Source organism: Brucella pituitosa (assembly GCF_003049685.1).
GTDB lineage: Bacteria > Pseudomonadota > Alphaproteobacteria > Rhizobiales > Rhizobiaceae > Brucella > Brucella pituitosa.
Genome location: NZ_PYSY02000001.1, coordinates 57,672 through 115,342, shown reverse-complemented (window position 1 = coordinate 115,342; position 57,671 = coordinate 57,672). Strand labels below are relative to the sequence as shown.

Below are 57,671 nucleotides of genomic sequence, written 5' to 3'. Positions count from 1 at the left end.
GCTCTACGCTGGCTCTCATCATTGCAGCAGCAAATGCACTTGGTGCAACACAGGCGCAAACAGCGAGCTGGGTCACGGCTGTCTGTCTGGCGATTGCCGCCTCGTCCGCATGGCTGAGTGTGCGTTATAAGATGCCGATTATCGCGGCATGGTCGACGCCGGGCCTGGCACTGATAGGCGCGAGCGTAGGTTTCACCATGCAAGAAGCCGTTGGCGCTTTTATCGTTACGGCCATTGCCCTCATCCTGACCGGACTGATCCGCCAGCTTTCGACACTGGTATCGCGCATTCCCGCTTCCGTTGCATCGGGCATGCTGGCAGGTGTGTTGCTGAGTTTCGTCATCGCGGCAGCAAAGACCGTCTCGCTCGACCCGGCTTTCGTGCTTCCCCTTGTGGCTCTGTTTTTCGTGATCCGCCTGTTTAATCCGTCGCTCGCGGTTATCGCCGTGCTGGTAATCGGCATGTCTTACGCGCTCTTGTCAGGTCGTGCGCCACAATTGCCTGCGCCCGAAATTTCGACGCTGACGCTGATCTGGCCTGAATTTCACATGGGTGCGATCATTGCTTTGGCGCTGCCTCTCTATATTGTCACCATGGCCTCACAGAACCTGCCGGGCTTTGCCGTGTTGCGTGCTTCAGGCTATGAGCCTCCGACCAGCGCTTCCTTGCAGGTGACAGGTCTTTTCTCCCTGCTTTCAGCCCCTTTTGGCGCAGCAACGAGCAATCTTGCTGCCATTTCTGCTGCACTCTGCACCGGTCCCGATGCTCACCCCGATCATGCAAAGCGCTGGCTGACTGGTCCAGTCTATGCAGCAATCTATGTCATCTTCGCCTTGTTCGGTGCATCGCTCGTCGCGATCTTCGCAGTGTTACCCACCACACTCATTGCGCTGGTGGCGGGCCTTGCCCTGACGGGTCCGTTTATCAACGCCATGTCGCTCGCCCTCAAACATGAAGAAGAGCGGCTTGCAGCGGTCATAACTTTTGCTGTGACGGCCTCCGGCATCGCCTTCTTCGGTGTCGGTTCGGCCTTCTGGGCGCTTTTGGCGGGACTTGGCGTGGCAATACTCGAACATTTACGCAAAAAAATTTCGAGATAATCACATTGGTTAGCTCCCGCTATGCGGGAATCCGGAAACCATATTCTTGAAATGCCGCAATTGGTTCACCACCTCAAAATCAAGCCGAGAGATCAACAATCGGCCCAGATTTCACGGAGTATACCATGACCAATTCCGCATTGATCCGCCCTGCATGGACGCCAGCGACAATCGCGCTGATGGTGCTCGGCTTCATCTTTTTCTGGCCGCTTGGTCTCGCCATGCTCGCCTATATCATCTGGGGCGACCGTCTCGGTGATTTCAAACGCAGCGTGAATGAAAAGACCGACTCGATGTTTGGCTCGTTCCGCAACTGCGGCAAGAGCGAAAGCTTCAGCTTTGGTGGCACAACCGGCAATGCAGCTTTTGACGACTGGCGTCGCGAAGAACTCGACCGCCTGGCGGAAGAACGCCGCAAGCTGGAAGAAGCACGCGCTGATTTTGAAGCCTATGCGGCAGAACTGCGCCGTGCTCGCGACAAGGAAGAGTTCGACCGCTTCATGGCTGAACGCAAAGCCTCCGGCAAACGGACGCCAGCGACACGCAAAAAGAACGACAGCAACGATGTCACGGACATTTGACCACTGAAGTACGATGACGACGCGGGCTTTGTCCGCGTCGTTTTGCTTAAAGCGCATTTCGATCTGATTGAATCAGATCGGCGCTCTAACCTATTCTGTTTTAATCATAATCTTATCGATCCTCGTTTCACTCCAGTCGGATTATGCTCTAAACCAGAAAAATTTCTGGCTTTTTTCGCGAATCGCTTATTCTTAAGTGATGGGTTTCTCCTTATTTCGTTCATCGAAGGCTAAACAGTCGGCGACAGTCAGAAGCGAACGCATTCATGCGGTCGCGGGACGTGAATTGCCTTTGCGCGTGCTTGAAAACCCGCGCGCCAAACGTCTGACCCTGCGCATTGAAACTGGCGGCAAAGGTCTGCGTGTCACCATTCCCCCCGGTTTGCCGGACCGTGAAGTTCAGAGCTTTCTGATCCGCCATGAGGGCTGGATCGAAAGCCGCATTGCAAAACTGCCCGATCAGGCAGGCATCCGCGCAGGCGTAAAAATTCCCATCCGTGGCGTTCCGCATCTCATCACACACCAGCCGGGACGCGGCACAGTGGATTTGCTGGAAGGCAATATTCTGCTCGTTCATGGCGACCCCACGCATCTGGCGCGGCGCGTCGCCGATTACCTCAAGCGCGAAGTCAAGTGCGACATCGAACAGCTGGTTGCTCGTCACACAGCAACCGTGGGCCGCAAAGCCAAGGCGGTCCGGTTCAAGGATACCAAAAGCCGCTGGGGGTCATGCACCTCCGATGGCGTGCTTTCGTTTTCCTGGCGCATCGGCATGGCGCCTTCGCCCGTCATCAACTATCTCGTCGCTCATGAAGTGGCGCATCTGATCGAGATGAACCATGGGCCAAAATTCTGGAAACTCTGCCATGAGCTTTGCCCCGATACAGAGCGCTGCAAAGCATGGCTAAAGCGCAATGGCAGCGCATTACAGGCTATCGACTTTACATGACATCAGACATTCAAACTGCTGCACGGATGCTATGGAATTACCATTGCATCTATGATGAACTTCAGACCGCCGATATCATCATCGGACTGGGTAGCTACGATACGCGCGTCGCAACACACGCAGCGAAGCTTTATATGCAAGGCCTTGCCACATGGCTCATGTTTACAGGCCACAGCGGCAACTGGACCAAAGGACTTTACAAGAGCTCTGAAGCGGAAGCCTTTGCGGAAATCGCGATTGCCGAGGGCGTACCGGAAGACGCGATCATCATTGAGCCCAAGGCAACTAATATTGGCGAAAACATCCTTTTTTCGCGCGAAAAGATGGTGCCCGGTGCCATCAGTCCGATTTTCGTGACCAAACCGCAAACCCAGCGCCGGGTTCGCGCCACCGTTGACCGGCAATGGCCGGAAGCCAAAGCATTCGTTACAGCACCGCCAACGGCTTTCGAAGATCAGCCCACACCGGGCCATGGTTTCGAGATGCTTGTACGCGAAATGACCGGCGATATCCGGCGTATCCTAGAATATCCGGCACAAGGCTTCCAGATCGCGCAAGCAGTTCCCCTTGAGGTCATGGAAGCGTATGATTATCTGATCGCTGAGGGCTATGAAGGCGATTAAGCTAAAAATCCCCGGATTAGCTTGAGTAGCACAGCAATATGTGCGACGGAAACGCCATGGCTTTTGATATAAAAATATGCGGTCTTAAAACGCCTGAAGCAGTCGACGCTGCTCTTGATGGCGGGGCGACCCATATTGGCTTTATCTTCTTTCCAAAAAGCCCGCGCCATCTCACCCCTGCCGCTGCTGGCCAATTGCGCGATGCAGCCCGAAACCGCGCTAAAGTCGTCGCGGTTACGGTCGATGCAAACGATGCCGCGCTCGATGAAATCGTGCGTGAGCTCAAGCCCGACATGCTGCAGCTGCACGGCCATGAAACGCCAGAACGCGTTGCCGAAGTGAAGAAGCGTTACGGCCTGCCGGTTATCAAGGCATTTGCAGTGCGGGAAGCTCACGATCTTGATGCGATCGTGCCCTACAAGGGCATTGCTGATCGTTTTCTTTTTGATGCCAAACCACCGAAAGGCGCAGACCTTCCGGGTGGCAATGGTGTATCGTTTGACTGGGCATTGCTCGACGTGCTTGACGAAAGTGTCGATTACATGCTTTCCGGTGGACTGAACGCGGGCAACATTGCCGAGGCGCTGCAAAAGACACGCGCGCCGGGTATCGATGTATCGTCCGGAGTAGAGCGCGCACCCGGCGAAAAGGATGTGCGTCTCATTGAGGAATTTTTCCAGGCCATTGCGACTGCGGATGAAAGACCATCTGCAAAGCGCGCCTGAACATGACGGAGTGGCAAGCGTTGAATAAGCCGGTTGAACCCAATTCCTATAAGACAGGCCCGGATGAAGAAGGCATGTTCGGCATTTTTGGCGGACGCTTCGTCGCCGAAACACTGATGCCGCTGATCCTTGAATTGCAGGAAGCCTATGAAACGGCAAAGAACGATCCTGAATTTCAGGCCGAGCTTTCCAACCTGTCGACCTATTATGCCGGTCGCCCTTCCAAGCTTTATTATGCCGAAGGCCTGACCAAGCATCTGGGTGGCGCAAAGATTTACTTCAAGCGCGAAGACCTGAACCACACCGGCAGCCATAAGATCAACAATTGCCTCGGCCAGATCCTGCTTGCCAAGCGCATGGGCAAAACCCGCATCATCGCAGAAACCGGCGCTGGTCAGCACGGCGTTGCTTCGGCAACCGTTGCAGCCCGTTTCGGCCTGCCTTGCGTGGTCTATATGGGTGCCACTGACGTTGAACGTCAGAAGCCAAACGTCTTCCGCATGAAGCTGCTGGGTGCCGAAGTAAAGCCGGTAACGGCTGGCAACGGCACGCTCAAAGACGCCATGAACGAAGCGCTTCGTGATTGGGTCACCAATGTTGACGACACCTATTACCTGATCGGCACCGCGGCTGGTCCTGCTCCTTATCCGGAACTCGTGCGCGATTTCCAGTCGGTGATCGGCACCGAAGCACGCAAGCAGATTCTTGAACAGGAAGGCCGTCTGCCGGACGTGATCATTGCTGCCGTTGGTGGTGGATCGAACGCAATCGGCCTGTTCCACCCTTTCCTTGACGATTCGTCCGTCAAGATTGTCGGCGTTGAAGCAGGCGGTCGTGGCCTTGACGGTGTCGAGCATTGCGCATCGATGAGTGCAGGCAGCCCCGGCGTCCTGCATGGCAACCGCACCTATCTGCTGCAGAACGAAGACGGTCAGATTCTCGAAGGCCATTCGGTTTCCGCAGGTCTCGACTATCCGGGCGTCGGTCCTGAGCATTCATGGCTCAAAGACAGCGGCCGTGTTGACTATGTGCCGATCCTCGATGACGAAGCGCTTGAAGCTTTCCAGCTCTGCACCCGCGTTGAAGGTATTATTCCAGCACTTGAATCCGCGCACGCCATAGCACAAGCTGTGAAAATGGCGCCGTCCATGGGCAAGGATCAGGTGATGATCGTCAACCTGTCGGGTCGTGGCGACAAGGACGTCCACACGGTCGGGCAGTTGCTCGGCATGGACATGTGAGGACCGGATGAGCAACATCGTCGCCGACACCAACTCTTACAGACCGCGTGCCGCATGGTTCGACGGGCTGACAGAGTGCGGCACGGCGACGATCAAGCTCAACATCATTGAAGCCGATCCGTCCAATCCACTTGCAGAAGCAGCATGTGGCATCGCTCGCAGGCAGATTGCAGCCGTTGCAGACAAGCTTGAGCATACGCCACATCTTGGCGCTGGCTTTGCCATTCTGCATCAGGGTGAGGAAAGCCTGTGGCTGCTTCTGCACTGGTGGCTGGAAGGCGGTATCGCAACCCAGATTCTCTGGCAATCCGAACTCAACGAGGAAGTTGAGTTCGAGCCTGCACAGCCTTTGCTTATGGCCTGTGTCTGGGAACTGGGAATTATCGACTTTGAACGGCGTGCATGGATGGAAACGGTTATGTCCGGCCAACCAACCGCCGATTATCTTACGCGCATTTTGCCACGGGGCACGGTATGACCACACGCATCGACACCAAATTTGCATCGCTCAAGTCCGAAGGACGTCCGGCGCTGGTTACCTATTTCATGGGCGGCGATCCGGATTACGCAACATCACTCAATGTGATGAAGGCGCTGCCCAAGGCTGGCTCCGACGTGATCGAACTTGGTATGCCCTTCTCTGATCCGATGGCTGATGGCCCGGCCATTCAGGCTGCTGGCCTGCGGTCGCTCGAAGCTGGTCAGACGCTCAAAAAGACGTTGCAGCTGGCTGCTGACTTCCGCAAGGATGACAACACGACGCCAATCGTCCTGATGGGCTATTACAATCCGATCTATATTTATGGCGTTGAACGCTTCCTTGCTGATGCAAAGACGTCCGGCATTGATGGCTTCATCATTGTTGACCTGCCGTCTGAAATGGACAAGGAACTCTGCATTCCGGCAACGCAAGCAGGCCTCAACTTCATTCGTCTGACGACGCCAACCACCGACGACAAGCGTCTGCCAAAGGTGCTGCATAATTCGTCGGGCTTCGTCTACTACGTCTCGATGAATGGCATTACCGGCTCAGCAATTGCCGATACCAACCGCGTTGCGGATGCTGTACGTCACATCAAGAAAAGCACCGATCTGCCGATCTGTGTGGGCTTTGGTGTGAAGACACCGGAACAGGCAGCAGCCATTGCAGAAGCTGCAGACGGCGTGGTTGTTGGTACGGCTATCGTCAACGCAGTCGCAGCTGAACTCGATGAAAATGGCAAGGTTAGCGGCGATCCTGTCGCTGCTGTTACTAAACTTGTCAGTGCATTGGCAGCAAGTGTTCGTGCAACACGCCTTGAAGCTGCCCAATAAATCGTCCATTTAAGCAGCAAGAGAGCATGTCGCGGAAAAGTGGAAACCGGTTTTTCGATAACGACATGCATAAAATAACGAGTTTTTTGAAGAACAAGAAACGGAATCAAACGTCATGAACTGGATCACCAACTACGTTCGTCCAAAGATCAATTCGATGCTCGGACGTCGCGAGATGCCGGAAAATCTTTGGATCAAGGATCCATCGACCGGTGAAATGGTGTTCCATAAGGACCTTGAGAGCAATCAGTTTGTGATCCCCGGTTCAGGCCATCACATGCGCATCAAGGGCAAGGACCGTCTGCGTTTCTTCTTCGACAATGGCGAATACACGACGCTGGAAAGCCCAAAGGTTCCGGTCGACCCGCTGAAATTCCGTGATGAGAAGAAATATATCGACCGTCTGAAAGACTATCGTTCACGCACCGGCATGGAAGACGCGATCATCAATGGTCTTGGCACGATTGAAGGTCTGCCGATTGTCGCAACCGTGCAGGATTTCGGTTTCATGGGCGGTTCGCTCGGCATGGGTGCCGGTGAAGCGATCATTCAGGCCTTCATGAAGGCTATTGAACTGAAGCGTCCGCTGGTTTTGTTCGCAGCATCGGGTGGTGCGCGCATGCAGGAAGGCATTCTGTCGCTCATGCAGCTTCCGCGCACCACTGTTGCTGTGGAAATGCTCAAAGAAGCAGGCCTGCCTTATATCGTTGTTCTCACCAACCCGACCACGGGCGGCGTGACAGCTTCCTATGCTATGCTTGGCGATATTCACATTGCAGAACCGGGCGCATTGATCGGCTTTGCTGGTCCACGCGTGATCGAACAGACCATTCGCGAAAAGCTGCCAGAAGGCTTCCAGAGCGCTGAATATCTGATGGAACATGGCATGGTCGACATGGTTTGCTCGCGCCTTGAGCTGAAGTCGACCATAGCAAGCCTGTTGAAAATCATGACCAGGCAGCCAGCCAATACCGATGTGCCTGCAACAGTGCCTGCACCAAAGAAGCCAGAAGCTGACAACAAGGCGGCATAATCGTGACAGGTAAAGCGGATGCCGTCATCGAACGGCTGATGCAATTGCATCCCAAAGGGTTTGATCTTTCATTAGACCGCATTCGCGGTCTGCTGGAAAAGCTCGGCAATCCGCACCTCAACCTGCCGCCTGTCATCCATATTGCCGGAACAAACGGCAAGGGATCGGCAACAGCCTTTTGCCGCGCGCTTCTGGAAGCGAGCGGCTTTGGTGTGCACGTCCATACCTCGCCGCATCTGGTCAACTGGCATGAGCGCTATCGTCTGGCCTCTAAGACAGGCGGCAAATTCGTTTCAGACGACGTTCTTGCAGAAGCCATCGAGCGCGTGGAAGCCGCCAATGGCGGTCAATACATCACGGTTTTCGAGATCCTCACCGCCGTTGCTTTTGTCCTGTTTTCAGAACATCCGGCCGATGTCGTGATCATGGAAGTAGGCCTCGGCGGTCGTTTTGATGCGACCAATGTCATACCCGAGCCAGCCGTATCGCTGATCATGCCGATTTCCATCGACCATCAGGCGTTTCTCGGCGACCGGGTTGAGCTGATTGCCGCCGAAAAGGCTGGCATTATCAAGAAAGACTGCCCGGTGGTCATCGGGTTCCAGCTTTTTGATGCAGCACGCGAAGTTCTGATTTCAACGGCTGACCGTCTGGATTGTCCTTTGTCGATCTACGGGCAGGATTTCCTCGCTTTTGAGGAACATGGTCGCATGGTCTTCCAGAACGAGGACGGGCTGATCGATCTGCCATTGCCGCGCCTGCCGGGTCGCCACCAGATCGCCAATGCGGCTGCAGCAATCGAAGCCGTGCAGATGGCCGGTTTCACCATTACCGACAAGGCTGCCGAAAAGGCGCTGATGGTGGTGGATTGGCCCGCACGCATGCAACGCCTCACCCATGGTGAATTGATTGATCTCGCACCGGCAGCATCGGAAATCTGGCTCGATGGGGGGCATAATCCGGGTGCAGGTGCAGTGATCGCAGAAGCCCTTGGCGACCTTGAGGAACGCTCCACACGGCCTCTGTTCCTGATTACCGGCATGATCAACACGAAGGATCCTGTCGGCTATTTTGAAGCCTTTGCAGGCATGGCACGCCACGTCTTTACCGTGCCGATCCCTTCAAGTGATGCGGGAATCCCCAACAATGAACTGGCGATCAGCGCACAGAAGGCTGGACTTTCGGCGGAGCCTGTTCATTCGGTTGCCAATGCGTTGAAAATCCTGCGCGACAGCTGGGCACATGATGAAGCGCCGCCACGTATTCTTATTGGCGGCTCGCTGTATCTCGCCGGTGAAGTCTTGCGCGACAATGGAACACCGCCTCAGTAAAGCGGTGTCTTTTGATCCACTCCAGAATTAGCGATTATTCTCGCTTTTCCAGCCCTCAAACTTCTTTGCCCACTCATCCTTCGTACAGGGGTAAAGCCCGATAATTCCGGCGCCATTTTTGACTTCTTCGAGAACAAAATCCTCAAAAACTTCCATTCCAACGCACTCATCGGCGATCTCTTCGCAAAGATGTGCCGGGATCACCATCACACCATCGGAATCGCCCACCAGTACATCGCCGGGGAACACGGCTGCATCACCACAGGAAATTGGTACGTTGATATCAACTGCTTCATGCAAGGTGAGGTTGGTCGGCGCCGATGCCTTGGCGCAATAAGCGGGCATGTCGAGTTCACCAATGCCCGTGACATCACGGAAGCCGCCGTCTGAAACAATACCCGCCGCACCGCGTAAAGCCAGTCGCGTCACCAGAATGGAACCCGCTGTCGCTGCGCGCGCATCCTTGCGTGCATCCATAACCAGCACCCAACCGGGCGGACAGGTTTCAATCGCGACACGTTGTTTGTGATCGGGATTGCGGAAAACTGTAATGGGGTTGCGGTCTTCGCGCGCTGGGATATAGCGGAGCGTAAAGGCCTGCCCCACCATGTTTTCCGGCTTGCGTGCCACCTGAAACGAGCCTTGAATGAACTGATTGCGCAAGCCACGCTTGTATAGGGCTGTGGCAACCGATGCTGTTGAAACCTTTTTAAGTTTCGCGCGCGTTTCGTCGGGGAGGATATAGTCTGACATCTCGGTGCCTCTTAATAAATGACCGGCTCGTCGACCGGACGACCAAAATCAGTTTTCAGGAAATCGAAATCGCAGCCTTTGTCGGCTTGCTCGACATGTTTGGAAAAGACGAAGCCGTAGCCGCGCTCATATTTTGGCTCAGGCGTCTGCCATGCAGCGCGACGAGCTGCCAGTTCATCTTCGGAAACCAGCATATTGAGGCTGCGCGCTGGAATATCGAGTTCAACCATATCGCCGGTTTTGAGCAAAGCCAGCGGCCCGCCGATAAAGGATTCCGGTGCAACATGGAGAACACAGGCACCAAAACTCGTCCCCGACATGCGCGCGTCTGAAATCCGCACCATATCCCTGAGACCAAGTTTCAGCAGTGCCTTCGGCATCGGGATCATACCCCATTCCGGCATACCCGGACCACCCTGCGGGCCAGCATTGCGCAACACAAGCACGGTCTCGGGCGTCAAAGGATAATTGGGGTCGTCGATGATCTTTTTAAGTTCAGGATAACTATCCGCCACCAAAGCCGGACCCGTATGGCGATGAAATTTCGGATCGCAGGCTGCAGGTTTGATGACAGCGCCATCCGGGCAAAGATTGCCCTTGAGAACGGCAAGCGAGCCTTCATGATACACCGGATTGGACAGGGGCCGGATAACGTCGTCATTGAAGACCTGCGCTTTTTCCAGCCCTTCCGTCAGCGGTTTTCCGGTGATGGTGATTGCTGATGGATCAAGCTTGTCACCGAGCTGTTTCATCAGCGCACGGATACCGCCTGCATAGTAGAAATCCTCCATCAGATAGGTCGAGCCCGATGGCCGGATATTGGCAATGACCGGCGTTGTGCGCCCGATCCGATCCAGATCATCAAGCTCCAGCGGTACACCGGCGCGCCGAGCCATGGCAATCAGGTGAATGATCGCATTGGTCGAGCAGCCTGTTGCCATCGCCACAACAACGGAATTCTTCACCGCTGCGGGCGTGATGATCTGATCGGGCGTCAGACCTTCCCAGACCATCTCGACGATGCGGCGGCCACATTGGGTCGACATACGCTGGTGATTGGCATCAGGAGCGGGAATGGACGATGCCCCCGGCAATGTCAGCCCCATCGCCTCGGCGATAACCGTCATGGTGGAGGCCGTGCCCATGGTCATGCAATGGCCATAGCTGCGCGCAATGCCGCCCTCTATCCCCTGCCATTCTTCTTTACCGATGGTGCCTGCACGACGCTCATCCCAGAACTTGAACATGTCCGTGCCTGATCCGAGCGTTTTGCCCGCGTAATTGCCGCGCAGCATCGGACCGGCAGGCAAAAAGACAAACGGATAGCCAGCACTTGTGGCGCCCATGATGAGCGCGGGTGTGGTCTTGTCACAGCCGCCCATCAGCACGGCACCATCGACAGGATGCGAGCGTAAAAGCTCTTCCGTCTCCATGGCAAGCATGTTGCGGTAAAGCATGGTCGTGGGTTTGACATAGCTTTCAGACAGCGAAAGCGCCGGAAGCTCAAGCGGAAAGCCGCCAGCCTGCAGGATGCCGCGTTTCACCCATTCGACACGATCCTTGAAATGTGCATGGCAAGGCTGGGCATCGGACCATGTATTGATGATGGCAATGATCGGCTTGCCTTCCCAGTCTGCCGGATCGTAGCCCATCTGCATGGTTCGGGAACGATGCCCTGATGAGCGCTGATCATCGGGCAACATCCAGCGTGCCGAACGCAGATCTTCATATGCTTTTCTGGTCATTTCAATGCCTTCCCGAAAACTGGCCTGCACCCGTTGGTTCAAGAGCGTATGCTGAGAAAAAAGCGCCACCGGAGAGCGTTTCTCCGGGGCTTAAAATTGTCATGGCTGCATCCGCGCCGAGTTCTGGCCGATTGATGGCATCCGGCAGATGGCTGACGGGCTCTGCGCAAAAGACGGCGCGGTCTTGCGGATTGAACACATGGAGATGGCGCAACGCGCCCTCACCTTTGAGCTTCAAACCCGTGTCTGTCTCAGGCCAACGAATGAATGCGTTCCGGCTTTCCCAGCCCGTGAAACAGCAATTCACCAAGGGTAATTGAGACAGCGGCGTCGTCTCGCCCGGCGTGAAACCTTCGACAGGCACAGTAAGACCTACCGGCAAGCCACGCGCGTCAAGCTGTGGCGCGCCCTTTGCAGCAAACTCCAATGTGGCTTGCGCCGTTTTGGCAAACCACGGATGCAGGCCGATACCGAACGGCAATCGCGCGGGACCACTGTTGCGGATGCTTAGCGATATCCGAAAGCCGTCAGGCAAAATGCATAGTTCCTGCTCCAGCCGATAAGTGTAGGGGTGATCCTCACTTTCAACTTCATCGACCAGAACCGCCCGGTCCCCGCTTGACGACATGGCCTTCCAGCCACGTATCCGAGAAAAGCCGTGAATGGCCATTCCTTCATCCGGCGCATTGATGGGCAACTCAACAATCGCACCGTCAAAGGTGAAACACCCGCCATCGATGCGGTTGGCAAAAGGTGCCATCACGAAGCATCCCGCCTTCAAACCCGCTTCCGGTGTGGTCAGAGGCTCAAGCAAAGCAACCCATCCACCGTCAGGGTGATACCACTCAGCGGACAGCAGTGTTGCGCCATGCTGAGGGTCGATCCGCAACCGATAATCATGAGCGTCAAGTTCAAGCACCACTGGCTCAATCCTCACGCGAATAATCATGGGCTGTGAATGTGCCGCCCTGAAACCGCCGAGACACCGGATCGCCGGTTTCCGCCAGATCGCCAAAGCGCGAAGCATCGTCCTGCGGCACATATCCGATGCGGGCGGCATCGTCCTTTTCCCACCAGCGTGAAGCATTAGCGGAAACACCCCAAACGACAGCAACTTCGGTTTTTGGTGCTTCAATTGCTGCAATCAAAAGCCGAACCAGATCATCATGCGAGAGCCACGTCGAGAGATGCCGCGCCTCTGTCGGTTCCGGCACACAAGAGCCGATACGCAGATGCACACTTTCGATGCCGTGCTTGTCGAACATCATGCGCCCAAGCAGCTCGCCATAGGCTTTGGAAAGCCCATAATAGCCATCGGGTCGAAACGGCTCATCCGTGCTCAGCATCTCGTCACGGGTGTAGAAACCAATCGTATGGTTGGAACTTGCAAAAATGACCCGCTGCTTTTCCGCTCTTGCTGCCTCGAAAACATGCGTCACACCGATCAGATTGGCTTTTGCAACCAGATCATAAGGTTGCTCAACACTGATACCGCCAAAGTGCAGGATCGTGTCCGTTCCACGCACCAGATCAGCGATTGCTGGCGCATCAGTGAGGTCAGCCTGAATGAACTCGGCACCCTCAGGCAATTCATCAGGAAACGGCGCGATGTCGGAAAGCCGAAGCCGATAGCCCGCTTGCGCCAGTCTTGGTGCCAGCATACGGCCCAGATTGCCAGACGCGCCGGTCAGGAGAAGTTTTTTCATCGGATCAAACTCCCTTCATTCTGGCGACTTTCGCGCCTGCAACGGGAGCCTTTGCCAGATGCACGCCGCCCGATTGCGGTACATCCGGGTTTCCCAAGCGATGTGAGGTAATCACAATAAGCGTGAGATCAGGCCCACAGAAGCAAGGCATTGTCGGCGCGGGGACAGGGGTTGGAACACGGTCCAGCAATGTGCCGTCACGATCAAAGCGGTTTAACACGCCAGCCGAAACACCAGCGCTCCAATAAGCGCCTTCTGCATCACAGGCCCCGCCATCGGGCCGACCGCTTTCTTCATCAAGCTCGCGAATGCGATTGCGATTGCTTATCAGTCCGGTTGCGACATCAAAATCATAACGGTCGATCCATGGCCCGCGAGAATCTGTGTGGAACATGGTCGCCCCGTCCGCGGTCCAGGCCAGACCGTTGGAAATCTCAAAACCTTCTGCCCTGATTTCGGCTTTGCCGTCAGCTGTCACACGATAGAGTTTTGAGATGGGTTCGCGTTGCGGACGTGCATCCATGCTACCGACCCAGAACGCGCCATCCGGCCCAACTTTGCCGTCATTAAGACGCGATGTTTCAGGTTCATCATAACCGTCCCAGATCGTCTGGCGCTCGTCAGTTTCCGGGTCAAACAGGATGATCTGACGGCTTAGCGAAATGACCAGCTTGCCGCTTTCTGCAAGCCCGAGGCACGGAACTTCTGATTCAAAAGTCCATTCGCGCAATGGCCCCTTATTCAGATCAATCTCATGGACCTTGCGTCCGTTGATATCGCAGGCAAAAAGCGTCCCACGGCGATCATCCCAAACAGGGCTTTCCATCAGTTGTCCGCGTAAATCGGCTATGCAGCGAAACGGTCCCATCATGCGGCTTTCGTGCTGCGACGGATGACATCGGGATGGTCGAGAACGAAGTCCGACAATTCAAGCCCCAGTCCCGCACCTTCGAACGGATAGATCACGCCCTTCTCAATCCTCGGCATCACCGTCACCAGATCACGATACCATGAGGTGTAATAGGCCCGCACAGATTCTTGAAAAATCGCATTGGGCGCATTCAGGGAAAGATGAATGGAGGCCGCGAAGACCACCGGCCCGGTGCAGTCATGCGGTGCGATGGGGCGCTGGAAGGCTTCGGCCATGGTGGCGATTTTCTTGGCTTCCGAAAGTCCGCCGCACCATGAAATGTCGAGCATCACATAATCGGTCGCGTCGGTGCGCAGTACTTCGAGAAACTGCGCGCGCGTTGCCATGGTTTCGCTCGCACAGACTGGAATGCCAGACTGTTGCGCATAGACCGCAAGCGATTGCGGATTCATCATCTTGATCGGGTCTTCCGACCAGAATGGCCGAAAGGCTTTCAGTTCGCGGGCGATAGCAAGCGCCGATGTCAAATCCCACATGGAATGAAATTCGACCATGATTTCCATTTTATCGCCAACCGCATCACGGATCTGGCGGAACGGAACCAAGGCCTTATCGAGATCGGTGGCATGAATGAAGTTGCCGCCACTGGCCACAGCATAGGGATCGAAGGGCCAGATTTTCATCGCAGTAATACCTTCCGACAGCAGGCTTTCAGCCAAGGCCCCGGCGTCGCGATGAAATGCCAACTGATCCTCATACGGACCTTCCTTCGCATCATCCTGATCACCTATATAACGACGCGCACCGCTCTTGTTATAGGTATAGCCCGCGCAGGTATTATAGGTGCGGATCGACGGACGCGAGAGACCGCCCAGCAACTGATGAATCGGCTGATTGGTCAGTTTTCCGAAAATATCCCACAGCGCGATGTCGATTGCGGAGGCCGCACGGATCTCCACGCCCGATGAACGGAAACCCACATAGGGTTCGAGCAAGAGCTTGGAGATACGATCAATCTCCAACGGGTTCTGCCCTACCAGTTGCGGTGCTATATCGCTGTGAATATAGGCTGCGACCGCATTTGCTCCGCGGAAAGTCTCGCCCAACCCAACGATCCCTTCATCTGTGTGGACGCGGACCCACAGGATGTTGTTGAGGTGCGGAAGCTGCACCGTTTCGATGGCCGTAATTTTCATCATGCACTCCGAGAAATGTTGGCCGCATCAATGGGCAGAAGGTTGACGATTGCGCGCCACGATCTGCGTCGGATTGACGAAGCGCAGCGCCAGCAACAGCCAGACCAGTGATGTAACCATGTAGATCACCGCCATGGCGTCGATGGATTGAACCGAACGCACACCGGCAGCAAAGACCGAATAATAAAGCGCCACGACCAATGTCTGTGATGTTGGCCCAGCCGTCAGGAAGGTCAGTTCGAACATGGCAACCGTGCGCACCAGGACAAGCAGCATGGCCGCCAGAATGCCCGGTGTCAGCATCGGCAAAAGCACATGCAGAAACAGTTTGAACGTGCCTGCGCCAAAGACTCGTGCTGCGGCTTCCACCTTGGGATCGATCTGCTCGATGAACGGCACCATCACCAGAATGACGAAGGGGACTGTCGGCACCAGATTGGCGAGAACCACACCCCAGAAAGTGCCACCGACACCAAACTTGTAGAGCACCGTTGCCAATGGGATACCGAAGGTAATCGGCGGCACAAGCAGTGGCAGCAGAAAGATCAGCAGCACAAACTTCTTGCCGGGAAAATCACGGCGCGCCATTGCATAAGCAGCCGTCACGCCCAGAAATCCGGACAGAATAACCACTGCAAAGACGACCTGAAATGTCACCAGCAACACCTGATCGAGCTGGAACTCTGCCCAGGCGGCTGCATACCAGCGCGTTGTGAAACCGTCCGGAAACCAGGTGCCAAGCCAGCGCGTACCGAAGCTTGAAACCACGACCGCAGTGATAACCGCCAGCACATTGAGGACGAAGAAGCCCGTCACAAGCCAGACAACGGTGATCCAGAGTTTTGAAAGGACAGATGTATCGCGGATCATGGTCTATCCTTTCCCGCCAGCGGTCGAACCGCGATAAAAGAGTGAACGCACCCCAAGCAGCGCACCGACGACAAGCAGCTGCACCGCCGCCATAATCATGGCGATGGAAGACGCCATGGAGTCGTCATACTGCTCGAAAGCCGCCTGCGCTGCAGCAATGGAAATCACGCGCGTCGGTCCTGACGGTGCACCCAACAGCACAGCAGATGGAAACACAGCAAAAGCCTGCACGAAGGTGAGACACGACGCGACAACAAGGCCCGGCACCAGAAGCGGCAGCATGACATGACGGAAGCGCTGCCAGCTGTTTGCTCCATGCGTTGCAGCGGCCCGCTCAAGTGCGGGGTCAATGCCGGTTATGTAGGACAGCGTCAGCAGGAACGTGAACGGGAAAACCGTGATCACCAGCGAGGCGAATACGCCCCAATAGTTGTTGGTGAGCTTGAGCGGATTATCGATAAAGCCGGTAGCGATCAGGCTGCGGCTGAACCAGCCCTGCGGCCCCAGATAATTCAGAAGCCCTTCGGCAATAAGCACTGTGCCCAATGTTACAGGCAGCACAAGGATTGTCGTCAGAAGGCGCTGCTTGCGCATCAGCCGCACACGCATGGCGATTGGAACGGCAAGCAATATGCTGATCAGCGTGACTGGAACTGCCAGCCACAGCGTCGCACCAATGGTCTTGTAAAGATAAGGATCGGAGAAGAACTTGCGGTAATTGGCCAGTGCTCCACCGCCATCCAGCGGATTGAACGACAGCACAAGACCGTACAAAAACGGATAGATGAAAACACCGATTACAAAGAGCAGTGCGGGCAGGATCAGCAGCGTGACACCATCGAAACCACGATTGGCAAGCCGCTGACGCAAACCGGGTTTGAGCGTTGCATCGGAAAAGCGTTTCTCCGCCATGGCTTAAGCCTCGCCTGCAAAGACCAGCGCGTGGCTCGCATCGATGCCAAGTGTGATTTTCGCCCCGGGTCCAACCTCCTGTGGGCCGTGAAAGACCATTTCCATGCCGGTTTCTGTGCGGGCAATACCGACATATTCGCGCCCGCGATATTCGATCGTCTCGACGGTCGCCTCGATCGTATTGCGACCCTTTTCGCCTGAAACCACATCGTCGCCGCGTGCCATCAGAACGGCATTGTCGCCGGGTACAAGCTGATCCATCGCGCGGCCGGTCAATTCACTGCCGGCAACGGCGATTGTGGCCTGACCATCTTCAACGCGCAGCACCTTGCCATGGAGCGCATTGCGGAACCCCATGAAGGCTGCAACATCGAGATAACGCGGTTGCTCGTAAAGCTCGTGCGGTGTGCCAACCTGCCGGATTTCACCGTCGCGCAACACCACGATGCGGTCTGCCAGCGACAAAGCCTCATCCTGATCATGCGTGACATAGATGGTGGTGGAACCCAACTGGTTATGAATGCGCCGGATTTCAGCGCGCATTTCCAGTCGCAACTTTGCATCGAGATTTGAAAGCGGTTCGTCCATCAGCACCAGCGGCGGCTCGATGACGATAGCACGCGCAATGGCAACACGCTGTTGCTGCCCGCCTGACAATTGGCCGGGAAGCTTTTCTTCCTGTCCCTGCAAACGCACCAGTGCAAGCGCTGCACGCGACCGTTTCTCGATCTCGCTTTTGGCAAGTCCGCGCATTTTCAGGCCAAAGCCGACATTTTGCAGGACATTCATATGGGGAAAGAGGGCGTAGTTCTGGAACACCATGCCAAAGCCGCGATCCTCGGGCTTCAACTGATCCACGCGCTTGTCATCGATATAGATGCCCCCGCCAGTCGTGCCCAAAAGACCTGCAATGCAATTGAGAGCCGTGGACTTTCCGCAGCCAGACGGACCGAGAAGAGCGATGAACTCGCCTTTACCGATCGTGAGGTTAATCTCCCGCAGCGCGTTAAAAGTTCCAAATGAGCGGCTCATTCGGTCGAGCCGAAGTTCTTGAAAGGACATTGACGCAAGCACCGTAAATTGAGTGGTGTAATCTTAGGCGGCTAATGGCGGACCGATAGGATCCGCCATCGACGCTTTCGAGAAGCCTCAGCTGGCTGCGACGTCCTCGTCCCAGCGCCGGAAGGCGGCAACCAGAGCTTCAGGCTCAAGCGGCAACTCAATCGGATTGTTTGCAATCCAGTCGGCATATTCAGGACGACCGAATTCGGCGATCACTTGCTGACTTTCCTTGGGCGCCATCTCGATGGTGACGTCCTTCACCGCTGGTCCCGGATAGAAGTAGCCAGCATCATAGGAATAGGCCTGCTGGTCCGGCTTGAGCGCGAATTTAATGAACTCCATCAAAACCGCGATCTTTTCTTCCGAAACACCCTTTGGAATTGCGAAATAATGCGCGTCGCAGACCCAATGGAAACCTTCAAGCTTGCTGACTGCCATTTCTTTCGGAACGACACCAAGCGCACGCGGATTGATATCCCAACCCGTTGTGGTCGCAGTCATATAGCGTGTGCCTTCGCCGAGCTCTTTCATCAGCGCGCCGGTTCCCGCCGGATAATATTCGATATTCTTGTGCAGTTCCTTGAGATAGGCCCAGGTCTTGTCCCAGCCCTTGACCGGATCTTTCGGATCGCTGTCACCGAGCAGATAAGGCAGCCCCATCAGGAATGTACGCCCCGGACCGGAATTTGCCGGGCGGGCATAGATGAACTTGTTCGGGTTTTCCTTGGTCCAGGCAAGAAGCTCTTCCGCAGTTTTTGGCGGGGTCTTCACCTTATCTGGATGGTATTCGAGCAACGGGCCCGATGGGTAATAGGATACGACGACGCCCTTGCCTTTCGACATTTCCTGCATGCGCCAGGCTGGCTCAAGATAGACATCCTGCAACTTTGGCAGGCCATTGTCCGGAAGCGCGATGATATCGGTCCAGATATCGTCAGCAAGACCCGCAGAAAGAGCATCCGGGCCAACGATGACCATATCGATGTCAATCCGGTTGGCGCGTTGCTGCGCCTTGATCTTGCCGGGAAGTTCCGGTGCCGGTGCTTTGTTAAAGGTAAAGCGCGATACAAGCGCTTTCTGTTCTGAAGCGAAGTTGTCGAAAATCGGCTGTGTCAGCGCAAGATTGCCAGCCGCATCAATGACGTTCAATGCGACGGGCGATGATGGCAGCTTTGCCGATTGCGCCCATGCGACACCCTTTGGCAGCAAAAGCCCTGCGCCGGTCGCAAGCCCTGCGCCCGCCATGAATGTGCGGCGTGAAATTCCTTTGGTCATGTTCTCCTCCACTTTTTTGCTTGTCCAGCACGCACCGCTTCCTCCTGTCGGTACGTGCCGGTTTTCTAAACTATTGTTTTGACGCGCATCTTGCCCGAAAACCGCTTCACACTTTTCGGGATGCGCGAATGTCTTCAGACAATTGCATCAGTCTCCCAACCTGCAACAACCTTTTCGAGTGTCTTGCGGTCAGCCGTTTCGAGTTTCGGCAACCCCGGAAGCCGGACATCGCCGACAGCAAGGCCCTGAATTTGTAGTGCTTCCTTGACCACTGTGACGTTTGCACCATTGCGATATTTGGTTCGCATGGTTTCAAAATCGGCGATGCTTTCAACAACCTCGCGGGCGCGGGCGTAATCGCCAGCTTCCAGCGCATTCCAGACCGCCAGCGAGCGTTCCGGCGCGACATTGACAAGACCTGACGTAAAGCCACGACCACCAAGCGCGTAGAATGGCAGCGCCCAGCTTTCCGCGAGACCACAAATCCAGGTCGCGTCCGTCCCCTTGGTTGCGCGACAGCATTCAAAGAACAGCATGGTATTTTGCGAGGCAAACTTGACGCCTGCGACTTTCGGATGCGTTGCCAGACGCACCATCTCGTCAAGCGGGATCAGATCGGAGCGGATATAGGCCACGATAGGCAGATCAATCGCTTCAGCAATTTCAATGAAGTAATCAACCTGCGCATGCGGCGCCGCAAAGGGATCAAGCGGGTGATGGATCATCACGCCATCGGCACCTTCGGCTTGTGCTGCTTTTGAAACCCTGATCGCATCACGCACAGAGCGACCGGCTGCGGCAGTCACTGCAGCCTTGCCATCTGCCGCCTTCACCGCGATAGCCTGCAAGCGGATCACCTCATCCACAGTCATGCTGTAGAACTCGCCCGTATTGCCGCCGGTGACGATATTATGCACACCTGCCCCGGCAATCCGCTCGACAATTTTCGCTGTCAGCGCGGCATCGATTTCACCATCTGTATTATAGGCAGTCGCATGCACGCCCGAGATGCCTCGCAGCACCCGGCGGTATTCCGCTAAATTCATAATACCCTCCCAGGTACTGGTCAGAAGACCAGTTCGATATGTGTATCCCCCGCCTTCACGATGTGCTCCCGCATCAACCGCTCGGCCAAATCCCCGTTTCTTGCAGTAATCGCCTGCATGATTGCTTCATGCTCGCCAAACGATTGCCTGCGCACATCTTCGCGCGACAGCACCGTCACACGGGCAGCATGGTCATACATGCGCTGCGCATTTTGCAGTCGCCGCAAATATTCGCATCCCGACGCCTCATGAATGGCATCATGAAATTTCTCATTGAGCTCGATCAGCGCATCCACATCACCGGATTCCACTGCCGCCCTCATTTCCTCAATAACTGCACGGAGAAATGCAAAAGCCTCTTCTCCGCCATGCTTTGCAGCCTGTCGTGCGATAATGCTTTCAAGTGCAGCACGCGCCAGCGTCATCTCTTCCGCCTGCCGCGCATTGAACGAAACGAATGTCCCGCGTCGCGCTTCCGTGCGGACCAGCCCCTCGCCTTCCAGCTGTCGCAGCGCTTCTTTCAAAGGGCTGGTGCTGATGCCGAGATCTGCCGCCAATTGCCGCTCATTCAATCTGTCGCCGGATTTCAGACGCCCCGAAATAATCGCCTCCCGAAGATCGTCATGCACATGATCTCTGAGGCTCTTCACCTTGATCGGTGAAAATGGGGAAACGTTATCACGCAAGGGCGCACCTGACTGTCATCCGAAATTACCAGACGATCTTGGAACACATGACTTGATATGTCAATATCTGATGTATCAGACATCAGATAAGGGTTTTGTGTCCCTTTGAAAGAATCGGGAAAGCGATAATGAATTGAATTTGCTATGCTTTGTTTATTCCAGAACTATCGGCGGTGAAATTGAGAACCACGCCACTTGGAACAATCATAAAAAAACGGCTGCCATGAGCGGCAAACCATTTGCCATTCATGACAGCCATAGGAGACAGAAACGTTGCTGTTAGCGCGCCAGACCAGCTGATGTGAGATACCGTACCGACTGCTGGATTTTATTCTTGTTGCGCAGTTCGAGTATCAGGCGCGGATTGCTCTCAAGCTTCGACAAAGCGGCAAAGACTGCATGCCAGCAGATCGTGCCTTCGCCGATTGCCCAATGCCGGTCGGCGTGGCCGTCTGCATCCTGAAGATGCACATGCTCAAGACGATTGCCTGCGCGGCTGATGAAATAATCGACCGGATGCGCGCCCATGGAGCCATAGGCAAAATGCGCGTGGCCGGTGTCGACCGATACCGCGACCGACTTTGACTGGAAGCTATCGGCCAGAATGCGACGGGCATCGGGGTCGATATCTTCAATGTTTTCGATCACCAGCGTACAGCCGATTTCTTCTGCGCGTTTGACGACCAAAGCGAGTGTGTCATGGGCGTAATCGACGATATCCTGCGCACTTTCCGGCGAATTGTCGCGATTGTTGTTGAACCAGAAATTATAAGGGCTGTGCACGACCATCTGCGTTGCACCGATATATTCGCAGACTTCCAGACCCTTGAGATAACGCTCACGCACGATATTACGAATGTCTTCATCCGGGTTCGACATATTGAGCCCCCAGAAAGGGCCATGAATGCCGAGACGGCCCTTATAGCCATCCAGCAGCGCCTTGATCCGGTTTGCTGGCAGTTTCCAATCACCTTTCAACAGACTGACATCAAAGAAATCCTGAATTTCCAGATCGCGATTTTCCGAAAGGATAAAGTCGAGATGGTTTTCGAGATATGACAATGGCACGGCTACGCCGAGCAGTGGCAGATCAGACATAATGTTCTTCCTGAGGTTGACCGAGTAAGGTTTGAGAGCTGAGATTTGTCAGGCGGGCTGTTTTGCGAGAGCGAGGCGAGACGCAATCACCAGATCGGGACTATCCGACGTGATGTAAGCGACATCGCGTTGCATCCAGCGGTCAATCAGGTCGCGCTCGTTGAGCGTCCATACACCAAGGCGTTCGTTTGGAAACAGCGACGTGATGCGCTCAAATTCAGCCTCGAACAGGGCGTGGTGAACGCCGACATATTGAACCAGCGGCTCGACGCTCGCAAAGAAATGCTCCAGCCCACCATTGCGCTCAACCCATTCGGTGTTGAGCGACATCAGTCGTTCGATTTCCGGGGCAACTTCGGCGCAGCGCTCAACAACGCTGCGGTCGAAGGAATGCAGAACGACACGCTCTTCGATGCCGCGTGCCTTGATGATTTCGACGGCCTTCTCGACCAGCCCTTCATAAGGTGTGCCATCCGGGCCTGACTTCAGCTCGACATAGAGCTTGAGTTCCGGCCTCGTCGCAAACACGTCCAGCACTTCGTCAAAAGTCGGAATGCTATCCCCGGTCACACTGCCCTGCTCGTCTTTGAGCCGAATGGCGCGACGTGCATCGTCATCGAGATCACGGACATAACCTTGAGCGTCTGTCGTACGCTCCAGCGTGCTGTCATGGATAACCAAAATCTGTCCGGCACCTGTCAGATGCAGGTCGAACTCGACACTATCGACGTCCAGCTTCAGCACGTTTCTGAAACCTGTCAGCGAGTTTTCAGCCCACAGATTGCGCGCACCACGATGCGCCATGATCTTTATCATTGCGATATTCCTATTGAACGGTTGGGTCCAGCTTGTCGCGCAGCCAGTCCCCGAGAAGTGAAATTGAAAGGGTTGTCAGTACGATCACCAGCGCCGGTGCCAGCATGATCCACGGTGCCTGCGTGAGATATTCGCGCGCAAAGCCAACCATGTTGCCCAGAGAGGTGGCCGGGGGCTGTACGCCCAGACCAAGAAATGAAAGCCCGGATTCCATCAGGATTATTTCCGGGAAAGTCAGCGTCATCGACACGATCAGCGTCGAGGCGACATTCGGCAGAATGTGATGAAAATAGACCCGGAACGGCGTAGCACCCAGCTGCACGACCGCACTGGCATAGCCCTGCGCACCGGCAGAAATGGCAAGCCCGCGCGCAATGCGTGCATAACGTTCCCAGCCATAGAAACCCATCAGACAGATGAGCAGCGTCAGCGAGTTGCCGAAGAAAGCCAGCACAGCCAGAGCCAGCACCATGAACGGAAGTGCCGCCTGAAAATCTGCCAGCATCAGCACCACCTGCTCCACCCAGCCACGGAACCGGGCAGCAAGAAAGCCGAGCAGTGTCCCGAAGAAGGCCGAGAGGATTGTCGCGCCAAACGCAATGATCAGCGAAACGCGGATCGACTGCAGAAGACGCGAATAGACATCACGACCAAGTTCATCGGTGCCCAGCCAATGTCCAGGCGTGCCAAGCGGAACCAGACGCGCCATCAGGTCCATTTTGGTGATTGGATATGGTCGCAGCAGATCGGCGAAGGACACCACGAAAAGCATCAATCCAAGCCAGAAAATCGCAAATGCGACACTTGCGGGCACAGACTTACGCAGACGCGTTATAAGCCCCGGTGCGCGAATTGCGGTCGTGCTGTGAAGAGCTGTGTCAGTCATCCTCAACCTCCCTTAGAGCGCGTTTCGATCTGATTGGATCAGATCGCCGCTCTAAATATTTGTTTTAACGCGCATCTTTGTCCGAAAACCGTTTCACACTTTTCGGGATGCGCTCTAATGCGCAGCCTTTGATCTCAGGCGTGGATCAAGAACGCCGTAGAGAACATCGACAATGAGGTTGGAGACGACCATGCAGCTTGCAATCATCAGAAGAAGGCACTGCACGACGGCGAGATCGCGATTGGCAACCGAAACAACAAGCAGGCGTCCGACGCCCGGCCATGAAAAGATGGTCTCAACGACAACCGCACCCGCAATCAACGATCCGACCATGAAGCCGACAATGGTGACAATCGGCACTGAAGCATTGGGCAGTGCGTGTTTCCACACAACATCATGCCAGCTCACCCCCTTGGCGGAAGCTGTGCGGATATAGGGACGGCCAAGCACTTCGATCATTGCCGAACGCGAGAAACGCGCCAGAATTGCCGTACCGCCGATGGCAATCGTCAGCGTCGGCAGAATGCCATGTATCCACGTATCACTACCACCGGATGGCAGAACGCCAAGCTGGATCGAAAAGATCAGAACCAGCACCAGACCAAGCACGAAAGACGGCACTGTAAAGCCAAGAATAGACAGTGTGATCACGCCACGATCCGCAAAACCCTGACGGTGCAAGGCCGCATAGACGCCTGCCGGAATGCCAAGGCACAGCTTGATGATCAGCGCCGGGATCGTGATTTGAAGCGTCGCAGGAATACGCTGCAACACCAGATCGATGGCCGATGCCTTGTCTCGCATGGAGACACCGAAATCGAAGCTCAAAATCCCCTTGAGATAAGAGAGATATTGGAGCCACAGCGGGTCATCCAGCCCCCACGCCTTGCGAAACGCATCAATGGATTCCTGCGGCGCATCAGGACCAAGCATAATCTGTGCGGGATCGCCCGACATGCGCAGAACCACGAAAGCGAAGGTCATGACCAGAAACACGGTGACCAGCGCGCGGAAAAAGCGGGATGCTACATAAGAAAACATTCGAGCCTCACGCCGCAGTTTTGACCGGCTCGACAAAATGACAAGCGGTTCGTCGGTCGTAACCGGAAATTTCAAGTTCTGGCATTGCGGTCGGACACTGGAACCCAGCAATCGGACAACGCGGATGGAAAACGCAACCATTCGGTCGATTGGCCGGATTTGGCGGCTCACCCTTGAGGATCATGCGGTGCTCAAGCCGCTTTCCCGGAACAGGCACGGAGGAAACCAATGCTTTGGTGTAAGGGTGTTGCGGTGTGTCGAAGATCACACCGGAGCTTGCTTCTTCGACGATCTTGCCGAGATACATGACCGCCACGCGGTCGCAGATATTGCGCACGACCTTGAGATCATGGCTGATGAAAACCATGGCAACGCCGTGCCGTTCCTGCAGATCGCGCAGCAGATTGACGACCTGCGCCTGAATGGAAACATCAAGTGCCGAAACCGGCTCGTCACAGACCAGCAGGCGCGGGCTTGTGGCCAGAGCACGTGCGATGATGACACGCTGGCGCTGGCCACCCGACAATTCATGCGGATAGCGATCTCCCTGATCGCGACGAAGGCCGACTGATATCATCAACTCATCGACACGGTCTTTAAGCTCTGTTCCTCTAGCGATACCATGTATCTGCAAAGGTTCGCCGATCTGCGCGGCAATGGTCAGGCGACGGTCAAGGGCTGCGAGCGGGTCCTGAAACACCAGCTGCATCTGAGCGCGAAGCTTGCGCCATTCGACCGTATTGCGCGTTGGCAACGGCTTGCCGTCGAAGAGCACTTCGCCTTCTGTCGCATCGTCAATGCCCAGCAACATACGACCGAGCGTGGACTTGCCGCAACCGGATTCACCCACAATGCCAAGAGTTTCGCCCGGCTGAATGCGTAAACTCACGCCGTCGACTGCCTTTACCGGATCGGTCTTTCTGAAGATGCCGCCGCCCTGATAGGTGCGAACGAGATTGCGGGCTTCAAGAAGGAAACTCATGCAGCCGCTCCTTCTGCACTGATAGTGCAATGGGCGTTTCCCGCATCGATGAATGCGGTTTCCATCACATCAACCGCATTGAAACAGGCGACTTTCTGCGCGCTCAACTGCCGAAGCTCAGGAATATGTTTTTCACACTGATCGGTTGCCTGCGAACAGCGCGGCGCGAAGGCACAGCCTTGCGGCAAGTGTCGGGGATCGGGGACCGTACCCGGAATGGCGCGCAGTCGTTCGCGCCCGCCATCGAGCCGCGGAATGGCATCAAACAGGCCCAATGTATAAGGATGCTTCGGTGTCTCAAACAATTCCGACGTTTGCGCAGTTTCCACGATACGTCCGGCATACATGACGCACACCCGCTCGCATATCTGACTGACTGCCCCCAGATCATGGCTGATGAATACGATCGCCATGCCGGTTTCCTGCCTGATCTGGTTCAGAAGATCGAGAATCTGCGCCTGAATGGTGACATCGAGTGCCGTGGTCGGTTCATCCGCAATCAGCACATCCGGCTCACCGGCTAATGCGATAGCGATCATGATCCGCTGACACTGGCCACCTGAAAATTCATGCGGGAAAAGATTAAACCGTCGCGCGGCATCTGGAATGCCAACCCGTTCCATAAGCCTGATCGCTTCAAGACGCGCAGTATTGCCCTTCAATCCGCGATGGAGAGCCAAAGACTCGACAATCTGTGGCCCAACTTTCTTGACCGGATTGAGCGAGGAACTTGGGTCCTGAAAAATCATCGCAATGCGACCGCCGCGAACGCTTTCCTGCACGCGACGTGGTGCATCAATGAGCTGTTGACCATCAACGACTACTGAACCGGAAACCGATGTCTTGCCCGACAAAAGACCAAGGGCTGCAAGCCAGGTTACAGATTTTCCGCAGCCGGATTCACCAACCAGACCCAGAGTTTCACCCCGGTCGATGTCGAGATTGATGCCGTGCAGAACCTGCACACCGCTGAAAGAAACCTTTAAATCCCGAATGGAGACGAATGCCACCGTCTTCTCCTTTCGCTCGGTCAATCGCGGTTACTGGCGATTTTCAGATGCATTTCATGAAAAGGAAAATGGCTGACGCATAATCGCGTCAACCATTCATCAGGATCAGACGTTCCAGTTGTTTGAACGGAAATCCATGGCGAAGGCCGGAGCGGCTTTCCACTTCAGTTCCTTCTTCATGCCGGTGAACACAGCATTCTGATGCAGCACGCTGTAAACCGGATCTTCGCGCTCGCAGATTTCAAGCATACGCTTGATCGCCTTCTTGCGCTCTCCGCGGTCTGTCGAGGTTTCCATGATGACCGACAGCTTGTTGATCTCGTCGTTCGACCAGTCCTTCTTCTGCTGGACTTCGCCGTTCGGGCCAAACTGCACCACCATCGGTGTGATCGGATCGTTGATGTTGTTGGATGCCGACCAGTCGCGAACACCCTTGGTGCCTGCCGGATCATGGATTTGCGCCCAGTTTTCCTTCATCTCGATCTCGACATTCAGACCAACCTGCTTCCACATTTCAACGAGAACCTGAGCAGTCGGGGTCTGGTTGGTGTAGTAGTTGTTGAGCAGACGGTAAGGGATCGCATCGCCCTTATAATTGGCCTGCTTGAGCAGATCGCGGGCGAGTTCCGGGTCGAACTGTGGTGGTTCCCAGCCTTCGATGAACATATCGGAGGTGCGGAAGCTTTCAAACTGCAGACCAGCAGGCACAACAGTCTGACCGGCCCAGAGCGAATCCACGATTGCCTGACGGTCGATCGAATGAGTCATCGCGCGGCGAACCAGCGGATCGCGCAGCACTTCATTCTGCGTGTTGAAAATCGTCGTGCGATGGTTCCAGATGGTCGAGCTCTGGACTTCGAGACCCGGATTGTTCGCAACATTGCCGATCTGATCTGGTGGAAGATCGCAGGCGAAGTCATACTGACCGGAAATCAAACCGTTTACGCGGCTTGCAACTTCCGGCACTTCGACGAAGCGGATCTGCTGCAATGGCGGGCGACCGCCCCAATATTCGTCGTGCGCTTCAAGCACCAGTTCTACGTCTGGCTTATAGTCAGCAACCTTGTAAGGGCCGGTTGTGACTGGCTTACGAGCCCAATCGGTATAGGACTTTGCTTCGTTCCAGGCGCGCTTGTTGGCAATCTGCGAACCGAAGGCGTAGAGGCGGCCTTCAAGTGTGACGTCAGGTGTCGCATTGTGGAAACGCACGGTATATTTGTCGACAGCTTCGACACCGCGAAGGGCTGGCCACAGGCGACGCGAAATGCCCGGAATTGCAGCTGGCAGTTCTTTTTCGGTCTGCGGCTTGAAGTTTGCTTCGTAAAGCGTCTTGCCACCCGATGGCTCAGTACCTGCAAAAAGGCGCTCATCGGAGAACGAGAAAACCACGTCTTCAGCCGTCAGTTCATCGCCATTGTGGAACTTCACACCCTGACGCAGCTTCAACTCAATGGTCTTGTCATCAAGACGCTTCCACTCGGTGGCAAGGCCGGGAACAGGTCCCTGATTGCCCATCCAGTCACGCAGGATGAGACCTTCCCACAAATTCGGGAAGAAGACACGCTCGCCAACATTCGACTGCTCGTTCCAGATGTCGAGCGTGTTGTTGTTGGTGATCTTCTGCACCGCGATCGTGATCGAGCGGCGCTGGTTGGCGCGAACGATGCCCGGCAAGACGAAAGTGCCGGCAGCAGCTCCCATCAAACCCAATGCGTGACGACGATTAATAAGCATGCTTTACCCCGAACGATGGCGACCGCCGGATGAACGACGGCCAGCTTTGAGACTGCACGGGGAATAGGCCTCATTTGTAACAGTATTTTCTCAGTTCATTGAAGCTTTCTTGAATGCTTGCGCTTTCGGGGCATCATGAGCGCAACAAAAAACCCGGCACAAAGGCCGGGTTTTGTCACAAATCAGAAGCTTGCTGATTAAGCAGCAGAAGCCTTGATCCAGTCGGCAAGGCGGCTCTTTGGAGCAGCGCCAACCATGTTGGCGGCGAGTTCGCCATCCTTGAACATCAGCAGCGTTGGGATCGAACGCACGCCAAACTGTGCGGCGAGTTCAGGATTTTCGTCGATATTGACCTTGGCGATCTTAACCTGACCAGCCATTTCAGCGGCAATCTCATCAAGAGCCGGAGCGATCATCTTGCATGGACCGCACCATTCAGCCCAAAATCCACGACGACAGGCTCGCTCGACTGAAGAACGTCCGACTGAAAATTGCTGTTATCGACCTTTACGGTTGCCATAGGGCTATCCTCATATCTGTTTGAGAGCAAAAGACTCAAGAGAAACTGCTCATTTGACTATATCATGTGGCGTGTTGACTGCCATCCGTCAAGTTCTGGTTGGTCACCTTTCCTTGAGAGTCACTGAGCGCCTTCAGTGCTTCATCCATTGAAGCTTCTGGCAATGGCAGCAGATATGGCCCTTCGGTGAACAACAAAGCGGCCTCGACTACCCGTCCCGGATAGAGAGGCGCAAGCAATTCCCGATAGAGCGCCAGCTGCGCGCGATAGGCGAAAGGTACGGCTTCAACACTCTTTGGCGGCGGGCGATTGGTTTTATAATCCACGATCAGAACGCGAGCTTCGTCAACGCTGATGCGGTCGATCTGCCCTGACACGGCATGGTCTTTTCCGCCGAGATTGATCGTACCCATGACCGCCACTTCACCACGCGATCCTTTGGCAAAGACCGGCGCAAACTTTAGATCAGCCAGAATGGTTGCCACACTCGCCCAGGCTTTCGCGCGTTCAGCTTCGGGCCAGTCGGAAGCAATGCGCGCGAGATAGTCCTGCGCAAGCTTCTCACGCTCATTTATCGCCACTTCGGGCAGATATTGCAGCAGCATATGGATCGCCGTACCGCGCCTTAACGCGAAAGCCGACGTCTCGCCGCTCTGTCCCAGAACGGGCGACAACGTATCGAGCGGTGGCTCCTCATCCGCTTCAATCAATGCCGATGCGCCCGATGGGGCAAGGGGACGCGGCAGCCCCGGTTCCGGCTTTATCGGCTTTTTAAAGTCGTCTGGCAGTGGCGGCAGTTCTGCGACTTGCACCACTTCAGGCTCGGCAATCTCAGTCAAACCGCGCGGCGTGTTGCGGTAGCGTCGGGCGGCAACGCCCGAAACCGGGTGCACAAAGGTTTCAGCCTTTGTTGTCAGCGCATCTTCGACCAGCCTGTGCCATGTCTCGCCGCTTTCACGCGATCCGCGATAGCCACAGACAATCAGCCGGTCCTCCGCACGCGTCATTCCTACATAGAGCAGGCGGCGATATTCTTCTTCGGCGCGCACCTTCAGGCCCTCAATCTGCGAAGCCAGAAAGCCGGTTTGATAACCAGCATTGGGTTGCCAGAGATAGCCTTTCACCTGTGGTCCATCATTAGTAAGATCAAACGGAATGAGCTTTGGTGCGCGCGTCCCGCTCCAGACGGCATTGCCCGGATCAACCAGAAACACTACAGCGCCTTCAAGCCCCTTGGCGGCATGAACCGTCATGATACGCACTTCGTTGCGGCCCTGATCAAGTTCGCGCTTGATTTGCGGCGAGGCTGCATCGAGCGTTTCCAGAAATGCCTGCATGCCCGGCAGGCCAGCGCGTTCAGCGGAAAGCGCATAGTTCTGAAATTCGTCGATAATATCGCCTGCTTCCGGCCCAAGCCGCGCAAGCAACTTACGCCGAGCACCATCCGCACTCAAAACCCGCGCATAGAACTCGAAGATTGGCATGGTATCGGCCATATTGCGCCAGCGGCTCAGCGTCTTGTGCACACCGATCAATGCCGGTTCTTCAAGGGATGCATGATAGAGACGCTCAAACAGTGTTTCGCCGCTCTTGCGCGGATTGGCCAATGCAAACAGCCTGTCATCATCCCAGCCAAACAGCGGACTTTTTAGAAGCGAAGCCAATGACAAATCATCTGACGGCTGCAAAACGAAACGCCCCAGCGCCATCAAATCCTGAATGGCGATGTGGCTTGTAAGCTTGAGGCGGTCGGCACCAGCCACCGGCACATGGCGCTCTTTGAGTGCCCGCGAAAGCGCTGGCATGAACTGATCGCGCTTACGAACCAGCACCATAATATCTTTCGGCGCAAGTTTGCGGTTCTGACCTGGAATGGTTTCGCCGCGATCAAGCCAGTAGCGAATGGTTTCTGCAATCTGTTCGGCAAGTTTTATGGCAGGTGCCTGCAAGTGGTCGACCGGCACGCGCCAGTCATCCGGCTCCTCAACCACTTCCGGCGTCAGCATATCCCAGATTTCTACCTCACCCGGCTCCTGATCGCGAATGGCAGAGTGAACGGTGGCCCCTGACAAGCCGCGATTAGCCTCTGGACGCGAGAACACTTCATCTACCGCCTGCAAAACATCTGGCGCAGAGCGGAACGAGAAATTCAGGCGGACCTCTTTAAACGTAAGGTCTGCATCACGAGCCTTGGCACTGATGGCTTTACCTTGAATAGCAAAGTCTTCCGGCACGGCCCCCTGAAACGAGTAGATCGACTGCTTTTCATCGCCCACGGCAAACAGCGTGCGCTGCACGTTGCGCTGACCGAGGCCTGAGAAAAACTCTTCCGACAACATGCGGATGACCTGCCACTGATCGGGACTGGTATCCTGTGCTTCATCGACCAGAATATGATCAATGCCGCGATCAAGCTTATACTGCACCCATTGCCCTGCCCCATCACGCGCCAGAAGCGCCACCGTGCGGGTAATTAGGTCTTCAAAGTCGAGCAGGCCGCGCTTGCGTTTCAAATCATGATAGCGCTGCAGGAGATTATCAATGAGTGTGAGCCCGGCCAGATTTAGCCGGATAAGCCGCAGCTCCTTGATCTTGTCGAGACCAAGTTCAACACGCATTGCTGCGGCATTAAAATCTTCTTCGAAATCCGGCAGCAGCTTTTTTACGGCAGCCGAGCCCACATAAGACCCGGATTTGGCCTCGCCCGTCGCCTTCAGGAAGGAAGCACGCAGAACGGCTTCCTTGTCGAAACTGCTTTTCACTTTCTCATATTGCTTGAGCTGCAACGCGAAGTCATGCGCGCGTGCCGCACCCTTCTGGATCGACAAAATGAGATCGAGTGCATCTTCGGAAAATTCCGGCACCGGCCACATATCATCCAGTAGATCGGATTCGCGCGTGTCGGGCCTGAAACGGAAATGCCGGTGCAAAGTCTCGCTGCGCTCATCCGCATTGCCAAGCGCCATAATGTATTGCTGCAAGCCATTGCGGCGGCCCACGGCTTCATCAAGCAGTGCCTGCAAACCCATCTCGCCTGCTGCCTGCATGACATCGGCAAAAGCGTTTGCCAGTTCCGGATCGCCGCCGCCATGTGCGGTCTCAAGCAGGGTGCGGCGCGCTTCGCCAACAAGGGCCGCCTGCATGAGATCGTCCATCATCTCGAAGTGGCCTGCGATGTTCGCCTCAAGCGGGAACTGATGCAGGATCGCTTCGCAGAATGCGTGGATGGTCTGGATTTTCAGCCCGCCTGGCGTTTCAAGCGCCCGCGCAAAAAGCCTGCGTGCCACGGCAAGCCGTGTCGCTCCCGGACGCCTGCCTTCAAGCTTGACAAGCCTGTCGGCCAAATCCTCATCCGGCAACATTGCCCATTCAGACAATCGCGCAAAAACACGGTTCTGCATGACGGCCGCTGCCGCCTTGGTATAGGTGAGGCAGAGAATTTTCGACGGGTCGGTGCCTTCGAGCAGCAGCCGGATAACGCGCTCAGTCAAAACGTGAGTCTTGCCGGAACCGGCATTGGCCGACACCCAGACAGAGGCCAGCGGATTGGCGGCACTGGCCTGCGCTGCAATTGTTTCCGGTGGAATCACACGTTGCTTTTTCATTCGCCGCCCTCCCCGCCAGCATCACCACCAGCGGACCATTCCAGCACGCGTGCCAGATGATCATAATCGCCCGTCAAATCTGTCTCACGAAAAGGAAGCGCGCGGAAAGATAACCCTTAGCCGGATTCTGATAGTCGGTCAGCAACTGCGCCAGTCGCTGCCATGCCTCTTCACCAAGGGCGGGTGCAGTTTTTTCCGAAGGCGGCCTGCCAATTTTTAAAATCGACTCGGGCTTCACCTCGCCGCCTGCCCGCAATCGCACATAGGTCAGATCAGACGCTCGAACCGCGCCCAGATCGGAAAAAGCACCCCGCGCAAGAAGAGCTGCTTCCAGCGCCAACTGTGGCGACAAGAGAACATGCGCCTGTCTTGGCGATGGCGTGGAGCCGGTCTTATAATCGATCACTTCCGCTGTCCCATCACGCATCAGATCGATACGATCGGCACGGCCCGACAAAGTGATGCCAAGACTTTCAACCTCGCGCTTATCCGACGAAATTTCGGCAAAGCGGGTTTGAACATTATAAGCGCGTTCCCGCTCCCATTCGAGGAATTGCGGAATAAGAGCGGTAAAACGCGGCCACCAGACTGCTTCTATCTCAATGGGTAGATCCATTTCGCCAAAGAAATGCCGGCCAAATTCTTCGAGCTGCACGGCTGCATCGGGAGCCAGCGGATCAATGCCCTCTTCGGTGAAATGCCCGAGAATGTCGTGAAAAAGCGTCCCACGTTCTGCAGCTGCCGGATCGCGGATCAACGGCTCCAGCGGACGCAGTTTCAGAATCTTTTTGGCAAAGATCGCGTAGGGATCGCGACGCAGGGTTTCGATTTCCGTGACCGAAAAATGCTTGGGCCGTGCGCTTACGGGCGGTGCCGGTTCCGGGCGTTTGACAAAAGGCACATCAGGCGCCTGATCGATTTCACGCGCCCAATGGATAAAACGTTGCCCACGCGAGCGCATATCCTTGGTCACATCTGAACCCAGAACCGTTTCAAGCCGCTGCAACCAGCGCGACGGAATAGTTGGTGCATTGTCCGAACGCTGCGAACGCGACAGCACGACATGATCCATGCCGAGCGCCATCTGGAAATCGTGCGCTGCAAGGCCGGTACGGCGCTCAGGTGGATCAAGCGCGATCATCGCCTTCATAGGGCGCGACATGAACGGATCATTGCGCGTCTTGGCGGGCCATGTGCCTTCGTTGAGGCCACCGATCACCAACGTATCCATGGTCTGCAAACGCGCTTCCAGCGCACCCCAGATGAAGACGCGCGGATGGCCGCCCGGATGTGGCTTAACGGTTTCGCCCGACATCAGAGCTTCAAGAATTGCGGGCCATTCAATAGCCTCAAAATCCAGTCCCGCTTCGCTCGCCACAAGCTGACGCAGAAATGAAGCCAACTTCTCGCCATGCTCCCCGGAATAATAACGCGTGACGCTTTCGCTTTCATCACGCGCCAGATTTTCCAGCGCTTCCACAGTTGCCCGTGTAATCTCGCCAATATCCGTTCGCCGGTTAATGGTGGCAAAAAGGTGCCAGCGGCGCAACAGCTTCCGACAGGTTCACGCAAAGCGCGCGCGCCGCTTCAATCATGTCAGGCGTAACAGTCGCGTGCCATGCCGGTTGCCATGACTGGCTGGCGCTTTCTTCCATGCGGCGATCGAAAAAAGGCGGGAAGATCGATGATCGATGCCCTACCCGTACCGCCACGGAACGCCACCAATTCAAGCGTTTCCGCAGCCAGTCGCCGTTCGATACGTTTGCCACCAAGCCGCAGCATCGGATGCTTGACCAGCGCCAATAGGGCCACCGGATCGCCGGGGTTGAACACCGTTTCGACCATGAGACGCATCAGCGTCGCGGTTTCGATATCGCGCAAATGGCGGCCGCCGGAATCATCGGCGTCGATGCCAAAGCGGGCGAGTTCGCCCACCACGCGGCGCGCGAGATTTCTATCGGCAGTAACCAATGCAGCGGTCTTGTTTTCATCGCTGATCGCATCGCGAAGCGCCAGGGCCACTGCCAGCGCTTCCTCACGCTCATTAGCGGTTTCAATCAGATCGATCTTTTGAGCCGATTGCAGCAATGCTTGGGGCTGCATATCCGCATCGCGGTTAAGCAGGCTCCATGCATCCGTGGTTTCCGCCGGTCGCAGTGCTTCGCTGACCACACGCTCCAGCACGCGCTTGTTAACCGGCATATCTTCGATATGCTCGACGTCCTCGCGCAACACTCCAATGGCCTGCAACAACTTGTGGAGACCATATTGCGGATGGCCGAAGGTGGACGGATTATCATCCGAGGCCCCCAGCATGTTCCACGCGCCTTCATCAAGATCACGATCCAGTCCCGGCAGAACCACAGCGCCTTGCGGCAGTCGGGCAATGACTGAAACGAGCTCGGCAGTCGCGGGAATGGAGCCTGTGGAACCAGCCGCAATCACAGGCCCCTGAGGCGGATGATCGCGCAGTCGTCGCACCTCGCCCCAGATCAGTTCATTGCGGTGCGCTGCCGGATTGGACAGCTTGCGCTCTTCCAGAATTTCCGGCCAGAGTTTCGTGACAATATCGAGAAAGCCGAGCGTAACCTGCCACCAGTCGGCAAGGTCATCAGGCGCAATGCTGGCAAGCTCGCTCCATTTGGCATTGTCGGTTTCGACCTGGTCCATCAGGCCAGCCAGATCACGCGCAAGCCAAATCGCGTCAGAGGTTGTTGCGGGAACCGAAATATCATCGACCCCAAACAGCGCCCGCACATGCGCAGGCAGCGATTCACGCCATGGACGAATGAGACGCGCCAACAATAGCAGGCGCTCGGCCTTGCCAATTGGCGGATTGAGATCGAATATGCCGCTTGTAGCCGCGTTGAAAAAAGCCGCGTCTTCGTCCACATCGCCCAACGGGCGAATGGTGGGAAGGATCGCAGATTTAGCCGGATTCATATCAACCAGAATGGAACGAAGCGCACGCGCGGCGCGGCGCGTCGGCACATAGATGGTGGCGCTCGCTAGTGCCAGTGGATCAGACACATTACCCGGAAAGCCTTCAATCAAACGGCCTTCCAGAAGTGCCTTGGCAAAGGCTGGTAGAAAAGCTGTGCCGGATGGAATGGAAAAAAGCTTTGGCCTCGTAATGGTCATTCCGCCATGCTCTCCTTACGCAATTGCGGAAAGCACAGCCTCCGCCTCGCCGATTGCTTCCGGTGTTCCCACCGTCAGCCAATGCCCGGTCATGGGCATACCATAAAGACGCCCGGCTGCAATGGCTTCATCAAAATAGCGGTTGAGCGATGAAACACCCGGCTCGGCTTTCGCAAAAATACGCGGATGAATGATTGCTGCACCGGCATAGATGACGGGATCGCCCGCGACATCGCGCAGACGGCGCAAGCGCCCCTCAACATCCGCAACGAAGTCGCCCTTGCCTTCAAAACCTGTTGCCTGATCGAGCCGGGCCGTCATGAGAAGGATATCCATGCAGGCATCGTCCCATGCATCACGAAGAGCCGTGATATTCGGCTTTGCTTCATCCCCAACCCAGAACGTATCGGCATTGAGTACGTAGAACGGCCTACCCCCAAGCTGCGGCAGCACATTGACGATACCACCCGCGGAATCAAGTAGCAGATCGCGCTCGTCGGAGATCGTGATTTTCGGCTCTGCACGGTTGGCAAGATAGTCGATCAGTTGGTCGGCTAAGTAATGAACATTGACGATTGTATTCTCAACGCCTGCTACTGCCAGCGCATCCAGCCCCCAGTCGATCAGCGGCTTACCAGAAACCTTAACCAGTGGCTTGGGCATGGTTTCGGTGATCGGGCGCATACGCTTGCCAAGACCTGCTGCAAGCATGATCGCTGTATCAGGAAGTGTCATTGTTGCTCCAGCAAAGCGAGATCGTCAAACCAGCGGGCTACCGGCGCCATGACCGGATGCTTTAAGACGCGACCGAGATAGTCATGAATGCGTGGCAGATGCGCGAGATAATGCGGCTTGCCATCACGCTCATCAAGACGCACGAACAAGCCCAGCAGCTTGGCGTTGCGCTGCGCACCCATAGCGGCATAGGCCATCCGGAAAGCCGCTTCGTCAAACACATGGCCAAGCTTGCGGCGTTCATCACAATAGGCATCAACCACTGCCTTTTCGAGCTCCGACGTAATCGTCACGCGGGCATCAAGCGCCAGTGAAGCCACATCATAGGCAGCTGGCCCGATCATCGCGTCCTGAAAGTCGATGGTGCCGATTTTGTCTACACCTTTCGCATCCTCAAACCAGAACAGGTTTGGTGAGTGATAATCGCGCAGCAGCAGGCTTTTTTCGCAATCGGCGATATCGGTCAGAACCTCATCCCATGCCGCCTCATAGGCTGCAACTTCGGCTTCAGTAAGCTTGCGGCCCATGATGCGTGGCGCATACCATTGTCCCACGAGGCTCACTTCCATGATCATCGCATCGCGGTCAAATCCTGCAATGATATGATCGAGATGGCCCGGAACCGGCGCCTGATCTGGCCACTGAACACCGTGAAGATGCGCCAGAAACCGTCCCGCTGCCTCATAGCGTTCAGCGACAGGTTCGCCGGAGGGTGCGCGGATGCCTTCTGTTCCCAGATCCTCAAGGATCAGAAGCCCCGCATCAATATCCATTGCGCGCATTTCTGGCACCCGCAAACCATGCGCTGCAAGCAGGCCGTCAATAGCCACGAAAGCCTGAATATTCTCTGCAATATGCGCGAGCTGGCGATAGGATTTTCCGTTGCGCAGCGGTGGATCATAGGGCATCGCCGGTGCATTCATCAGAACTTCGACACCATGTGCGCTTGTAATGATCTCATATTTGCGCGGTGAAGCATCGCCCTGCAAATAGCGGCGTGTGGCAGCTGCCCGGTCGTTGTTTTCAAGGAAAGCCCGGATGTCGAGCGTACGCTGAAGCCGCGCAATCGCAGCCTCGGGACCTGCAATGGCAATGCGCCGCCCTGCCCCTTCATGGGTTAATGTCACGGCGAAGCTTGGCTCCGGCAGAAAACCTTCCGCCTGCTCCGGCCATTCGGACAGCACCACACCATCTTCGAGGAATTCGACAAGCCCCAGTTCGTCCAGCTCCTCACCATGCGAAATCCGGTAAAGATCAGCGTGCGCCACGGGGATGCGCAAAGCCTCATAGCTCTGCACCAGCGTGAATGTCGGGCTTGGCACCTCAAGCCCCTCATCATCGGCAATCGCACGGATGATCGCGCGGGCGAGCGAGGATTTACCGGCACCAAGATCGCCCGATAAAGTGACGAGATCGCCTTTGATCAGCGCTAAAGCGAAATCCTCGCCAAAGCGCTGTGTAGCGGCTTCATCGGGCAGGAACAATTCAAGACGGGTTATCGGGCTATTGATTGGGGTGCTCATGCAGCACCATTTACCTTATTCGGCGGCAACACGGAAGCTGCGCGCCTCCGATGGGAAGCGACAAATAACCGTCGTTCCAATATCCGCACCTGTTTCGATCTCTACGCGGCCACCATGCAGCTCGACAAAGCTTTTGACGATGGAAAGTCCCAAGCCCACGCCCCGCTTGCGCCCGCCATTCTGATAGGCCTGAAAACGCTTGAAAACCGTATCCAGCACATCGCCCGGCATGCCCGGGCCATCATCATGCACGGCAAAGACGATATCCGTACCATCGCGAGCCACTTGAAGCGCGACCGTCGAACCTTCCGGCGCATAATTGGATGCATTGGACAAAAGGTTGAACAGGACCTGCCGCACGCGGTTGGCATCGGCTCTAAAGGTTTCGACATCGTCAGCAATATCGATATCGAGCCCGATATCATGTTCGTGCAGACGCTCGCTGACGCGCTTTGCAGCAGCGGAAATCTCGTTGGTCACCGATACATCATCAATATCGAGTTGCATGATACCGGCATCGACCGTCGCAAGGTCAAGAATGTCGTTGACGATGGTCAGAAGCACCGCAGACGACGTGCCGATATGATCTAGATATTCGAGCTGGCGTTCGTTGAGCGAACCAAAGGTTGGCGTTTGCAGCAGTTCGGTAAAGCCGATGATATTGGTCAGCGGCGAGCGCAGCTCATAGGAAACATGCTGCACGAAGTCGTTCTTGATCTGATCGGCGAGCGAAAGCGCTTCGTTCTTTTCCTTCAATGCCCGTTCCACACGCACCGTATCGGTGACATCGATGAAGGTGAGCATCGTCTGACCTTTAGGCAGCGGCACCACGGCAAAAGAAAGGATGACACCATCATCAAGCTCCACCTGCCCCATGCGCCCGTTGCGTTCGTCAAGGAACCCAGTGACTGAGGAAACGAAATCGTCCCAGATACCATCGCCGCCGCGTTGGCCGCAGAGCTTGAAATGGTCGAAATATGCGTGCCTTCAACGGTAATCGCTGCGGGCAGCGACCAGAGATCGGCAAAAGATGGATTGGAAAGGCGCAAACGGCCATCAGAGCCAAACACCGCAACCGCTTCCGCCAGATGGTCGAGTGTTTCACCCTGAACCTTGATCAGCGTATTGTAGCGGCCTTCAAGCTCGAACTTTTCGGTCATGTTCTCGAAGAACCATGTCACGCCACCTTGCGGATGCGGATTGGCGACGACACGCATGATGCGCGTATCCGGCAAGTGCCACATATGTTCTTCCGGCTCGACCGCGCGGTAGGCGGAAAGCAGAGAATCCTTCCACTTTCGCCATTCCGGCTGCTCAGGCAGCTTTCCTTCGGAACGAAGCCGATCAAAGAGCAGTGTGTTGCTCGGATGTGTTTCAAGCCATGCCGTATCAAGCGACCAGAGCGAAACGAAAGCCTGATTGAAGAATTGCAGCTTCATATCCGGATCGAAAATTGCCACCGCCGTCGAAAGCTGATCGAGCGTCTCAGCGTGGCTCTTCAGGGTGCGGTTCAGTTCCTCACGCACCTGTTCCACTTCACTCAAATCAAAACCAAGGCCAGCAGAGCCTGCCTCAGCGCTCACATCGGTGACATCATAGATCCGGCGGTCGCCGCGCACCACAGCAGGCATTTGCTCACGCATATCCGGCTCGGCAAAGCGGTCGCGCTCCAGACGCTGACGGGCCTGCGCGCCAAAAAGCTCCCGGCCTTCCGAGCTTGCCTGCGTGCCGTCCGCGGCATCCACTGCGCGCGCATAGGCACCATTGACCCATTCGATACGTCCATCGGAACCACGCACCCAGACCGGCTGTTCAATCCGGTCCAGCAGATGGCGTAAGAGCGCAAGCTTTTCAGAGAGTTCGCGGTTCTGCGATTGCAATGCTGCGCGCTCCGCCTGCACGCCTTGAAGGCTCAGGAAGCGCACAATCGCAAAACTGCCCGACGTGCGACCATAAACATCCAGAAGCGTGCCGTTGACAGTTTCAACTGTCAGATCAAAAGCATGAGCCTGCTCGCGCAAGGCCGAAACCGCGCGTTCAAGCTCGGTCACAGATTGCGGACGAAGCCAGCGACCAAAGGCCAGAAAATGCGAACGGTCCTGCGGCGCACCGCAATCAAACGGCAATTGTCCGACGACATCGGCGCGTGCGCCATGTGCATCCCAGACAACGATGCGCTGATCTTTGAGGTTAAGCAATGCGTCATTGCGTTGTGCAGCCAATCCCATATCGGACAGACGCGAGCGCAATTCATTGTTTTCATTGGCGATCTTGGAACGGTCGCGGATCAGCCAGCCAGCAGACAAAAGGGCCGCACCCATGGCACCCAGAAAAATCGAAAACTGGATGACTTCAAAAGCACCGACACTGCCACCAAATGGCAGGTCTATGCGCGTGGAATTTTCAGCACCTTGTGCAAATGCTGCCGGAGCCGCCGCAACAAGTGCGGCAAAGGAAACCGTTGCCTTGAGGATGACCCGTTTGAGAGGGCTGAAGCCAAGCGAAAGCGAACCTTTCAGGTGCCTGCCTGCGCTGAATGCGGATTTGCTCCGCAAGCTCCCCGTTGAGCCAACCTCTGGCATATTTCCCTTGTCTCCGCCGCCCGGAAGCCTCCTCAAAAAGGGTGCTCCTGTATTTCAAAATGCTTCATTCGGACCCTCGCGCATCGCCACAATGCTGAAAGCCAGACATGTTTCGAGGATGAATAGGTCGCCCGTCTTTCGCCTGAACTGGCAAAACGCCCAACGCAAACACCCGTCAAAACACATTGATTCGTCTTCACAATACCCTCACCGTGAATCCGCGTGAAGCGTGTTGCACGCAAAAATAAAGGCCGGGCAACGTAAAGATGCCCGACCTACAAGATGTAGCAGTATGGTTAACGGGTAATTAATACCTGTAGTGTTCCGACTTGAATGGGCCTTGTGGCGTTACGCCGATATATGCGGCCTGTTCCTCAGAAAGCACAGTCAGCTTTGCGCCGAGCTTGTCGAGATGCAGACGCGCAACCTTCTCGTCGAGGTGCTTTGGCAGGACATAGACTTCATTCTTATACGCGTCAGTGCGCGTAAAGAGTTCGATCTGACCCAGCACCTGATTGGTGAAGGACGCTGACATAACGAAGCTTGGATGGCCCGTTGCATTGCCAAGATTGAGCAGACGACCCTCCGAAAGCAGGATGATGCGCTTGCCATCCGGGAATTCAACCAGATCGACCTGTGGCTTCACATTGGTCCACTTGAGATTACGAAGACCTGCAACCTGAATTTCATTGTCGAAGTGACCGATATTGCCAACAATGGCCATATCCTTCAGCTTGCGCATATGGTCAAGCGTGATGACGTCCTTGTTGCCGGTCGTCGAGATCACGATATCGGCGGTCGAAGCGGCATCATCGAGCGTTACGACTTCAAAGCCGTCCATTGCAGCCTGAAGCGCGCAGATTGGATCAACTTCCGTGACCTTGACGCGAGCGCCTGCGCCTGCGAGCGATGCTGCAGAGCCTTTGCCAACATCGCCATAACCGCAAACGACGGCGACCTTGCCAGCCATCATGACGTCGGTGCCGCGACGGATGCCGTCAACCAGCGATTCCTTGCAGCCATACTTGTTGTCGAACTTCGACTTGGTGACGCTATCATTGACGTTGATTGCCGGGAAGGGCAGGAGACCCTTCTTCTGCAGCTGGTAAAGACGGTTGACGCCCGTGGTGGTTTCTTCGGTCACACCCTTGATCGCATCGCGCTGTTTGGTGAAGAAACCTGGCGTTTCAGCCATACGCTTCTTGATCTGTGCGAACAGAACTTCTTCTTCTTCGCTTTCAGGCTTGGAAAGAACGTCTTCGCCAGCTTCAGCGCGTGCGCCGATCAGGATGTACATGGTGGCATCGCCACCATCATCGAGGATCATGTTGGACGGCTGACCATCCGACCACTGGAAGATCTTGTCGGTATAGGTCCAGTATTCTTCTAGCGTTTCGCCCTTGATGGCGAAAACCGGCGTGCCGGTTGCTGCAATTGCTGCCGCAGCATGATCCTGCGTCGAGAAAATATTGCACGATGCCCAGCGCACATCGGCACCCAGAGCCTTCAGCGTCTCGATCAGGACAGCTGTCTGGATTGTCATATGCAGCGAGCCAGAAATGCGTGCGCCCTTGAGTGGCTGTGATTTGCCAAACTCTTCGCGCGCAGCCATCAGGCCCGGCATTTCGGTTTCAGCAATATCGAGTTCCTTACGGCCCCAGTCAGCGAGGCTCATATCCTTGACGACAAAATCCTGACTTGCGGTCATCATCTGCTCCAATCAAATTGATTTTGAAGCCCCGAACAAAATAATGACAAAAGGGCTTCGGCTGGCGTTCTGATTAGCAGATCAGCACGCACAGCACAACGCAACATAAAGAAATCTTTATGTGTCTATATCAATTGATTGCGAAGCGGCAGAACGCGTGGAGACTCAGCATTCCTCGCCGAATTTATCGGCGATAAGCGCCTGAAGCGCATCGAGAACGGCATCGGCCTGTTCGCCGGATGCACGGACATCGATACAGCAGCCGGGTGAGGCTGCCAGCATCATGAGGCCCATGATGGATGTGCCGCCCACCGTCATACCGTCCTTGCTAACACGAACATGGGCATCATAACTGTCCACAAGCTGCACGAACTTGGCCGAAGCGCGGGCATGAAGCCCGCGCTTGTTGACGATCTCAAAGGACCGCGACAAAGCGCTATCGGCATCGTATTCGCCAGTAACGGCCACGGTGGGATGCATGATTACTTTCCTGTGAGAACCTGGCTTGCGACGTTGATATATTTGCGTCCGGCATCCTGCGCTTCACGCAACGCCGTCTTAATGTCGCCAGCAATGCGAACGCTCGAAAGCTTGATCAGCATCGGCAGGTTCACACCTGCAATGACCTCGATCTTGCCTTCCTCCATCACCGAAATCGCCAGATTGGACGGCGTGCCGCCAAACATATCCGTCAGAACAATGACACCTCTGCCGCTATCGGCGCGCTCGACAGCATCGACGATATCCCGACGACGCTGTTCCATGTCATCTTCCGCACCGATACATACGGTCTCGAAATTGTCTTGCGGGCCAACTACATGCTCAACAGCATGGAGAAACTCCTCGGCCAGCCTTCCGTGCGTAACAAGCACGAGTCCGATCATACTTTAAAAGCTCCTGTCGCGTGCCCGCCGCTTTAACCCGCCAAAGGCGCAGATGGCACTAAAACCCTGCCGGTCCTTAACCGACGAGTTGTGCATCTTGGCAGGGCAAATCTTGATAGCAAGTGAAAAATTTCGGCATTGCCTTGAAAAAAGCAAAATGCCGCAGCGTTAAGCACGCTTTTTGAACACGGCTTGCAAAAAACACCGGCACTGGCCTCAGGGCCAGGGTTTAGAAAACAAAGTAGCCTCTATAGCCCGCGAAAGCGCGTTGGAATCGCCATTCGATGAAAGGGCAGGGAGCAGCAGGCGCGGAACTTCAACACCTTCGAAATGCCATTTTTCATCACTCGGATAGCGTTCGGCCCCATCACGGTCGACCAATTTGACCACGAGATCGAGTGGCGTCTGTTCCACATAAGCAACAGTGAAAAGGCCCGCGCCACGAATTTCGACACCTCCGGCCAAGGTTTGCGGAACACTCGCAATCAGCTTACCGCTTTCCACATGCAATAAAGTGCGGTCGTCGGCGACAAGACAAGCCTGCTCATTGCGAACAATCGCACGTTCGACAAGGGTGAGGGCCAGTTCGGTCTTACCTGCGCCGGACTTGCCCATTAGCATGACACCACGACCCTGCAATTGCACAGTCGTCGCATGAAGGCCGCTTTTTTCCTCTTCGGGTGTCATGTCGGAATCACGCGCTGGCCGGAAGATCGACGATGAAGCGCGCGCCTTTCATATGATCTGGCCTGTGATCGGGTATGGCTGGATCGATGATATTTTCTGCGGTCAGCGTTCCGCCATGCGCCTCGATAATCTGGCGGCTGATCGAAGACCAAGGCCGGAATTCTGGCCAAAAGCCTCAGAAGCCGGGCGGTCTGTATAGAAACGCTCAAAGATGCGCTCGATATTTTCGATCGGAATGCCGGGCCCATTATCTTCGACAAGCACCCGCAAACGGCTGCCTTCGCCGCTCAGCGTGACAACGATACGCCCTGTATCATCGGGGACGAAGGAGCGTGCGTTTTCGATAAGATTGCTGATGACCTGTCCAAGACGCAAATCATGACCGGCAACGAAGAAACCTTTTGCCGGACGGCAATTTGCCGGTATTAAACACGATCTCGGTGCCAACCTTGTTTCGGCGCACTTCGCGCGCGGCAGCCACCAGACCGTTCAGCAGCGTCTTCATATCAACGCGATCAGAATGCTCGCGTGCCAGTTCCGCATCCAGTCGCGAAGCATCCGAAATATCGGTAATCAGGCGGTCGAGGCGGCGGACATCGTGCTGAATGACGTCGAGCAGGCGTTTGCGCGAATCATCATTCTTGGCAAGCGGCAAGGTTTCAACCGCGCTTCGCAGCGAGGTGAGGGGGTTTTTCAGCTCGTGACTCACGTCAGCCGCGAAACTCTCAATCGCCTCGATGCGGGTATAAAGCGCATCGGTCATCGCACGGATAGAGGTCGACAAATGGCCAACCTCGTCCTGGCGTTCAGAGAAATCCGGGATTTCCTCGCGGCTTTTCACACCAAGACGCACGCGGTCTGCTGCTGCAGCCAGCTTTCTCAGCGGGCTTGCAATGGTGGACGCCAGAAACAGCGACAGGATCACCATGACAGCAGCAACAACACCGAACACGCGGAAAACGGCCATGCGCTCGCCCTGCACGATCTTGTCGATGTCGTCACCTTCAGTCGAAAGCAGGAGGACACCCAGAATGGCACGCGATTGCTGGATTGGTACGGCGACCGACACCACCAGCTCCCCTTGCTGGTTACGGCGCTGTGCCGTTTGCGGCGAGCCGGTCAGTGCGCGAACGATTTCCTGATAGGCCAGACCATTGCCGCCTGGCTGCTCCTGATAAAGCGGCAGACCGCCGCCATAGAATAGACGGGAAAACCAGCCTGTGAAACGCTCCCAGACACTTGGCGTATCTTCTTCGATTGCTGGCAGATCATAGCGGAATACCGGACCGCCAGAAGCGAAAGCTGGCGCGTAAAGCGAGCGGGAATCGAGCAGGAGATTCGCATAATGATCGTAAATGCGCGCGCGTGCTGGTCGGTGAAATCAACTGGCGCAAGAGCGGTGATACTTTTTCCGGATTGATCGGAAATTCCCAGTTATCAGGCGAATCAGGTGATGGCGTGATGCTCTGCCCTGCCTGAAGCTCCAGAAGCTTTTCCGGATCGATCATCAGCGAATTGGTGTCGACCGTGGCGGAAGAGGAAATCGCAGCAGCGATGATCTTGCCCTGTGTGAGCAGACTTTCGATCTTGGCATCAATCAGACCCTCGCGGAACTGATTCATATAGAGAATGCCGGAAACCAGCACGGCAAGGGCTGCAAGATTGAGAAACAATATGCGGCGTGTCAGACTGGAGAACAGAAACTGACCGAGAAACCGGCTGAAAGGCGCAAAAAGACGACGCAGGAAAAGCGAGCGTTGCCGCCGCGCCCTACGCTCTCTCATGGTAACGGCACTGTCTTTCCGGGTTTCGGCGACCATGTCGCTTCGATCTAGCCTTCTTATTGAGCATCACCGGGCCTCTGAAAGCCCGGCGATTTAAAGCGTGTCGTGTTTTATCATATTCATACGACACGCTTTAATTCTTTGTTTTTGCACATGTCTTTATCCCAAAACCGGCTTCCACTTTTGGGAGACATGCTCTCATAACTTTATTTCACGCTTCGCGGAAGCGATAACCGACGCCATAGAGCGTTTCGATCATCTCGAAGTCGTCATCAACCGACTTGAACTTCTTGCGCAGACGCTTGATGTGGCTGTCGATGGTTCGATCATCCACATAGACCTGCTCATCATAAGCCGCATCCATCAGCGCGTCACGGCTTTTCACAACACCCGGGCGTTGTGCAAGCGAATGAAGGATGAGGAATTCTGTGACAGTGAGCGTTACCGGCTCACCTTTCCAGGTGCAGGTATGGCGTTCCTGATCCATGACCAGCTGGCCGCGTTCCAGCGACTTGGCCTGCTGACCGGTCGGCTTTGCAGTGCCGTCGCGCGCAGCAACACGGCGCAGAACAGCCTTCACACGCTCAACAAGAAGGCGCTGCGAGAACGGCTTGGTGATGAAATCGTCGGCCCCATCTTGAGACCGAACAATTCGTCGATCTCATCGTCCTTGGACGTCAGAAAGATGACCGGAAGATCGGATTTCTGGCGCAGGCGGCGCAGCAATTCCATACCGTCCATACGCGGCATCTTGATATCAAAGATCGCAAGGTTCGGTGGACGCGCCATCAGGCCATCCAATGCGGAAGCCCCATCGGTATAGGTCTCTACGCGATAGCCTTCCGACTCCAGAGCAATGGAAACGGAGGTCAGAATGTTGCGGTCATCGTCGACCAGCGCAATTGTCTGCGTTGCCGAAGCTTCCTTCATGCGGACCTTCTCCTTTTTTAACCGCCCCGATTACATCAGCGGCAGAAATTACCGAACGCCTTCTGGCGTCTCGACTTTAAACCCTCTTTGTCAACTCACTGGAGCGTTGGTCCAGCTGTCTGACAAATCAATACTATAATAGTCGTCCCGCTTGTGCAGTACAAATTAGGTACAAAATGTGGCAACGGCTCAACTTGCCATCGATGCCCCAAAGCGAAACGTTTTTGCCGCTTAACGCAATCGAGAATTGTTCCAGACTGGAAATACACGGAATAACGCAAAGATTAAACGATTTAAAAAAGTTTCAATTTTTTTAAATCGATTAAATATTTGATTTGATTTAATTAATCTGTTTCTGACTGCCATCCCGGATTTAAAATGAAATCGGGACAACAAATTTTTGAACCAGATGGCGGAGAGACCATGAAAGAGATCGGCATTCACAATACTGCCGCTTCCATTGCCACTTCAGGATTGAAGGAACTGTCCGCAGTCTTTTATAATTTTGGACCGGCACGGCTTTATGAAGAGACAATTCGCCGTGGCGAAGCAGAGCTTTCCGCGCAGGGTGCACTTGTTGCGCGCACTGGCCAGCACACGGGCCGTTCGCCAAAAGACAAGTTCGTCGTTCGCGATGTAAACACCGAAGATCAGGTCTGGTGGGACAACAACAAGCCCATGACGCCGGAAGCTTTCGAGCTTCTCTATGCCGATTTCATCGAGCATGCGAAAGGCAAGGAGCTTTTCGTACAGGATCTCATCGGCGGCGCTGATAAAGACAACAAGATCAATGCGCGCGTTGTCACCGAATATGCATGGCACTCGCTGTTCATCCGCAACCTGTTGATCCGTCCGGAAGAAGCAGCCCTTGCGTCTTACCTGCCTGAAATGACCATTATCGATCTGCCTTCCTTCAAGGCTGATCCTGCACGATATGGTGTGCGCACCGAAACTGTCATCGCAGTTGATCTCACCCGCAAGATCGTTTTGATCGGCGGCACGTCCTATGCTGGCGAAATGAAGAAGTCGGTCTTCACCGCACTCAACTATCTTCTGCCAGCCAAGGGCGTCATGCCGATGCATTGTTCGGCCAATGAAGGCCCCAACGGCGATACGGCTGTATTCTTTGGCCTGTCCGGCACCGGCAAGACCACGCTTTCTGCAGATCCAAGCCGCACACTGATCGGTGACGATGAGCATGGCTGGGGCGAACATGGCATCTTCAATTTCGAAGGCGGCTGCTATGCCAAGACCATCCGTCTTTCGGCAGAAGCCGAACCTGAAATCTTCGCCACCACACAGCGCTTCGGCACTGTTCTGGAAAATGTCGTGCTGGATGCAAACCGCCAACCAGATTTCGACGATGGTTCGCTCACGGAAAACACCCGCTGCGCCTATCCGCTTGACTTCATTCCGAACGCATCTGCATCGGGCAAGGGCGGTCAGCCGAAAAACATCATCATGCTCACCGCTGACGCTTTCGGCGTGATGCCTCCAAGCTGACACCTGCACAGGCCATGTACCACTTCCTGTCGGGTTACACCGCCAAGGTCGCGGGTACGGAAAAAGGCGTGACCGAACCGGAAGCAACGTTTTCGACCTGCTTTGGCGCACCGTTCATGCCGCGTCATCCGTCCGAATACGGCAATCTCTTGCGCAAGCTGATCGCAGAGCACAAGGTCGATTGCTGGCTGGTCAATACCGGCTGGACCGGCGGCGCTTATGGCACTGGCAAGCGTATGCCGATCAAGGCGACGCGTGCGCTTTTGTCTGCAGCTCTCGACGGCTCACTCAACAATGCGGAATTCCGCACCGATCCGAATTTCGGCTTTGCCGTTCCGGTTGAAGTGCCGGGCGTGGACGCTTCCATTCTCGATCCGCGTTCGACCTGGGCCGACAAGGCCGCATACGATGCACAGGCCAAAAAACTTGTCGATATGTTCGTGAACAATTTCGAGAAGTTCGAAAGCCATGTCGATCACGATGTGAAGGATGCCGCACCGGCAACCCAGATCGCTGCAGAATAGCTTTTTCTGCGCATGTCTCCCAAAGACCAGTTCCCACTTTTGGAAGGCGTGCATTAAACATCCTGAGGAGGAGGAGAAGCCCGGCCGAAAGGTCGGGTTTTTCTTTTGTCTAATGGACAAAAAAGCGGTGTATCACTTCGCATCATGGAAGAAAGCCGCAACATCATCCGCATCACCAACCGCCTGACCATCCACGAGGATGATCTGGAGGAGAGCTTTATTCGCTCATCCGGTCCCGGCGGTCAGAACGTCAACAAGGTTTCCACCGCTGTCCAGCTGCGTTTTCACGCCAGCCAATCCGGCCTGCCGGAAGATGTGCTTTCCCGTCTTTTCAAGCTTGCCGGTCAGAAGGGCACCAAGGATGGGGACATTCTGATCGAGGCCAATCGCTTCCGCACACAGGAACGCAACCGCGAAGATGCACGTGAGCGGATGATTGCGCTGATCGCCAAGGCGGCTGAACCACCGCCACCGCCGCGCAGGAAAACCAAGCCGACAAAAGGCTCGATCGAACGCCGCCTTAAGGCCAAGTCCGGGCGATCGGATATCAAGAAGGGCCGCGGCAAGGTTTCTTACGATTAAAATCTCCAGACTGTGGGAACAGACGACATGACAATCAATTATCACGAACTTGAAACCAGCCATGGCCGCATTGCGGTGCGTGAAAGTTCAGGCGAGGGCGCACCCCTCCTGATGATCCATGGCAATTCAAGTTCGGGTGCCATTTTTGCGCCGCAGCTCGAAGAAGAAATCGGCAAGAAGTGGCGTGTGATCGCGCCTGATCTTCCGGGCCATGGCAAATCATCCGATGCCATCGACCCCGACCGCAGCTATTCGATGGAAGGCTATGCGGACGCGATGACGGAAGTCATGCAAAAGCTCGGGATTGCCGATGCTGTCGTTTTCGGCTGGTCGCTCGGCGGACATATCGGCATCGAGATGATTGCCCGTTATCCTGAAATGCGGGGCCTGATGATCACTGGGACGCCGCCTGTCGCGCGCGAAGAAGTAGGGCAGGGTTCAAGAGCGGTCCTGATATGGCACTCGCCGGACAGGAAATCTTTGGGAACGCGATGTGGAATCCTACGCTCGCAGCACCTGCGGCGAACCATTCGAGGCATCGCTTCTCGATATCGTTGCACGCACCGACGGACGCGCACGCCGCATCATGTTTGAAAAATTTGGCTCTGGCACCGGCGGCAACCAGCGCGACATCGTAGCGGAAGCACAACTCCCTATCGCGGTCGTCAATGGCCGTGACGAGCCTTTTGTTGAACTCGATTTCGTGTCGAAAGTGAAATTCGGCAATCTGTGGGAAGGTAAAACCCACGTTATCGACAATGCAGGTCATGCGCCATTCCGCGAAGCACCAGCAGAATTTGACGCTTATCTCGCGCGCTTTATCCGCGATTGCACACAATAAACACTCTGTTGCAAACGGCATCAAATGATGCCGTTTGACGACTTCCCACATCTGCCCGCGCCCTAGGTTATCCTTCAGGATTGTGAAAGGTGGAAATCATGGGCATGACTGTTGCGGATCTTCTGGCTCAAACCTTGGCCGAAGCGGGTGTTAAGCGTATCTGGGGTGTTACGGGCGACAGCCTCAACGGACTGAATGACAGCCTCAGACGACTTGGCAAAATCGACTGGATGCATGTCCGTCACGAGGAAACCGCAGCCTTTGCCGCGGGTGCAGAAGCAGCCATCACCAGCGAACTGGCCGTTTGTGCGGGAAGCTGTGGTCCCGGCAATCTTCACCTCATCAATGGTCTGTTCGACTGCCATCGCAATCACGAGCCGGTGCTGGCCATTGCAGCACACATTCCCTCATCGGAAATTGGCCTTGATTATTTTCAGGAAACCCATCCGCAGGAACTCTTCCGCGAATGCAGCCATTTTGTCGAGCTGGTTTCCAATCCTGCGCAGATGCCCGAAGTGCTGAACCGTGCCATGCGTGCGGCCATCGGCAAACGCGGTGTGGCGGTGATTGTCATTCCGGGTGATGTCGCGCTCAAGCAGGCGCCTGAAGGTTCAAAGCAAAACTGGACACCGGTCTCGCTTCCGCGTGTGATCCCTGCCGATCAAGACGTTGCGAAACTCGCAGACATTCTCAATGGGTCTGAGAAGATCACCATTCTGGCAGGCAGTGGCTGTGCCGGTGCGCATGATGCAGTGGTCTCACTGGCTAAACGGCTTGAAGCACCAGTTGTTCATGCGCTGCGCGGCAAAGGAACATGTCGAATGGGACAACCCCTTCGATGTGGGCATGACCGGCCTGATCGGCTTTTCGTCCGGCTATCACGCCATGCTCAACTGCGACACGCTGCTGATGCTCGGCACCAGTTTCCCTTATCGCAACTTCTATCCCGACAAGGCCAAAATCGTTCAGATCGACAATGATCCTTCGCAGCTTGGTCGCCGCGCACCGCTGACTTTTGGCGCAACGGGTGACGTGTCTGAAACGATCACAGCCCTGCTGCCGAAGCTTAAATCGGGCCGCAACACGAAATTTCTCGATGCCGCCAAGACCCATTACACCAAGGCGCGTGAAGCGCTGGACGATCTGGCGCAACCGTCAAAGCCCGGTCAGCCGATCCATCCGCAATATCTCACACGTCTTATCGACGAGATAGCTGATGACAATGCAATCTTCACCGCTGATGTCGGCACGCCGACTGTCTGGGCTGCACGCTATCTCACCATGAATGGCAAGCGCCGCCTGCTTGGGTCGTTCAATCATGGCTCAATGGCCAATGCGATGCTTCAGGCACTTGGTGCAAAGGCTACAGCGCCTGATCGACAGGTCGTCTCGCTTTCAGGCGATGGTGGTTTCACCATGATGATGGGCGATTTCTTGTCGCTCAAGCAGCTTAATCTGCCAGCCAAGATCATTGTCTATAACAATGGTTCACTGGGTTTCGTCGCCATGGAAATGAAGGCCGGCGGCTATCTGACCTCCGGGACCGATCTCGACAATCCGAATTTTGCAGCAATGGCGGAAGCCATCGGCATCAAGGGTTTTCGCGTGGAAGAATCCGCTGATTTGCCGAATGCTTTGAAGCAAGCCTTTGCCCATGACGGTCCGGTTCTGGTTGATGTGGTGACGGCCAAGCAGGAGCTTGTGATGCCGCCAAAGATCAAGGCGGAGCAAGCCAAGGGCTTCAGCCTTTATATGCTCAAAGCCATCATCAGCGGACGTGGCGATGAAATCGTTGAACTCGCCCGTACCAATCTTGGACGGTAGGACAGGGCTTTTCCAACGGCTTTGCTAATTAAGTGTCCGTACCTATTGAGCAATTTCCGGAAATTCCTGCCTTGACCAATTTGAAAGGGGCTGTAGTTTGTTCCCCATTGATTGGCCACAAGAAGCGCTGGCTCATCTCTGGTTCTGATATTTGATTGCATGCAGCAATAAGTTAGCAACAACAGGGAGACTTGCCCGATGGGAATTTTCGATTTCGTGAAGTCGGTCGGAACCAAGCTTGGTTTCGGTGAAAATGAGCCCAAAGCTGATGATCTCAAGAAAGAACTCGACTCGCATAATCTCGGCACCGATGGTGTGCAGGTTAGCGTTCAGGGCGACAAGGCTGTTCTGACCGGTAACGTGAAGGATCAGTCAGCTTTGGAAAAAGCGATCATCGCTGTCGGCAACTCGCTTGGTGTTTCCAAGGTGGAAGCCTCGGAACTGAAAGTCGATGGTGCCGGAACGACGGGTGCTGAGCCTGTCTTCTATACGGTCAAGAAGGGCGACAATCTCTGGAAAATCGCCGAAGCCCAGTATGGCAAAGGCAAGGGCGCAAAGAACGACATCATCTTTGAAGCCAACAAACCGATGCTAACGCATCCGGACAAAATCTATCCGGGTCAGGTGCTGCGCATTCCGCCGCTGTAAGGCTAAAGACACAAAGAAAAGGCCGGTGTAAAACCGGCCTTTTTCATTTCATATCTTTCTGAGTGCCACTTCTTCGATCAGATGATCACTGCCTTTGCGCAGGATGATATCGGCGCGGGGGCGGGTTGGAAGAATGTTCTCACGCAGGTTCTTCATGTTGATATTATTCCAAAGGCCTTCGCCAATGGAACGGGCAGCATCTTCTGAAAGCTGCGAATAGCGATGGAAGAACGACTGCGGATTAACGAAAGCCGTCTCACGCAGCCGCATGAAGCGGTCGATATACCATTTGTGGATCAGCTCCGGCTCCGCATCGATATAGATAGAGAAGTCGAAGAAGTCGGACACGAAGGGCACCATCTTGCCGTCTTCCGGCAGATCACGCACCTGCAGCACATTGATGCCTTCAAAGATCAGAATGTCGGGCTTATCGACAATCTGATATTCGCCGGGCAGCACGTCGTAGCTTAAATGCGAATAAAGCGGTGCCTGCACCTGGCTCATGCCTGCCTTGATCGCCGACAAAAAGCGCAAGACCGCACCAACATCATAGCTTTCAGGAAAGCCCTTGCGCTCCATCATATTCTGATCGCGCAGAACCGCATTGGGATAGAGGAAACCATCCGTCGTCACCAGATCGACCTTCGGGCTTGAAGGCCAGCGGGCAAGCAATTCTTTCAGAATACGCGCAGTCGTGGATTTGCCTACCGCCACCGAACCTGCAACACCGATGATGAAGGGCGTCTTGAAGCTTTCCTCCATATTGAGGAACTGCTGGCGCTGGCGGAACAGAAGCTGGCTGGCTTCCACATGCGCATAGAGCAGGCGGGACAGCGACAGATAAATGCGCCGCACCTCATCCAGATCAATCGGATCGCCCAGCGAGCGCAGCCGTTTGACTTCTTCGTAAGTCAGGGTAAGGGGCGTATCAGCACGAAAGCCTGCCCACTCTTCCGCCGAAAAGAAACGGTAAGGCGAGTAACGCGACGGCGTTAGCTGGTCCACTTTTTCCCACATATTGTCGCTGCTCTCCCTCAACGCCAATTCACGTATATCTTGTTTGATCTGCATTCAGAGCATTTCCATTTTAAAGCAGAGAAAATGCTCTGATCACTTATTCTCACGCATGTCTTTATCCAAAAACCGGTTCCCACTTTTTGGAGACATGCTTTACGCTTTCGGACGACCGGCCTTTTCCTCAAGGCCAGTCTGCGCCGTGCGGCGTTGCAACTCTGCAAGAACTTCATCAAGCGGCACATCAGCAATCTTGAGAACCACCAGCAGATGATAAAGCAGATCAGCGCTTTCCGTGACCACTTCCGCGCGATCACCGCTAACTGCGGCAATCACCGTTTCGACGGCTTCTTCACCAAGCTTTTTGGCGGCCCGCGTCTGGCCCTTGGCAAAGAGACTAGCTGTATAGGACGATCCATCCGTCGAAGTTGCACGTTCCGCAACGATGCGTTCAAGGTCGGAAAGTGTGAACTCAGTCATAGGATTTCCTTAAATCTTGCTCTTTAACGGACCGGATCAAGCCGCATCGGAATGCCAGCTTCGGCCATGTAGCGCTTGGCTTCGCCAATCGTATAGGTGCCGAAGTGAAAGATCGATGCTGCAAGAACTGCCGTTGCATGACCTTCGCGGATACCGTCGACCATGTGATCGAGATTGCCAACGCCACCCGATGCGATCACCGGAACGCGCACGCTGTCAGCAACAGCGCGCGTCAGGGCCACATCGTAACCCGCCTTGGTGCCATCACGATCCATCGAGGTCAGCAGGATTTCACCCGCACCAAGGCTCACCACCTTCTGCGCAAATTCCACCGCATCAATGCCAGTCGTCTGGCGTCCACCATGGGTAAAGATTTCCCAGCGGTCGCTCTCGCCAGCTCCTGAAACCTTCTTGGCGTCGATGGCCACAACGATGCACTGATCGCCAAACTTGTCGGCGGCTTCCGCGACAAATTCCGGGTTCTTCACCGCAGCCGTATTGATCGAAACCTTATCGGCACCGGCCAGCAGCAGCTTGCGAATGTCAGCGACCTGACGCACGCCACCGCCGACAGTCAACGGCATGAAGCACTGTTCCGCTGTACGGGCGATGACATCGAAAATTGTCTCGCGATTGTCCGAAGACGCCGTGATGTCGAGGAAGCACAATTCGTCTGCGCCTGCCGCATCATAGGCACGCGCTGCTTCCACCGGATCACCGGCATCAATCAGATCGACAAAGTTCACGCCTTTAACGACGCGACCGTCTTTAACGTCAAGGCAGGGAATGACGCGTGCTTTAAGTGTCATGCTGCGGCCCTCAACAGGGATAAAGCTTCTGCGGGATCGATGCGACCGTCATAAAGCGCACGACCGGAAATCGCACCTTCGAGCTTTCGGGCATCAGGTGCGGCAAGACGCTTAATGTCATCCATCGAGGCGAGGCCGCCCGATGCAATCACCGGAATGGAAACGCTGTCCGCGAGGCCAAGTGTCGAATCCCAGTTGATACCAGCCAAAACGCCATCGCGATCAATGTCGGTGTAGATGATGGCGGCTACACCCGCACCTTCAAATTTTTTCGCGAGTTCCACCACGCCAAGCTCGGAAGCCTCAGCCCAGCCTTCAACAGCGACATAGCCGCCCTTGGCATCAATGCCGACTGCAACCTGTCCCGGAAACTCCTTACAGGCTTCAATCACCAGCGCCGGATCGCGCACGGCAACAGTGCCTAGGATCACGCGGCGCAGACCTTTGGAAAGCCAGCTTTCGATATGGGCAAGCGTGCGGATACCGCCGCCAAGCTGAACCGGATTTTTGGTCGCTTTCAGAATGGCTTCAACAGCCTTGCCGTTGACGCTTTCGCCAGCAAAGCACCGTTGAGATCGACCACATGCAGCCATTCAAAGCCCTGATCCTCAAAAGCTTTGGCCTGTGCTGCGGGGTCTTCATTGTAAACGGTCGCCTGATCCATGTCGCCAAGCTTCAGGCGCACGCATTGACCGTCTTTCAAATCGATGGCGGGAAAAAGGATCATATCTTCAAGGCTTCCATTTCAGGAAATTAGCAATGAGCGAAAGGCCAAGCAGCTGGCTCTTTTCAGGATGGAACTGCGTGCCGATCATGTTGTCGCGACCGACCGTTGCGGTGACATCGCCGCCGTAATCGGTGACGGCCAGAACGTCCGCTTTGTTCTTCGCGTCGAACATATAGGAATGCACGAAATAGGCATGCAAGCCGTTCTCGCCGGTAGCGATTCCGTCAAAGACAGGATGCGAATGTTTCACGTGAATCCTGTTCCAGCCAATCTGCGGAATCTTGAGCGTCGGGTCGGTCGGCGTCATTTCACGCACATCGCCTTCGATCCAGCCAAGGCCTTCTGTCACTTGCTTTTCAAGGCCGCGTTCCGACATGAGCTGCATGCCCACGCAGATGCCAAGGAAAGGATGGGCTTTTTTCAGAACCACATCTTCCAGTGCTTCCACCATGCCAGAAACCGCATGAAGGCCGCGACGGCAATCGGCATAAGCGCCAACGCCCGGTAGCACAATGCGATCCGCGCTCGCCACGCGATCGGCATCCGCAGTCAATTCGATTTCAGCTTTCACACCGCTCTCATGGGCGGCACGCTCAAAGGCCTTGGTGGCCGAGCGAAGATTGCCGGAACCATAGTCGATAATTGCAACACGCATTTTCAGTTTTCTCCGCGATGACCGACAAATCCGATCGTCGAGCCAAATGAGGAATAGGTGGGACGAGGCGCCTGCTGCGCCCATTCAGGAGCTGGCGCCTCGGCAAGGAATGTCGCTGGCTTTGCCGCTTCTTCGAGACTGTAGAAGTAGCGGATCTCCGCTTCTTCCAGATCGGAAGCATCAACAACTGCTTTTTCGGCATAGCCCTGACGTTTGAGTTTCGCGATCTTCCAGTTGGCGCCTTCCAGCGCCACAAACAGCGAAAACAGCAACGTGATTAGCGGCACAGCATTGGAAATGTCCAATGCACTACCTGCCACACCCAGCAGGATCGTCACACCGAGAACGGCAATGGCTTCAAACCAAAGCCGTTGCAACAAAAGCCAGACTACCGGCAGGATCAGCGCCAATGTGTAGAATCCGTCGCGCACGAAAACCGCTTTTTCGGAACTCTGAGTTCCGGCTGGTTCGAGAACGACGAATTGCGCCATTGGTTTACCCCTTCAGCGACCCCTTGGTCGATGGAATTGCATCCTTCTGGCGCGGATCGGTTTCGAGCGCTGTGCGCAGAACCCGGGCCACGGCCTTGAAGATCGACTCTGCAATATGGTGATTGTTGGCACCATAGTGATTGTTGATATGCAGCGTAATGCCTGCATTCATCGCAAATGCCTGGAAGAACTCGCGCACCAGTTCAGTATCGAAGGTGCCGATTTTGGCAGTCGTGAAATTCACGTTCCAGACCAGAAAGGCACGGCCCGAAACATCAATCGCCGCACCCGTCAGCGTGTCGTCCATAGCCAGATCCATCGACGCATAGCGCACGATGCCGCGACGCTCACCAAGCGCTTTTGCAACAGCCTGACCGAGCGCAATGCCGGTATCTTCCACAGTGTGGTGATCATCGATATGCAGGTCACCCTTGGCCATCACACGCATGTCGATGAGCGAATGTCGGGAAAGCTGCTCCAGCATATGATCGAAGAAGCCGACACCTGTTGTAATGTCGAACTTGCCGTTGCCGTCCAGATCGACCGAAACGGCAATGCTCGTTTCTTTCGTTGAACGTTCGATGCTTGCTTTGCGGGCGCTTTCAGCCGTCATTGCATTTCCTCAGTTGAAATCTTTTCGCGTTCTAGAACAGCTGACCGCTTTTGCCAATGCTTTTAGAACTGCTCCCAATAATCTGACTTTTTGTTTGCGCGCATTTTACCCAAAAACCGTTTCACACTTTTTGGAATGCGCTTTTCCCAGCAGCGCATTTTACCCAAAAACCGTTTCACACTTTTTGGAATGCGCTTTTCCCAGCAGCGCATTTTACCCAAAAACCGTTTCACACTTTTTGGAATGCGCTTTTCCCAGCAGCGCATTTTATCCAA

Annotated in this window: 45 protein-coding genes and 9 pseudogenes (1 of these 54 only partly in view); 15 read left to right on the top strand and 39 right to left on the bottom strand. The window is 55.3% G+C overall.

The annotated features are described in order from the left end of the window. The 10 genes from C9380_RS00555 to C9380_RS00510 all read left to right on the top strand — a co-directional run. On the top strand, positions 1 to 1,100 hold the 3' portion of the coding sequence (locus tag C9380_RS00555) for a benzoate/H(+) symporter BenE family transporter (RefSeq protein ID WP_024898389.1). The gene continues 52 nt to the left of window position 1, outside the view; 1,100 of the gene's 1,152 nt are visible here — the last part of the coding sequence; its start codon lies beyond the left edge, outside the window; the stop codon is at positions 1,098 to 1,100. A 125-nt stretch (positions 1,101 to 1,225) separates the two neighbouring features. After that, complete coding sequence (locus C9380_RS00550; protein ID WP_105705562.1) at positions 1,226 to 1,681, top strand: DUF2852 domain-containing protein; 456 nt, start codon at positions 1,226 to 1,228, stop codon at positions 1,679 to 1,681. A gap of 199 nt (positions 1,682 to 1,880) precedes the next feature. Beyond that, positions 1,881 to 2,630, top strand: a complete 750-nt coding sequence (locus C9380_RS00545) for a M48 family metallopeptidase (RefSeq protein ID WP_128092776.1) — start codon at positions 1,881 to 1,883, stop codon at positions 2,628 to 2,630. After that, positions 2,627 to 3,253 carry a YdcF family protein gene (locus C9380_RS00540; RefSeq protein ID WP_024898392.1) on the top strand — a complete coding sequence of 209 codons (627 nt, stop codon included), beginning with the start codon at positions 2,627 to 2,629 and terminating at the stop codon, positions 3,251 to 3,253. Before C9380_RS00545 ends, C9380_RS00540 begins: the two co-directional genes overlap by 4 nt. Before the next feature lie 56 nt (positions 3,254 to 3,309). After that, positions 3,310 to 3,978, top strand: a complete 669-nt coding sequence (locus C9380_RS00535) for a phosphoribosylanthranilate isomerase (protein WP_128092775.1) — start codon at positions 3,310 to 3,312, stop codon at positions 3,976 to 3,978. 20 nt (positions 3,979 to 3,998) lie between these two features. Next, entirely contained in the window at positions 3,999 to 5,219 is a 1,221-nt protein-coding gene (trpB, locus tag C9380_RS00530) for a tryptophan synthase subunit beta (protein WP_036567543.1), read from the top strand. A gap of 7 nt (positions 5,220 to 5,226) precedes the next feature. After that, on the top strand, positions 5,227 to 5,697 hold the full coding sequence (locus tag C9380_RS00525) for a hypothetical protein (protein WP_100558388.1): 471 nt from the start codon (positions 5,227 to 5,229) through the stop codon (positions 5,695 to 5,697). Then, positions 5,694 to 6,533 (top strand): tryptophan synthase subunit alpha, encoded by an 840-nt coding sequence (trpA, locus tag C9380_RS00520; RefSeq protein ID WP_128092774.1) that lies wholly within the window; start codon positions 5,694 to 5,696, stop codon positions 6,531 to 6,533. Before C9380_RS00525 ends, trpA begins: the two co-directional genes overlap by 4 nt. 115 nt (positions 6,534 to 6,648) lie before the next feature. Further along, positions 6,649 to 7,566 carry an acetyl-CoA carboxylase, carboxyltransferase subunit beta gene (gene accD, locus C9380_RS00515; protein WP_024898396.1) on the top strand — a complete coding sequence of 306 codons (918 nt, stop codon included), beginning with the start codon at positions 6,649 to 6,651 and terminating at the stop codon, positions 7,564 to 7,566. A gap of 38 nt (positions 7,567 to 7,604) precedes the next feature. Further along, positions 7,605 to 8,897, top strand: a complete 1,293-nt coding sequence (locus tag C9380_RS00510; protein ID WP_210249750.1) for a bifunctional folylpolyglutamate synthase/dihydrofolate synthase — start codon at positions 7,605 to 7,607, stop codon at positions 8,895 to 8,897. A gap of 27 nt (positions 8,898 to 8,924) precedes the next feature. Here C9380_RS00510 and C9380_RS00505 read toward each other — a convergent pair whose 3' ends face one another. From C9380_RS00505 to C9380_RS00355, 31 genes and pseudogenes are all read right to left on the bottom strand, one after another. Next, entirely contained in the window at positions 8,925 to 9,650 is a 726-nt protein-coding gene (locus C9380_RS00505) for a ribonuclease activity regulator RraA (protein WP_105705568.1), read from the bottom strand. A gap of 11 nt (positions 9,651 to 9,661) precedes the next feature. Then, positions 9,662 to 11,395: an L-arabinonate dehydratase gene (araD, locus tag C9380_RS00500; RefSeq protein WP_128092772.1), complete on the bottom strand. Its 1,734-nt coding sequence runs from the start codon at positions 11,393 to 11,395 to the stop codon at positions 9,662 to 9,664. 1 nt (position 11,396) lies between these two features. Then, positions 11,397 to 12,317 (bottom strand): aldose epimerase family protein, encoded by a 921-nt coding sequence (locus tag C9380_RS00495; protein ID WP_164844628.1) that lies wholly within the window; start codon positions 12,315 to 12,317, stop codon positions 11,397 to 11,399. Between the two features lie 4 nt (positions 12,318 to 12,321). Further along, positions 12,322 to 13,101 carry an NAD-dependent epimerase/dehydratase family protein gene (locus C9380_RS00490; RefSeq protein ID WP_128092770.1) on the bottom strand — a complete coding sequence of 260 codons (780 nt, stop codon included), beginning with the start codon at positions 13,099 to 13,101 and terminating at the stop codon, positions 12,322 to 12,324. A gap of 4 nt (positions 13,102 to 13,105) precedes the next feature. Beyond that, positions 13,106 to 13,972: an SMP-30/gluconolactonase/LRE family protein gene (locus tag C9380_RS00485; RefSeq protein ID WP_128092769.1), complete on the bottom strand. Its 867-nt coding sequence runs from the start codon at positions 13,970 to 13,972 to the stop codon at positions 13,106 to 13,108. After that, positions 13,969 to 15,168: a mandelate racemase/muconate lactonizing enzyme family protein gene (locus C9380_RS00480; RefSeq protein WP_024898403.1), complete on the bottom strand. Its 1,200-nt coding sequence runs from the start codon at positions 15,166 to 15,168 to the stop codon at positions 13,969 to 13,971. Before C9380_RS00480 ends, C9380_RS00485 begins: the two co-directional genes overlap by 4 nt. Before the next feature lie 27 nt (positions 15,169 to 15,195). Further along, entirely contained in the window at positions 15,196 to 16,038 is an 843-nt protein-coding gene (locus tag C9380_RS00475; protein ID WP_024898404.1) for an ABC transporter permease, read from the bottom strand. Between the two features lie 3 nt (positions 16,039 to 16,041). Further along, positions 16,042 to 16,950, bottom strand: a complete 909-nt coding sequence (locus tag C9380_RS00470; protein ID WP_128092768.1) for an ABC transporter permease — start codon at positions 16,948 to 16,950, stop codon at positions 16,042 to 16,044. Between the two features lie 3 nt (positions 16,951 to 16,953). Beyond that, a complete protein-coding gene (locus C9380_RS00465) occupies positions 16,954 to 18,012 on the bottom strand; it encodes an ABC transporter ATP-binding protein (RefSeq protein ID WP_128092767.1) in 1,059 nt (352 codons plus the stop codon). An 87-nt stretch (positions 18,013 to 18,099) separates the two neighbouring features. After that, on the bottom strand, positions 18,100 to 19,287 hold the full coding sequence (locus C9380_RS00460) for an extracellular solute-binding protein (RefSeq protein WP_024898407.1): 1,188 nt from the start codon (positions 19,285 to 19,287) through the stop codon (positions 18,100 to 18,102). Between the two features lie 134 nt (positions 19,288 to 19,421). Further along, positions 19,422 to 20,333 carry a dihydrodipicolinate synthase family protein gene (locus C9380_RS00455; protein ID WP_128092766.1) on the bottom strand — a complete coding sequence of 304 codons (912 nt, stop codon included), beginning with the start codon at positions 20,331 to 20,333 and terminating at the stop codon, positions 19,422 to 19,424. Positions 20,334 to 20,353: 20 nt separating this feature from the next. Further along, positions 20,354 to 20,962, bottom strand: coding sequence for a GntR family transcriptional regulator (locus C9380_RS00450; RefSeq protein ID WP_024898409.1), 609 nt, complete (start codon positions 20,960 to 20,962; stop codon positions 20,354 to 20,356). Between the two features lie 336 nt (positions 20,963 to 21,298). Beyond that, positions 21,299 to 22,117, bottom strand: a complete 819-nt coding sequence (locus C9380_RS00445) for a sugar phosphate isomerase/epimerase family protein (RefSeq protein WP_128092765.1) — start codon at positions 22,115 to 22,117, stop codon at positions 21,299 to 21,301. A 48-nt stretch (positions 22,118 to 22,165) separates the two neighbouring features. Beyond that, complete coding sequence (locus C9380_RS00440) at positions 22,166 to 22,933, bottom strand: glycerophosphodiester phosphodiesterase family protein (protein ID WP_128092764.1); 768 nt, start codon at positions 22,931 to 22,933, stop codon at positions 22,166 to 22,168. Positions 22,934 to 22,943: 10 nt separating this feature from the next. Further along, positions 22,944 to 23,819: an ABC transporter permease gene (locus C9380_RS00435; RefSeq protein ID WP_128092763.1), complete on the bottom strand. Its 876-nt coding sequence runs from the start codon at positions 23,817 to 23,819 to the stop codon at positions 22,944 to 22,946. Between the two features lie 114 nt (positions 23,820 to 23,933). Next, positions 23,934 to 24,860, bottom strand: coding sequence for an ABC transporter permease (locus tag C9380_RS00430; RefSeq protein ID WP_094540916.1), 927 nt, complete (start codon positions 24,858 to 24,860; stop codon positions 23,934 to 23,936). 7 nt (positions 24,861 to 24,867) lie between these two features. Beyond that, entirely contained in the window at positions 24,868 to 25,842 is a 975-nt protein-coding gene (locus tag C9380_RS00425; protein WP_128092762.1) for an ABC transporter ATP-binding protein, read from the bottom strand. Continuing rightward, entirely contained in the window at positions 25,839 to 26,852 is a 1,014-nt protein-coding gene (locus C9380_RS00420) for an ABC transporter ATP-binding protein (protein ID WP_024898415.1), read from the bottom strand. The genes C9380_RS00425 and C9380_RS00420 overlap by 4 nt, the downstream gene beginning before the upstream one ends. Before the next feature lie 105 nt (positions 26,853 to 26,957). Beyond that, a complete protein-coding gene (locus C9380_RS00415; RefSeq protein ID WP_024898416.1) occupies positions 26,958 to 28,586 on the bottom strand; it encodes an ABC transporter substrate-binding protein in 1,629 nt (542 codons plus the stop codon). A 197-nt stretch (positions 28,587 to 28,783) separates the two neighbouring features. Continuing rightward, positions 28,784 to 29,106, bottom strand: a pseudogene (gene trxA, locus C9380_RS00410) (thioredoxin). 62 nt (positions 29,107 to 29,168) lie between these two features. Next, positions 29,169 to 32,711, bottom strand: coding sequence for a double-strand break repair helicase AddA (gene addA / locus C9380_RS00405; RefSeq protein WP_128092761.1), 3,543 nt, complete (start codon positions 32,709 to 32,711; stop codon positions 29,169 to 29,171). Continuing rightward, positions 32,708 to 35,852: pseudogene (gene addB, locus C9380_RS00400) on the bottom strand (double-strand break repair protein AddB). The gene addA and the pseudogene addB overlap by 4 nt, the downstream one beginning before the upstream one ends. 15 nt (positions 35,853 to 35,867) lie before the next feature. Continuing rightward, positions 35,868 to 36,587, bottom strand: a complete 720-nt coding sequence (locus C9380_RS00395) for a nucleotidyltransferase family protein (RefSeq protein ID WP_128092760.1) — start codon at positions 36,585 to 36,587, stop codon at positions 35,868 to 35,870. Continuing rightward, a complete protein-coding gene (gene tsaE, locus C9380_RS00390; RefSeq protein WP_128093609.1) occupies positions 36,584 to 38,098 on the bottom strand; it encodes a tRNA (adenosine(37)-N6)-threonylcarbamoyltransferase complex ATPase subunit type 1 TsaE in 1,515 nt (504 codons plus the stop codon). The genes C9380_RS00395 and tsaE overlap by 4 nt, the downstream gene beginning before the upstream one ends. A gap of 27 nt (positions 38,099 to 38,125) precedes the next feature. Beyond that, positions 38,126 to 40,692: pseudogene (locus C9380_RS00385) on the bottom strand (sensor histidine kinase). A gap of 307 nt (positions 40,693 to 40,999) precedes the next feature. Continuing rightward, positions 41,000 to 42,400, bottom strand: a complete 1,401-nt coding sequence (gene ahcY / locus C9380_RS00380) for an adenosylhomocysteinase (RefSeq protein WP_024898422.1) — start codon at positions 42,398 to 42,400, stop codon at positions 41,000 to 41,002. A gap of 165 nt (positions 42,401 to 42,565) precedes the next feature. Next, complete coding sequence (locus C9380_RS00375) at positions 42,566 to 42,880, bottom strand: HPr family phosphocarrier protein (RefSeq protein WP_024898423.1); 315 nt, start codon at positions 42,878 to 42,880, stop codon at positions 42,566 to 42,568. A gap of 2 nt (positions 42,881 to 42,882) precedes the next feature. Further along, the gene (locus C9380_RS00370) at positions 42,883 to 43,284 is read right to left on the bottom strand and encodes a PTS sugar transporter subunit IIA (RefSeq protein ID WP_024898424.1); all 402 of its coding nucleotides are present in this window, start codon (positions 43,282 to 43,284) and stop codon (positions 42,883 to 42,885) included. Positions 43,285 to 43,500: 216 nt separating this feature from the next. After that, positions 43,501 to 43,971 carry an HPr kinase/phosphorylase gene (locus tag C9380_RS00365; protein WP_024898425.1) on the bottom strand — a complete coding sequence of 157 codons (471 nt, stop codon included), beginning with the start codon at positions 43,969 to 43,971 and terminating at the stop codon, positions 43,501 to 43,503. A 7-nt stretch (positions 43,972 to 43,978) separates the two neighbouring features. Further along, positions 43,979 to 45,791: pseudogene (locus C9380_RS00360) on the bottom strand (sensor histidine kinase). A gap of 175 nt (positions 45,792 to 45,966) precedes the next feature. Beyond that, positions 45,967 to 46,685: pseudogene (locus tag C9380_RS00355) on the bottom strand (response regulator transcription factor). 423 nt (positions 46,686 to 47,108) lie between these two features. Here C9380_RS00355 and C9380_RS00350 point away from each other — a divergent pair. From C9380_RS00350 to lysM, 5 genes and pseudogenes are all read left to right on the top strand, one after another. After that, positions 47,109 to 48,712, top strand: a pseudogene (locus C9380_RS00350) (phosphoenolpyruvate carboxykinase). Between the two features lie 144 nt (positions 48,713 to 48,856). Then, positions 48,857 to 49,294, top strand: coding sequence for an alternative ribosome rescue aminoacyl-tRNA hydrolase ArfB (arfB, locus tag C9380_RS00345; protein WP_024898429.1), 438 nt, complete (start codon positions 48,857 to 48,859; stop codon positions 49,292 to 49,294). Positions 49,295 to 49,321: 27 nt separating this feature from the next. Continuing rightward, positions 49,322 to 50,135, top strand: a pseudogene (locus C9380_RS00340) (alpha/beta fold hydrolase). Positions 50,136 to 50,233: 98 nt separating this feature from the next. Further along, a pseudogene (poxB, locus tag C9380_RS00335) lies at positions 50,234 to 51,959 on the top strand (ubiquinone-dependent pyruvate dehydrogenase). A 198-nt stretch (positions 51,960 to 52,157) separates the two neighbouring features. Next, entirely contained in the window at positions 52,158 to 52,607 is a 450-nt protein-coding gene (gene lysM, locus C9380_RS00330; protein ID WP_128092759.1) for a peptidoglycan-binding protein LysM, read from the top strand. 48 nt (positions 52,608 to 52,655) lie between these two features. Here the strand turns inward: lysM and coaA are convergent, their stop codons facing one another. The 8 genes and pseudogenes from coaA to C9380_RS00290 form a co-directional block, all read right to left on the bottom strand. After that, the gene (coaA, locus tag C9380_RS00325; RefSeq protein WP_024898433.1) at positions 52,656 to 53,624 is read right to left on the bottom strand and encodes a type I pantothenate kinase; all 969 of its coding nucleotides are present in this window, start codon (positions 53,622 to 53,624) and stop codon (positions 52,656 to 52,658) included. Positions 53,625 to 53,777: 153 nt separating this feature from the next. Next, positions 53,778 to 54,101, bottom strand: a complete 324-nt coding sequence (locus C9380_RS00320) for a phosphoribosyl-ATP diphosphatase (RefSeq protein WP_024898434.1) — start codon at positions 54,099 to 54,101, stop codon at positions 53,778 to 53,780. 23 nt (positions 54,102 to 54,124) lie between these two features. After that, positions 54,125 to 54,910 (bottom strand): imidazole glycerol phosphate synthase subunit HisF, encoded by a 786-nt coding sequence (gene hisF, locus C9380_RS00315; RefSeq protein ID WP_105705585.1) that lies wholly within the window; start codon positions 54,908 to 54,910, stop codon positions 54,125 to 54,127. Continuing rightward, positions 54,907 to 55,637 (bottom strand): annotated as a pseudogene (hisA, locus tag C9380_RS00310) (1-(5-phosphoribosyl)-5-[(5-phosphoribosylamino)methylideneamino]imidazole-4-carboxamide isomerase). The gene hisF and the pseudogene hisA overlap by 4 nt, the downstream one beginning before the upstream one ends. Before the next feature lie 4 nt (positions 55,638 to 55,641). Continuing rightward, entirely contained in the window at positions 55,642 to 56,292 is a 651-nt protein-coding gene (gene hisH, locus C9380_RS00305; RefSeq protein ID WP_128092758.1) for an imidazole glycerol phosphate synthase subunit HisH, read from the bottom strand. A 2-nt stretch (positions 56,293 to 56,294) separates the two neighbouring features. After that, on the bottom strand, positions 56,295 to 56,783 hold the full coding sequence (locus tag C9380_RS00300) for a DUF2628 domain-containing protein (protein ID WP_128092757.1): 489 nt from the start codon (positions 56,781 to 56,783) through the stop codon (positions 56,295 to 56,297). Between the two features lie 4 nt (positions 56,784 to 56,787). Beyond that, positions 56,788 to 57,396, bottom strand: coding sequence for an imidazoleglycerol-phosphate dehydratase HisB (gene hisB, locus C9380_RS00295; protein ID WP_094540894.1), 609 nt, complete (start codon positions 57,394 to 57,396; stop codon positions 56,788 to 56,790). Positions 57,397 to 57,458: 62 nt separating this feature from the next. Further along, positions 57,459 to 57,671 carry a hypothetical protein gene (locus C9380_RS00290; protein WP_128092756.1) on the bottom strand — a complete coding sequence of 71 codons (213 nt, stop codon included), beginning with the start codon at positions 57,669 to 57,671 and terminating at the stop codon, positions 57,459 to 57,461.

Coding starts and splice junctions, on each gene's coding strand:
- C9380_RS00545 (WP_128092776.1), top strand. CDS start 1,881: ATGGGTTTCTCCTTATTTCGTTCATCGAAGGCTAAACAGTCGGCGACA.
- C9380_RS00440 (WP_128092764.1), bottom strand. CDS start 22,933: ATGATAAAGATCATGGCGCATCGTGGTGCGCGCAATCTGTGGGCTGAA.
- arfB (WP_024898429.1), top strand. CDS start 48,857: ATGGAAGAAAGCCGCAACATCATCCGCATCACCAACCGCCTGACCATC.
- araD (WP_128092772.1), bottom strand. CDS start 11,395: ATGACCAGAAAAGCATATGAAGATCTGCGTTCGGCACGCTGGATGTTG.
- C9380_RS00300 (WP_128092757.1), bottom strand. CDS start 56,783: ATGGCGCAATTCGTCGTTCTCGAACCAGCCGGAACTCAGAGTTCCGAA.
- hisB (WP_094540894.1), bottom strand. CDS start 57,396: ATGACGGCTGAAAGCGCCCGCAAAGCAAGCATCGAACGTTCAACGAAA.
- C9380_RS00460 (WP_024898407.1), bottom strand. CDS start 19,287: ATGACCAAAGGAATTTCACGCCGCACATTCATGGCGGGCGCAGGGCTT.
- C9380_RS00510 (WP_210249750.1), top strand. CDS start 7,605: ATGCAATTGCATCCCAAAGGGTTTGATCTTTCATTAGACCGCATTCGC.
- C9380_RS00470 (WP_128092768.1), bottom strand. CDS start 16,950: ATGGCGGAGAAACGCTTTTCCGATGCAACGCTCAAACCCGGTTTGCGT.
- C9380_RS00475 (WP_024898404.1), bottom strand. CDS start 16,038: ATGATCCGCGATACATCTGTCCTTTCAAAACTCTGGATCACCGTTGTC.
- hisF (WP_105705585.1), bottom strand. CDS start 54,910: ATGACACTTAAAGCACGCGTCATTCCCTGCCTTGACGTTAAAGACGGT.
- C9380_RS00435 (WP_128092763.1), bottom strand. CDS start 23,819: ATGACTGACACAGCTCTTCACAGCACGACCGCAATTCGCGCACCGGGG.
- accD (WP_024898396.1), top strand. CDS start 6,649: ATGAACTGGATCACCAACTACGTTCGTCCAAAGATCAATTCGATGCTC.
- C9380_RS00425 (WP_128092762.1), bottom strand. CDS start 25,842: ATGAGTTTCCTTCTTGAAGCCCGCAATCTCGTTCGCACCTATCAGGGC.
- ahcY (WP_024898422.1), bottom strand. CDS start 42,400: ATGACCGCAAGTCAGGATTTTGTCGTCAAGGATATGAGCCTCGCTGAC.
- C9380_RS00455 (WP_128092766.1), bottom strand. CDS start 20,333: ATGAATTTAGCGGAATACCGCCGGGTGCTGCGAGGCATCTCGGGCGTG.
- hisH (WP_128092758.1), bottom strand. CDS start 56,292: ATGCGTGTTGCAATTATCGACTATGGTTCCGGCAATCTTCGCTCGGCC.
- C9380_RS00540 (WP_024898392.1), top strand. CDS start 2,627: ATGACATCAGACATTCAAACTGCTGCACGGATGCTATGGAATTACCAT.
- C9380_RS00485 (WP_128092769.1), bottom strand. CDS start 13,972: ATGATGGGACCGTTTCGCTGCATAGCCGATTTACGCGGACAACTGATG.
- C9380_RS00415 (WP_024898416.1), bottom strand. CDS start 28,586: ATGCTTATTAATCGTCGTCACGCATTGGGTTTGATGGGAGCTGCTGCC.
- C9380_RS00465 (WP_128092767.1), bottom strand. CDS start 18,012: ATGTCCTTTCAAGAACTTCGGCTCGACCGAATGAGCCGCTCATTTGGA.
- coaA (WP_024898433.1), bottom strand. CDS start 53,624: ATGTGGGAAAAAGTGGACCAGCTAACGCCGTCGCGTTACTCGCCTTAC.
- C9380_RS00490 (WP_128092770.1), bottom strand. CDS start 13,101: ATGAAAAAACTTCTCCTGACCGGCGCGTCTGGCAATCTGGGCCGTATG.
- trpA (WP_128092774.1), top strand. CDS start 5,694: ATGACCACACGCATCGACACCAAATTTGCATCGCTCAAGTCCGAAGGA.
- C9380_RS00320 (WP_024898434.1), bottom strand. CDS start 54,101: ATGACTGAGTTCACACTTTCCGACCTTGAACGCATCGTTGCGGAACGT.
- lysM (WP_128092759.1), top strand. CDS start 52,158: ATGGGAATTTTCGATTTCGTGAAGTCGGTCGGAACCAAGCTTGGTTTC.
- C9380_RS00480 (WP_024898403.1), bottom strand. CDS start 15,168: ATGAAAATTACGGCCATCGAAACGGTGCAGCTTCCGCACCTCAACAAC.
- C9380_RS00430 (WP_094540916.1), bottom strand. CDS start 24,860: ATGTTTTCTTATGTAGCATCCCGCTTTTTCCGCGCGCTGGTCACCGTG.
- C9380_RS00535 (WP_128092775.1), top strand. CDS start 3,310: ATGGCTTTTGATATAAAAATATGCGGTCTTAAAACGCCTGAAGCAGTC.
- C9380_RS00525 (WP_100558388.1), top strand. CDS start 5,227: ATGAGCAACATCGTCGCCGACACCAACTCTTACAGACCGCGTGCCGCA.
- addA (WP_128092761.1), bottom strand. CDS start 32,711: ATGAAAAAGCAACGTGTGATTCCACCGGAAACAATTGCAGCGCAGGCC.
- C9380_RS00365 (WP_024898425.1), bottom strand. CDS start 43,971: ATGACACCCGAAGAGGAAAAAAGCGGCCTTCATGCGACGACTGTGCAA.
- C9380_RS00550 (WP_105705562.1), top strand. CDS start 1,226: ATGACCAATTCCGCATTGATCCGCCCTGCATGGACGCCAGCGACAATC.
- C9380_RS00505 (WP_105705568.1), bottom strand. CDS start 9,650: ATGTCAGACTATATCCTCCCCGACGAAACGCGCGCGAAACTTAAAAAG.
- C9380_RS00395 (WP_128092760.1), bottom strand. CDS start 36,587: ATGACACTTCCTGATACAGCGATCATGCTTGCAGCAGGTCTTGGCAAG.
- C9380_RS00445 (WP_128092765.1), bottom strand. CDS start 22,117: ATGTCTGATCTGCCACTGCTCGGCGTAGCCGTGCCATTGTCATATCTC.
- C9380_RS00375 (WP_024898423.1), bottom strand. CDS start 42,880: ATGCATCCCACCGTGGCCGTTACTGGCGAATACGATGCCGATAGCGCT.
- C9380_RS00370 (WP_024898424.1), bottom strand. CDS start 43,284: ATGATCGGACTCGTGCTTGTTACGCACGGAAGGCTGGCCGAGGAGTTT.